Source organism: Caulobacter sp. SRI_008 (genome assembly GCF_057586355.1).
The window spans coordinates 1-55,984 of sequence record NZ_JBYCZS010000001.1; the positions used below are offsets into that span (position 1 = coordinate 1).

The 55,984-nt window shown below is 69.2% G+C and carries 54 protein-coding genes and 1 pseudogene (1 of these 55 cut by a window edge); 26 read left to right on the plus strand and 29 right to left on the minus strand.

What is annotated here, in order from left to right:
- Positions 1–49 precede the first annotated feature (49 nt).
- Entirely contained in the window at positions 50–1,027 is a 978-nt protein-coding gene (locus tag AC2YHT_RS00005) for a helix-turn-helix transcriptional regulator (RefSeq protein ID WP_487287582.1), read from the minus strand.
- A 75-nt stretch (positions 1,028–1,102) separates the two neighbouring features.
- Here AC2YHT_RS00005 and AC2YHT_RS00010 point away from each other — a divergent pair, with 75 nt between their 5' ends.
- The 3 genes from AC2YHT_RS00010 (at position 1,103) to AC2YHT_RS00020 (ending at position 3,354) form a co-directional block, all read left to right on the plus strand.
- A complete protein-coding gene (locus tag AC2YHT_RS00010; RefSeq protein ID WP_110118093.1) occupies positions 1,103–1,447 on the plus strand; it encodes a hypothetical protein in 345 nt (114 codons plus the stop codon).
- 318 nt (positions 1,448–1,765) lie between these two features.
- The gene (locus AC2YHT_RS00015; RefSeq protein ID WP_487287583.1) at positions 1,766–2,587 is read left to right on the plus strand and encodes a flagellin; all 822 of its coding nucleotides are present in this window, start codon (positions 1,766–1,768) and stop codon (positions 2,585–2,587) included.
- Between the two features lie 128 nt (positions 2,588–2,715).
- Positions 2,716–3,354, plus strand: a complete 639-nt coding sequence (locus tag AC2YHT_RS00020; RefSeq protein WP_487287584.1) for a hypothetical protein — start codon at positions 2,716–2,718, stop codon at positions 3,352–3,354.
- A 9-nt stretch (positions 3,355–3,363) separates the two neighbouring features.
- Here the strand turns inward: AC2YHT_RS00020 and AC2YHT_RS00025 are convergent, their stop codons facing one another.
- The 15 genes and pseudogenes from AC2YHT_RS00025 to AC2YHT_RS00095 form a co-directional block, all read right to left on the minus strand.
- Positions 3,364–3,930 (minus strand): GNAT family N-acetyltransferase, encoded by a 567-nt coding sequence (locus tag AC2YHT_RS00025; protein ID WP_487287585.1) that lies wholly within the window; start codon positions 3,928–3,930, stop codon positions 3,364–3,366.
- Between the two features lie 181 nt (positions 3,931–4,111).
- The gene (locus AC2YHT_RS00030; protein WP_487287586.1) at positions 4,112–5,101 is read right to left on the minus strand and encodes a hypothetical protein; all 990 of its coding nucleotides are present in this window, start codon (positions 5,099–5,101) and stop codon (positions 4,112–4,114) included.
- Between the two features lie 73 nt (positions 5,102–5,174).
- The gene (locus AC2YHT_RS00035) at positions 5,175–5,549 is read right to left on the minus strand and encodes a Rieske (2Fe-2S) protein (protein ID WP_487287587.1); all 375 of its coding nucleotides are present in this window, start codon (positions 5,547–5,549) and stop codon (positions 5,175–5,177) included.
- Positions 5,546–6,550 (minus strand): fumarylacetoacetate hydrolase family protein, encoded by a 1,005-nt coding sequence (locus AC2YHT_RS00040; protein WP_487287588.1) that lies wholly within the window; start codon positions 6,548–6,550, stop codon positions 5,546–5,548. Before AC2YHT_RS00040 ends, AC2YHT_RS00035 begins: the two co-directional genes overlap by 4 nt.
- Positions 6,551–6,575: 25 nt before the next feature.
- Positions 6,576–7,853 carry a homogentisate 1,2-dioxygenase gene (gene hmgA / locus AC2YHT_RS00045; protein ID WP_487287589.1) on the minus strand — a complete coding sequence of 426 codons (1,278 nt, stop codon included), beginning with the start codon at positions 7,851–7,853 and terminating at the stop codon, positions 6,576–6,578.
- A gap of 60 nt (positions 7,854–7,913) precedes the next feature.
- A pseudogene (locus AC2YHT_RS00050) lies at positions 7,914–7,980 on the minus strand (hypothetical protein); the annotation flags it as partial.
- A gap of 13 nt (positions 7,981–7,993) precedes the next feature.
- Entirely contained in the window at positions 7,994–9,055 is a 1,062-nt protein-coding gene (gene hppD, locus AC2YHT_RS00055) for a 4-hydroxyphenylpyruvate dioxygenase (protein ID WP_487287590.1), read from the minus strand.
- Positions 9,056–9,084: 29 nt separating this feature from the next.
- Positions 9,085–10,200, minus strand: coding sequence for a histidinol-phosphate transaminase (hisC, locus tag AC2YHT_RS00060; protein ID WP_487287591.1), 1,116 nt, complete (start codon positions 10,198–10,200; stop codon positions 9,085–9,087).
- A gap of 292 nt (positions 10,201–10,492) precedes the next feature.
- Positions 10,493–10,963 (minus strand): Lrp/AsnC family transcriptional regulator, encoded by a 471-nt coding sequence (locus AC2YHT_RS00065; RefSeq protein ID WP_487287592.1) that lies wholly within the window; start codon positions 10,961–10,963, stop codon positions 10,493–10,495.
- Positions 10,964–11,264: 301 nt separating this feature from the next.
- Positions 11,265–12,809 carry a cell division protein FtsZ gene (ftsZ, locus tag AC2YHT_RS00070; RefSeq protein WP_487287593.1) on the minus strand — a complete coding sequence of 515 codons (1,545 nt, stop codon included), beginning with the start codon at positions 12,807–12,809 and terminating at the stop codon, positions 11,265–11,267.
- Between the two features lie 431 nt (positions 12,810–13,240).
- The gene (gene ftsA, locus AC2YHT_RS00075) at positions 13,241–14,566 is read right to left on the minus strand and encodes a cell division protein FtsA (protein WP_487287594.1); all 1,326 of its coding nucleotides are present in this window, start codon (positions 14,564–14,566) and stop codon (positions 13,241–13,243) included.
- A 33-nt stretch (positions 14,567–14,599) separates the two neighbouring features.
- Entirely contained in the window at positions 14,600–15,508 is a 909-nt protein-coding gene (gene ftsQ, locus AC2YHT_RS00080) for a cell division protein FtsQ (RefSeq protein ID WP_487287595.1), read from the minus strand.
- A gap of 421 nt (positions 15,509–15,929) precedes the next feature.
- Positions 15,930–16,580, minus strand: coding sequence for a suppressor of fused domain protein (locus AC2YHT_RS00085; RefSeq protein ID WP_487287596.1), 651 nt, complete (start codon positions 16,578–16,580; stop codon positions 15,930–15,932).
- A 5-nt stretch (positions 16,581–16,585) separates the two neighbouring features.
- Positions 16,586–17,995, minus strand: coding sequence for a M20/M25/M40 family metallo-hydrolase (locus tag AC2YHT_RS00090; RefSeq protein ID WP_487287927.1), 1,410 nt, complete (start codon positions 17,993–17,995; stop codon positions 16,586–16,588).
- A gap of 119 nt (positions 17,996–18,114) precedes the next feature.
- Positions 18,115–19,197 carry a serine hydrolase domain-containing protein gene (locus tag AC2YHT_RS00095; RefSeq protein ID WP_487287597.1) on the minus strand — a complete coding sequence of 361 codons (1,083 nt, stop codon included), beginning with the start codon at positions 19,195–19,197 and terminating at the stop codon, positions 18,115–18,117.
- A 148-nt stretch (positions 19,198–19,345) separates the two neighbouring features.
- Between AC2YHT_RS00095 and AC2YHT_RS00100 the strand changes: the two genes are divergently transcribed.
- The 11 genes from AC2YHT_RS00100 to spt all read left to right on the plus strand — a co-directional run bounded on the left by AC2YHT_RS00100 (position 19,346) and on the right by spt (position 30,371).
- Positions 19,346–20,011 (plus strand): TetR/AcrR family transcriptional regulator, encoded by a 666-nt coding sequence (locus AC2YHT_RS00100; RefSeq protein WP_487287598.1) that lies wholly within the window; start codon positions 19,346–19,348, stop codon positions 20,009–20,011.
- A 189-nt stretch (positions 20,012–20,200) separates the two neighbouring features.
- Positions 20,201–21,475: a D-arabinono-1,4-lactone oxidase gene (locus AC2YHT_RS00105; protein WP_487287599.1), complete on the plus strand. Its 1,275-nt coding sequence runs from the start codon at positions 20,201–20,203 to the stop codon at positions 21,473–21,475.
- Between the two features lie 10 nt (positions 21,476–21,485).
- On the plus strand, positions 21,486–22,637 hold the full coding sequence (locus AC2YHT_RS00110) for a DSD1 family PLP-dependent enzyme (protein WP_487287600.1): 1,152 nt from the start codon (positions 21,486–21,488) through the stop codon (positions 22,635–22,637).
- Positions 22,638–22,681: 44 nt separating this feature from the next.
- Positions 22,682–22,876 carry a hypothetical protein gene (locus tag AC2YHT_RS00115; protein ID WP_487287601.1) on the plus strand — a complete coding sequence of 65 codons (195 nt, stop codon included), beginning with the start codon at positions 22,682–22,684 and terminating at the stop codon, positions 22,874–22,876.
- A 96-nt stretch (positions 22,877–22,972) separates the two neighbouring features.
- Positions 22,973–23,581, plus strand: coding sequence for an LPS export ABC transporter periplasmic protein LptC (lptC, locus tag AC2YHT_RS00120; protein WP_487287602.1), 609 nt, complete (start codon positions 22,973–22,975; stop codon positions 23,579–23,581).
- Positions 23,582–23,593: 12 nt separating this feature from the next.
- On the plus strand, positions 23,594–24,748 hold the full coding sequence (locus tag AC2YHT_RS00125; RefSeq protein WP_487287603.1) for a glycerophosphotransferase: 1,155 nt from the start codon (positions 23,594–23,596) through the stop codon (positions 24,746–24,748).
- Positions 24,745–26,142, plus strand: a complete 1,398-nt coding sequence (locus AC2YHT_RS00130; protein ID WP_487287604.1) for a lipopolysaccharide biosynthesis protein — start codon at positions 24,745–24,747, stop codon at positions 26,140–26,142. The genes AC2YHT_RS00125 and AC2YHT_RS00130 overlap by 4 nt, the downstream gene beginning before the upstream one ends.
- Positions 26,139–27,863: a fatty acyl-AMP ligase gene (locus AC2YHT_RS00135; protein ID WP_487287605.1), complete on the plus strand. Its 1,725-nt coding sequence runs from the start codon at positions 26,139–26,141 to the stop codon at positions 27,861–27,863. The genes AC2YHT_RS00130 and AC2YHT_RS00135 overlap by 4 nt, the downstream gene beginning before the upstream one ends.
- Before the next feature lies 1 nt (position 27,864).
- Positions 27,865–28,821: an NAD-dependent epimerase/dehydratase family protein gene (locus AC2YHT_RS00140; protein ID WP_487287606.1), complete on the plus strand. Its 957-nt coding sequence runs from the start codon at positions 27,865–27,867 to the stop codon at positions 28,819–28,821.
- A gap of 80 nt (positions 28,822–28,901) precedes the next feature.
- The gene (locus AC2YHT_RS00145; RefSeq protein WP_198575767.1) at positions 28,902–29,153 is read left to right on the plus strand and encodes an acyl carrier protein; all 252 of its coding nucleotides are present in this window, start codon (positions 28,902–28,904) and stop codon (positions 29,151–29,153) included.
- Between the two features lie 3 nt (positions 29,154–29,156).
- The gene (spt, locus tag AC2YHT_RS00150) at positions 29,157–30,371 is read left to right on the plus strand and encodes a serine palmitoyltransferase (RefSeq protein ID WP_110118121.1); all 1,215 of its coding nucleotides are present in this window, start codon (positions 29,157–29,159) and stop codon (positions 30,369–30,371) included.
- A 187-nt stretch (positions 30,372–30,558) separates the two neighbouring features.
- Here the strand turns inward: spt and AC2YHT_RS00155 are convergent, their stop codons facing one another.
- From AC2YHT_RS00155 to AC2YHT_RS00175, 5 genes are all read right to left on the minus strand, one after another.
- Positions 30,559–31,773 carry an MFS transporter gene (locus AC2YHT_RS00155; RefSeq protein ID WP_487287607.1) on the minus strand — a complete coding sequence of 405 codons (1,215 nt, stop codon included), beginning with the start codon at positions 31,771–31,773 and terminating at the stop codon, positions 30,559–30,561.
- Between the two features lie 619 nt (positions 31,774–32,392).
- Complete coding sequence (locus AC2YHT_RS00160) at positions 32,393–32,938, minus strand: helix-turn-helix domain-containing protein (RefSeq protein ID WP_487287608.1); 546 nt, start codon at positions 32,936–32,938, stop codon at positions 32,393–32,395.
- 32 nt (positions 32,939–32,970) lie between these two features.
- The gene (locus AC2YHT_RS00165) at positions 32,971–33,897 is read right to left on the minus strand and encodes a hypothetical protein (RefSeq protein ID WP_487287609.1); all 927 of its coding nucleotides are present in this window, start codon (positions 33,895–33,897) and stop codon (positions 32,971–32,973) included.
- A complete protein-coding gene (locus tag AC2YHT_RS00170; protein ID WP_487287610.1) occupies positions 33,894–34,805 on the minus strand; it encodes a diacylglycerol/lipid kinase family protein in 912 nt (303 codons plus the stop codon). The genes AC2YHT_RS00165 and AC2YHT_RS00170 overlap by 4 nt, the downstream gene beginning before the upstream one ends.
- Entirely contained in the window at positions 34,805–35,854 is a 1,050-nt protein-coding gene (locus AC2YHT_RS00175) for a CDP-alcohol phosphatidyltransferase family protein (protein ID WP_487287928.1), read from the minus strand. Before AC2YHT_RS00175 ends, AC2YHT_RS00170 begins: the two co-directional genes overlap by 1 nt.
- Positions 35,855–36,004: 150 nt before the next feature.
- On the opposite strand from AC2YHT_RS00175, the gene AC2YHT_RS00180 reads away from it, so the two are divergent.
- The gene (locus AC2YHT_RS00180; RefSeq protein ID WP_487287611.1) at positions 36,005–36,892 is read left to right on the plus strand and encodes a metallophosphoesterase family protein; all 888 of its coding nucleotides are present in this window, start codon (positions 36,005–36,007) and stop codon (positions 36,890–36,892) included.
- Between the two features lie 212 nt (positions 36,893–37,104).
- Here AC2YHT_RS00180 and AC2YHT_RS00185 read toward each other — a convergent pair whose 3' ends face one another.
- The gene (locus AC2YHT_RS00185; RefSeq protein WP_487287612.1) at positions 37,105–37,590 is read right to left on the minus strand and encodes a DUF2141 domain-containing protein; all 486 of its coding nucleotides are present in this window, start codon (positions 37,588–37,590) and stop codon (positions 37,105–37,107) included.
- A 72-nt stretch (positions 37,591–37,662) separates the two neighbouring features.
- Between AC2YHT_RS00185 and AC2YHT_RS00190 the strand changes: the two genes are divergently transcribed.
- The 6 genes from AC2YHT_RS00190 to AC2YHT_RS00215 all read left to right on the plus strand — a co-directional run bounded on the left by AC2YHT_RS00190 (position 37,663) and on the right by AC2YHT_RS00215 (position 43,584).
- A complete protein-coding gene (locus tag AC2YHT_RS00190) occupies positions 37,663–38,100 on the plus strand; it encodes an HIT family protein (protein WP_487287613.1) in 438 nt (145 codons plus the stop codon).
- 32 nt (positions 38,101–38,132) lie between these two features.
- On the plus strand, positions 38,133–39,326 hold the full coding sequence (locus AC2YHT_RS00195; protein ID WP_487287929.1) for an LptF/LptG family permease: 1,194 nt from the start codon (positions 38,133–38,135) through the stop codon (positions 39,324–39,326).
- The gene (locus tag AC2YHT_RS00200) at positions 39,323–40,384 is read left to right on the plus strand and encodes an LptF/LptG family permease (protein WP_487287614.1); all 1,062 of its coding nucleotides are present in this window, start codon (positions 39,323–39,325) and stop codon (positions 40,382–40,384) included. The genes AC2YHT_RS00195 and AC2YHT_RS00200 overlap by 4 nt, the downstream gene beginning before the upstream one ends.
- Positions 40,384–41,538 carry a ceramide synthase gene (gene bcerS / locus AC2YHT_RS00205; RefSeq protein WP_487287615.1) on the plus strand — a complete coding sequence of 385 codons (1,155 nt, stop codon included), beginning with the start codon at positions 40,384–40,386 and terminating at the stop codon, positions 41,536–41,538. The genes AC2YHT_RS00200 and bcerS overlap by 1 nt, the downstream gene beginning before the upstream one ends.
- Entirely contained in the window at positions 41,535–42,296 is a 762-nt protein-coding gene (locus tag AC2YHT_RS00210; protein ID WP_487287616.1) for an NTP transferase domain-containing protein, read from the plus strand. Before bcerS ends, AC2YHT_RS00210 begins: the two co-directional genes overlap by 4 nt.
- A gap of 367 nt (positions 42,297–42,663) precedes the next feature.
- On the plus strand, positions 42,664–43,584 hold the full coding sequence (locus tag AC2YHT_RS00215; protein ID WP_487287617.1) for a phosphodiester glycosidase family protein: 921 nt from the start codon (positions 42,664–42,666) through the stop codon (positions 43,582–43,584).
- A gap of 11 nt (positions 43,585–43,595) precedes the next feature.
- Here the strand turns inward: AC2YHT_RS00215 and AC2YHT_RS00220 are convergent, their stop codons facing one another.
- The 7 genes from AC2YHT_RS00220 to AC2YHT_RS00250 form a co-directional block, all read right to left on the minus strand.
- The gene (locus tag AC2YHT_RS00220) at positions 43,596–44,039 is read right to left on the minus strand and encodes a hypothetical protein (RefSeq protein WP_487287618.1); all 444 of its coding nucleotides are present in this window, start codon (positions 44,037–44,039) and stop codon (positions 43,596–43,598) included.
- Positions 44,040–44,186: 147 nt separating this feature from the next.
- Positions 44,187–44,948, minus strand: a complete 762-nt coding sequence (locus AC2YHT_RS00225) for a phosphocholine cytidylyltransferase family protein (RefSeq protein WP_487287619.1) — start codon at positions 44,946–44,948, stop codon at positions 44,187–44,189.
- A gap of 349 nt (positions 44,949–45,297) precedes the next feature.
- Complete coding sequence (locus tag AC2YHT_RS00230) at positions 45,298–46,116, minus strand: DJ-1/PfpI family protein (protein WP_487287620.1); 819 nt, start codon at positions 46,114–46,116, stop codon at positions 45,298–45,300.
- A complete protein-coding gene (locus tag AC2YHT_RS00235; protein ID WP_487287621.1) occupies positions 46,113–46,526 on the minus strand; it encodes a hypothetical protein in 414 nt (137 codons plus the stop codon). Before AC2YHT_RS00235 ends, AC2YHT_RS00230 begins: the two co-directional genes overlap by 4 nt.
- Before the next feature lie 43 nt (positions 46,527–46,569).
- Complete coding sequence (locus AC2YHT_RS00240; RefSeq protein ID WP_487287622.1) at positions 46,570–48,288, minus strand: tyrosinase family protein; 1,719 nt, start codon at positions 48,286–48,288, stop codon at positions 46,570–46,572.
- 77 nt (positions 48,289–48,365) lie between these two features.
- Complete coding sequence (locus AC2YHT_RS00245; RefSeq protein ID WP_487287623.1) at positions 48,366–50,402, minus strand: multicopper oxidase family protein; 2,037 nt, start codon at positions 50,400–50,402, stop codon at positions 48,366–48,368.
- A 174-nt stretch (positions 50,403–50,576) separates the two neighbouring features.
- Entirely contained in the window at positions 50,577–51,197 is a 621-nt protein-coding gene (locus AC2YHT_RS00250; protein ID WP_487287624.1) for a TIGR02466 family protein, read from the minus strand.
- Between the two features lie 62 nt (positions 51,198–51,259).
- On the opposite strand from AC2YHT_RS00250, the gene AC2YHT_RS00255 reads away from it, so the two are divergent.
- From AC2YHT_RS00255 to AC2YHT_RS00275, 5 genes are all read left to right on the plus strand, one after another.
- Positions 51,260–51,511 (plus strand): hypothetical protein, encoded by a 252-nt coding sequence (locus AC2YHT_RS00255; RefSeq protein WP_487287625.1) that lies wholly within the window; start codon positions 51,260–51,262, stop codon positions 51,509–51,511.
- Positions 51,463–51,789 (plus strand): type II toxin-antitoxin system RelE/ParE family toxin, encoded by a 327-nt coding sequence (locus AC2YHT_RS00260; protein WP_487287626.1) that lies wholly within the window; start codon positions 51,463–51,465, stop codon positions 51,787–51,789. The genes AC2YHT_RS00255 and AC2YHT_RS00260 overlap by 49 nt, the downstream gene beginning before the upstream one ends.
- Positions 51,790–51,806: 17 nt before the next feature.
- Positions 51,807–53,735 (plus strand): excinuclease ABC subunit UvrC, encoded by a 1,929-nt coding sequence (gene uvrC / locus AC2YHT_RS00265; protein ID WP_487287930.1) that lies wholly within the window; start codon positions 51,807–51,809, stop codon positions 53,733–53,735.
- A 158-nt stretch (positions 53,736–53,893) separates the two neighbouring features.
- Complete coding sequence (locus tag AC2YHT_RS00270) at positions 53,894–55,246, plus strand: lipocalin-like domain-containing protein (protein WP_487287627.1); 1,353 nt, start codon at positions 53,894–53,896, stop codon at positions 55,244–55,246.
- Between the two features lie 49 nt (positions 55,247–55,295).
- On the plus strand, positions 55,296–55,984 hold the 5' portion of the coding sequence (locus AC2YHT_RS00275) for a hypothetical protein (protein WP_487287628.1). It continues 427 nt past the right edge of the window; 689 of the gene's 1,116 nt are visible here — the first part of the coding sequence; its start codon is at positions 55,296–55,298; its stop codon lies beyond the right edge, outside the window.

Genomic DNA, 55,984 nt, shown 5'->3' on the forward strand with positions numbered 1-55,984 from the left:
GACCTCGCTCCGCGAGGCCACCCTCTCCCGCAAGGGGAGAGGGATCAAACTACCGATGCGCCGCCAGCGCCTTCTCCAGCTCCCTGACCATGATCGTCTTCAGGTCCTCGGGCGAGACGATCTCGACCGCGTCGCCCCAGGTGAAGAGGTGCCAGGCCAGTTCCAGCATGCCGCTGGCCCGGAAGCTGACGGTCACCACGCCGTCCGCCCCTTGCTCCACCACCTGGTTGGAGTGGAAGCGCCAGCGCAGGGCGTCTTCCGCCCGTTCGGGCTTGATGCGCAGGACCACGTCCTCGATGTCGCCGTGATAGATGCCGAAGCTCTCGTCGGCGAAGGCCTGCAGCGAGAAGTCGGCCGGCGGCGAGGCCGGCTTGTCCAGCGCCTGGACGTCGCTCATCCGGTCGAGGCGGAAGGTGCGCGGCCGGGGGCTGCTTCCCTCCAGCGAGACCAGGTAGTTGCTGCGGCCGAACAGGATGCCCAGCGGCGTCACCGTGCGGGTGCGCCCCGGCTGGCTGCCGCCGTCATAGCGGAACGACAGGGCCGTCAGTCCCTTCACCGCCGAGCGGATCTGCGCCAGTACGTTCTGGTCCTCGTGCGGACGCGGGCCGGCGTGGACCGCAATGGTCTCGGCCTGGACCAGGGCCTCGACGTCGGGCGCCACGCGCCGGCGGGCCGAGCCCTTCAGCGCCGACAGCAGCTTGCCCTCCAGGGCGTACAGCGCCGCCGCCCGGCCGTGGGCGCCGGCCGTCTGGTTGGAGTCCGCGGCCGTGCGCAGGGCCGCCAGTTCCTCGGCGGTCGGGGTCTGGAACAGGCTGTCCAGGCCCGAGGGGATGCGGAAGCGGCGGGTCGGCGGGTCCTCGATCGACTCCATCTGCGGGAAGGCCGCCCAGACCGCGTCGCGCATGCGCTCGGCCGTGCGCCGGCCCACCTCCATGGCCTGGGCCATCTCGTCGAGCGTCAACCCTTCGGAGGAACTGGCCAGCCGGCGGGCCAGGTCGAGCAGCTTCGTCGCCTTCTCATGTCTCATCCCGGTTCATTACGACCGTTTTTGACGCAACGCACGTGGAAAAGGAGTCATCGCAATTCGTTCGGAGAAACCGACATGAGCCGCCTCGCCTGCCAGCCCTGGCACGTTCGCCCGGTCAGCGCCGCGATGATCTCGGCCGTGCTGGCCTTCGCCGACATCCACCGCGACATGGGCGCGGGCCGCACCCTGATGCGGCTGAGCCCCGAGCGCGCGGCCAAGGCCGACGTCATCCTGCTGCTGGGCGCCGACGCCGAGCGGGCCACGGACCTGGGCCTGGTGTGGAACGACCGCGAGGACCAGCTGATGCGGGTGGTCGACGACGCGGCCCTGCGCGAGACGAGGCTGGCGGCCTGGGAAGAGGCCTTCGACCTGTTCGAGACCGAAGAGCCGGCGCTGGAACCGGCCCGTCTCTGCGCGTGACTCTAGCGCCCGCCGCGAGCGCCAAGAGAGCTTGAATCTTCGCGCGCGCGAGCCCGGCCCGACACTTGGGCTTCGCGCCCTTCGCCAAGTTTCCAGAGTCTAGTCGCGGGTCGCCAAGAGTCTCCAGGACTCAGGCTTCAAGGCCTGGCGATTCAGTCGCGCGGCTGCGTCAATCTAAGTTAACAGAAGCTTACAATGAACGCGCCGGTAACCGCGACATTTTCACTCAATGATAACGAGATTACGAAATATTGCAGGAGGGCAAAACGCCCTCCGGGGTCAAAATGACGCCGGACACCTCAAGAAGGAGTCTTCGTTATGGCGCTGAACAGCGTGAACACGAACTCGGGCGCGATGATCGCCCTGCAAAATCTGAACTCGACCAACAGCGACCTTCAGATCACTCAACAGCGCATCAACACCGGCAAGAAGATCGGTAGCGCCAAGGACAACGGCGCCATCTGGGCGACCGCCAAGAACCAGTCGGCCACCGCCTCGTCGATCAACGCCGTGAAGGACTCGCTGCAACGCGGCCAGTCCACCATCGACGTCGCCCTGGCCGCCGGCGACACCGTCACCGACCTCCTGGGCAAGATGAAGGAAAAGGCCCTGGCCGCTTCCGACACCTCGCTGAACACCGCTTCGTTCAACGCCCTGAAGTCGGACTTCAACTCGCTGCGCGACCAGATCACCAAGGCCGTCAGCAACGCCAAGTTCAACGGCGCCAGCATCATCGACGGCAAGACCGCCAAGCTGACCTACCTGGCCAACTCGGACGGTTCGGGCATCACGGTGAACTCCAAGACCCTGTCGCTGGCCGGCATCGGCCTCAGCGCCGGTACGTCGTTCACCGACGCGGCCGCGGCCAAGACGATGATCTCGACCATCGACACCGCCCTGCAGACGGCCACCAACAAGCTGGCCTCGCTGGGCACCAGCTCGACGGGCCTCGACACCCACCTGACCTTCGTCGGCAAGCTGCAAGACAGCCTCGACGCCGGTGTGGGCAACCTGGTCGACGCCGACCTGGCCAAGGAAAGCGCCAAGCTCCAAGCTCTGCAGACCAAGCAGCAGCTGGGCATCCAGGCGCTCTCTATCGCCAACCAGTCGTCGAGCTCGATCCTGAGCCTGTTCCGCTAAGCGGAACCGACGACCGCGACTACGAGGGGCGGGCCGAAAGGCCCGCCCCTTTTTCGTGGGCGTCGCCGCCTCTGGCGCTCTCCACGATCTCGCCTAAGCTGCGCAGGTCAGGGGGAAGCATGGACAGGTTGATCGGTCTGACGCGACGCGCGTGCTGCGGGCTCTTCATCGCCTTCGGCGCCCTCATGGTCAGCCGCTTCGTCGACAAGGCTCCCTATGTCGGTTCGCCCCAGATCGACTACGGCAACTTCAATCCGGACTGGCCGTTCTGGCCGCAGTTCGCGCTTGTTGCGCTCTATCTCGTTGTCGGCGGCGCGCTGCTGGCCGCGCTCGCTCTCCACGCCTGGAACGATGCCCCCGAACGCCGCCCCCTAGCGCGCAGGACCCTGGCCGTCGGCCTCGGCTCCGCCCTTGTGATCGCCGCTCTTTCCTTTGCGCTGTTCGCCACCCTGGGCACGATGGGTCCCCTCGGCGTCGCCCAGCCCATCCTGCGCTTCGCCCTGACCAACGGCGCGATCTCGGGCCTGATCATCGCCCTCGCCTACGGTTTCGTTGGAAAGACGCCCCGGGGATCGCGCCGGATCGTCGCCTTCGCCGCCTGGGGCCTGGGATCGGCGGCATGCCTGATCACCTCGAACCTCGCGATCGCGCTCGCGGGAGGCCTGCCGGTCGCCCAGGCACAGGCCTTCGGCGCCTTGACGACGGCGTTCATCGCCGTGCTCGTCGGGCTCAGCGCCGCCCTCAGGAAGCCGGCCGCGACCGCCTGACGCCAGCCCCTAGCCGCGCGCCGGCGCGGGCTCCAGCGCCTTGCCCATACGCGCCAGCGGCACGTCGTAGCCCTTGGAGGTCGGGGCCGTGAAGGGCTCGATCAGCGTGTAGCCGCAGGCCTCGTAGAGCGGCACGCCGCCCATGGTCGCGGCCATCTCGGCGCGGGAGAAGCCCTCGCCCGCCGCCGCCTGCTCGCAGGCCGCCAGGATCATCCGGCCGACGCCCTTCCGGGTGTGGTCGGGATGGGTGTACATCGCCCGCACCCGCGCCGCGTCGCGCGCCGGGTCCAGCATGGCCGCGTCGCGCCCGGCCGAGTGGTCGCCGCCGAACAGGGTGGCCCGCCGGCTCCAGCCGCCGCAGCCGGCGATCGCCTCCCCGTCCTGAACCACGAAATAGGTGCCGTCGGCGATCAGCTGGCTGTCCAGGCCCATCACCTCGAAAGACGCCGCCACGCCCTCTGGCGGCAGGAACGGCGTCAGCAGCTCGGCGATCGCCGCGTTCATCAGCACGGTCAGGGCGGGGATGTCCTCGGGCGTGGCGAGGCGAAGCGTCAGGCTGGTCATGTCGTCCGACATAGACGCCCCTCCCCCGCGGCGCGACGGCCGACCCGAAAACATTTTTCCGAAAAAGTTCATGACAACGTTGTCACGACGTCAGGAAACGGCTATAGAGGTCTCAGCCCTTCTGGGCGTTTCCTCCCAATGACTTGGCCGCCTTCTTCTCCTGGAGGGCGGCTTTTCTTTTGGGCGAAGGCCCTCAGGGCACGCCGAGCAGCGGCTTCAGCGCGGCCACGGCGATCGGCACGGCCACCTTCTCGGCCACGCTCAAGGCCCACTTCCCCGCGCCCTTCAAAGCTTTCAGCGCGCCCTTCTCGTCGCCCTGCTGGGCCGCGGCCTGGGCGGTCGCCACCGCGCCGATCGCCACGTCCTCCTCCGCCGTCCCGGCCGCCTGGGCCTTCATTTCCGCGCGCAGTTTATTGAGATCCTGCGCCAGGGCCGCCAGGTCGAGACCCGCGCCTTGCTGGATATGGATGTCGCCGGTGCTCGCCCCCGCCCCCACCAGGACCGAGTTGTCGCCCGTCGAATAGGTATGCTGCTGTCTCTGATCGACCATGACCGAAATCTCCCTGACCACCATCGACTGCGGCCGCCCGTCCCTCAGCATCTCGACCAGTCCCGCCCGGCCGCTGAGGCCCAGGATGCGGTTGGTGAAGGTGGTGAGGTCGGACAGGTCGCGCTTGATCTGCCGGGCCGCCTCGCCGGCGATCTCGCGCAGCGCCTCCAGGTCGGCCGGACCCTTCACCGTGTCCAGGGTCTGCGACAGTCGCCAGAGCTCGTCGCGGATCATCATGACGATCCGGCTTTCACGGTCGTTGATCAGGTTGAACAGGCCGGCCCACTGGCCGCTGTCTCCCGGGCCGACCATGGCCTGCAATTCGTTTTCGTAGACGTCCTTGAGCGTCCGCAGGCGGCTGCAGATCTCCTCGGCGTCGCGATAGTGGCTGATTTCCAGGATCTGTTCGGCCCGGCGCTGGAAGTCGCGGATCTCGCCGGCCGACAGCGCGTCGTCGCCGACGTATTTCACGTCGATCAGCAGGGCCAGGACGTCGCGATAGGCCTGGTCGACGACATGGGCGACCTTGGTCAGGAAGGCCAGGATTCGGGCCGAGACCACGGGCGGCTGGTTCTGCACCGCCTCGAGCGCCACGCCTTCGAGATCATCGACAATCCCCGAAAGTCCGCCCATGCTCGTCTCCCGATCGCGGGCCAAGAAACCACCCGCGACTGGGCAAATCAATCCAGACTTGTCTTTCTGGAATTTACGCGGTCAGCAGGCGCCCGCCGTCCACCCGCACCGGCCAGGGCGTCAGGCGGGCGCCGGCGCAGGGGCCGCCGAGGCAGGCGCCGTCCTCGATCGAAAATACCGCCCCGTGCCAGGAGCAGGCGATCATGCCCCCGTCGGGGGTCAGGTACTGGTCCAGCGTCTGGGCCAGCGGCAGGCCGGCGTGCGGGCAGCGGTCGACATAGCCGAACGCCGCCTCGCCCCGCCGCACCACGAAGCCGTGGAAGCGGTTGGCTCCGATCTGCAGGACGTAGTTGCGGGCCGCCCCGTCGGCGATCAGGTCGAGCGGGCCGAGATTTACCCCGGCCGGCGTCGACCAGACCCTTCCGACGGTTGCGACCTCTTCTGTCAAACCCGCTCGACCTGCTGCTCGATGGCGCCGAAGATCGTGTGGCCCTTGGCGTCCTTCATCTCGATGCGCACGGTGTCGTCGCCCAGCAGGAACGGCGTCTTGGCCGCGCCATGCAGGATGGTCTCGACGGTGCGCAGCTCGGCCAGGCAGGAGTAGCCGAGACCGCCCTCGGCGATCGGCTTGCCCGGACCGCCGTCGGCGTCGCGGTTGGAAACCGTGCCCGAGCCGACGATCGTGCCGGCGCTCAGGGCGCGGGTCTTGGCCGCGTGGGCCACCAGGGTTCCGAAGTCGAAGGTCATGTCGACGCCGGCGTCGGCCGTGCCGAAATCCTTGCCGTTCAGCTCGATCAGCAGCGCGCCCGACAGCTTGCCGTCGCTCCAGCCCGGCAGGGCGTCGGGGCTCACCGCCACCGGCGAGAAGGCGCTGGCCGGCTTGGACTGCACGAAGCCGAAGCCCTTGCCGAGCTCGGCCGGGATCAGGTTGCGCAAGCTGACGTCGTTGCACAGCATCACCAGGCGGATGGCCGCCAGGGCCTCCTCGCGGCTGGCGCCCAGCGGCACGTCGCCGACGATCACGGCGATCTCGCCCTCCAGGTCGCAGCCCCAGGCCGCGTCGGCCAGCGGGATGGTGTCGCGGGGGGCCAGGAAGCCGTCCGACGCGCCCTGGTACATCAGGGGATCGCTCCAGAAGCTGTCGGGCATCTCGGCCCCACGGGCCTGGCGCACCAGCTGCACGTGATTGACGTAGGCGCTGCCGTCCAGCCACTGGAAGGCGCGCGGCAGGGGGCTCAGCGCGTCGTGTTCGTGGAAGCGGTCCTTGGGCACGCCGCCGTGCTCCAGGCTCTCGGCCAGCCCGCGCAACAGCGGCTCGCAGCGTTCCCAGTCGTCGAGCGCGGCCTGCAGCGTCGGCGCGATCGTCCCGGCGTCGGTGCACCAGGCGACGTCGTTCGACACCACGACCAGCCGGCCGTCGCGGCCGCCCTTCAGAGACGCGAGCTTCATTCGGCGCTTCCTCTCATTGTTCTGGTTACGGCAGGCGGGCCTTGGGGAACCCATCCCAGCACGCGTCATAGTCGGCCTGAAGCGCGTGATGCTCCAGCGCGAACTTCGTCGGCGCGATCACCCAGCGGCTCTCGAACATGAAGGCCAGGGTGTTGTCGATCTTGTGAGGCCCCAGTTCGGCGTCGGTGGCCTTGCGATGGCTGGCCACGTCGGGGCCGTGATCGCTCATGCAATTGTGCAAGCTCGCCCCGCCGGGAGCGAAACCGCCCTCCTTGGCGTCGTAGGCGCCGTGCACCAGCCCCATGAACTCGCTCATCACGTTGCGGTGGAACCAGGGCGGGCGGAAGGTGTGCTCGGCCACCATCCAGCGCGGCGGGAAGATCACGAAGTCGACATTGGCCGTCCCCGGCGTGTCGCTGGGCGAGGTCAGCACCGTGAAGATCGACGGGTCGGGGTGGTCGTAGCTGACCGTGTTGATGGTGTTGAACCGCGCCAGGTCATAGCGATAGGGCGCGAGGTTGCCGTGCCAGGCCACCACGTCCAACGGGCTGTGGTCCCAGTCGGCGGCCCACAGCGACCCCTGGAACTTCTGGATCACCTGGGTGGGCGCATCGACGTCCTCGAAGGCGGCCACCGGGGTCTCGAAGTCGCGCGGATTGGCCAGGCCGTTGGAGCCGATCGGCCCCAGCTCCGGCAGGCGCAGGGCCGCGCCGTAGTTCTCGCAGACATAGCCGCGCGAGGGTCCGGAAAGCTCGACCCGGAAGCGCACGCCGCGCGGGATCACCGCGATCTGGCCGGGGCCGACCTTCAGCACGCCCATCTCGGTGACCAGCCTCAGCACGCCCTGCTGCGGCACGATCAGCAGCTCGCCGTCGGCGTCGTAGAACACCCGGTCCTTCATCGAGACGTTGGCCAGATAGAGGTGAACGCCCATGCCGGCCTGGGCGGCGACATCGCCGTTGCCGGCCAGGGTGACCAGGCCGTCGACGAAGTCGGTGGACTCGACGGGGATCTCGATCGGGTCCCAGCGCAGGCGGTTGGGCGTGACGGGGCCGTCGAAGGCGCTGGTCAGGCGCGGCTGGGCGTAGGGCTTGTAAGGTCCGTGCCCGGCGCTGGGCCGCAGGCGGTAGAGCCAGCTCCTGCGGTTCTCGTGCCGGGGCGCGGTGAAGGCCGTGCCGGAGAGCTGCTCGGCATAGAGGCCGAACGGAACATGCTGCGGCGAGTTCTGCCCCACTGGCAGGGCGCCGACCACGGCCTCGGTGGCGAAGTGAGCGCCGAAGCCGGTCTGGTAGCGGAGGTCCATGCGTTTTCCCGTGCCTTTGCCAGCACTTTTCCCGTCATCCCGGAAAGCCCGCAGGGCTTATCCGGGACCCAGGGGCGGTGCGCGCCGCTCCTGGGTCCCGGCTCTACGCTACGCTTCGGCCGGGATGACGAAAGATATTTTTACGCGTCGACCGTGATCACGCCCCGGCGGATCTGGTCGAGCTCGATGCTCTCGAACAGGGCCTGGAAGTTGCCATTGCCGAAGCCCTCGTTGCCCTTGCGCTGGATGATCTCGAAGAAGATCGGGCCGAACAGGTTCTCGGTGAAGATCTGCAGCAGCAGGCCCTCGTCGCCGACGGCGCCGTCGATCAGGATGCGGTTCTTGCGCAGGCGCTCCAGGTCCTCGCCGTGGCCGGGCACGCGCTTGTCGACCAGCTCGTAATAGGTCTCGATGGTGTCCTGCAGCTTCACGCCCCGGGCGCGCAGCTTCTCGACCGTGCCGTAGATGTCCGCCGTGGTCAGGGCCAGGTGCTGGATGCCCTCGCCGTTGTACTGGCGGATGAACTCCTCGATCTGGCTCTTGTCGTCCTGGCTTTCGTTCAGCGGGATGCGGATGGCCTTGTCGGGCGCGATCATCGCCTGGCTGAACAGGCCCGTGGCCTGACCCTTGATGTCGAAGTACTTCTGCTCCTCGAAGCCGAAGACCTGGTTGTAGAAGGTCGACCAGGTGCGCATCTGGCCGCGCTTGACGTTGTGGGTCAGGTGGTCGAGCAGGTCGAGACCCACCGAATTGGCCGCTTCGGCCTCGGCCGCGCCGGGAACGGGCGTCCAGGCGTCATAGATCGAGCCCTCGCCTTCGACCAGATAGAGCAAGCTGCCGCCGATGCCCTCCAGCACCTTGGCGCCGTCGCCCAGCACCGAGCGGCCGGCGTCGGCGGCCTTGGCGCCGCGCTTCAGGGCGTCGGCGAAGGCCTGCTCTGCGTCGTCGACGCGGAAGGCCATGCCGTTGGCCGACGGGCCGTGGGCTTCACGGAAGTCGGCGACCTGGCCGGCGGCCTCCTCGTTGACCAGAAGGTTGATGCGGCCCTGCTTGTAGCGGGTCACGGCCTTGGTCGGATGGGTGGCGGCGGGCACGAAGCCCAGTTGCTCGATGATCGCCTTCATCGCCGCCGGATCGGGGCTGGTGAATTCGACGAACTCGAAGCCGTTGAGGCCGAGGGGATTTTCGGACGTGACGGGCATGCGGGCCTCCCTAAGGCTCGTGATGTTTCTTACGGGACCAGCGCGGCCGGCAGGCCGGCGATCAGGCGGTCGTTGTCGGCCGGCCGGCCGATGGTGATGCGCACCCAGCCGCCCTTGACGGGCGTCGGGCGGACGATGAGCCCTTCGTGCAACAAACGCATGGCGGTGGCTTCGGGGCCTGCCGGCGTGCGCAGGAAGACGAAATTGGCCTCCGAGCGGGTGTATTCGACGCCCATCTCGTCCAGCGCCGCCTCGACGCGGGCGCGCTCGGACAGGGTCAGGGCGACGGTCGAAGCCAGGTGCTCGCGGTCGTCCCAGGCGGCCAGGGCGGCGGCCTGGCTGACGGCGGTGACGTTGAACGGCGGGCGCAGGCGGTCGAGATAGGCGATCAGCTCTTCGCTCGAAGCGATCCCATAGCCCACCCGCATGCCGGCTAGGCCATAGGCCTTGGAGAAGGTGCGCGCGGCGATCCACGGACCGCCCCAGGCCTCGAGCACGGCCAGCATGTCGTAGGCCTCGAAATACTCGCGATAGGCCTCGTCGACGAACACCAGGGTGGTCTTCGGCGTGGCGGCCAGCACCGTCTCGACGGCTTCCTTGGAGAGGGCGTTGCCGGTCGGGTTGTTGGGCGTGCAGAGGATCAGGAGCTTGGGCCCCTTGGCGGCCGCGGCGGCGACCGCCGGGACGTCGAGGTCGAAATTGGCCAGGCGGGGCACGTCGACGATCTTGGCCTCGGCGCAGCGGGCGAAGATGTCGTAGGCCGGGAAGGTCGGCGAGGAGAGCAGGATCTCGTCGCCCGGCGCCAGCACGGCGCGGAACACGTAGTCGATCAGGGCCTCGGAGCCCGGCGAAACGAGGATCCGGTTCGACGAGACGGAGAGGCGCTGGCCGATGGCCGCGCGCAGGGTCTCGCAATAGGGGTCCGGATAGATCTGCGGCTCGGCCACGGCGGCCATCACCGCGTCGGCGACCCTGGGGCTGGCGCCCAGCAGGTTCTCGTTGCTGGCCAGCTTGGCGAAGTCCGACAGGCCCGTGCGCCGCCCGGCCTCGGCTAGGGTCATGCCGGCCTTGTAGGCCACGACGCCGTCGAGGGCGGCGCGCATCGGCGTCTGGGGCGCTTGAGGCTTGCGATCGAGAACCAGCATGACGGCCGCTCCGGGAGTCGGGGATACGGACGTCAGGATAGGTCAGGCGCAGAGACGCGTTGTGGCGATTATGACCGGCATGAAGTGCATATGGGTCACTTTATGACCTGAAAGTCTCACTGATCCCTCTCCCCTTGCGGGAGAGGGTGGCCCGCGAAGCGGGTCGGGTGAGGGGTCTCTCAAACCTCAAAGCTGCGTATGGCGGTCAGGCCGGGCTGAGCGTCTCATGTTTGAGAGACCCCTCATCCGTCGGCCTTCGGCCGCCACCTTCTCCCGCAAGGGGAGAAGGATTTCAGTCCAGATAATCCAACGGCAAGGCCGTGGAGTCCTTGATCGTCTCCAGGACGAAGCTCGACTGGATGTCCTTGACCGCCGGCATCTTCAGCAGGCGCTTCATGGTGAACTCGGCATAGGCGTCGAGATTAGGGGCCACCACCCGCAGCAGGTAGTCGTAGCTGCCGGTCATGGCGTGGCAGCCGACCACCAGCGGCTCGCGCAGGATGGCCTCCTTGAAGGCCTCGGCGGCGGTCTCGTTGTGGCGGTCGACGGCGACCTCGACATAGGCCAGCAGGTCCAGCCTGGCCTTGCGACGATCCAGCACCGCCACATAGCCGCTGATCAGGCCGGCGGCCTCCAGCTGCTTGACCCGCCGCAGGCACGGGCTGGGCGACAGGCCGACGCGCTCGGCCAGCTCCACGTTCGTGACCCCGCTGTCGCGCTGCAGGACGTCGAGGATCTTCTTGTCGGTGCGGGTAAGCTTCATCGTGACCTGAAACGGCATATCATTGGCACGATAGGTCTAGCGCCAAAGATCCTCCCCCTGAAGGGGGAGGTGGCCCTACTCCTCCCCCGAGAAACGGGGGAGGTGGCGCGCTGCGGATACGCAGCGTGACGGAGGGGGCGACCACCGCTGCCCCGCCCAGTCTCGCCCCCTCCACCGCTTCGCGGTCCCCCTCCCCCGCAAGCGGGGGAGGATAAAAAGCAAAACGCCCGGGCCAGAGGACCCGGGCGCTTCGACTTACGCGGTACGCTTACTGTTACGCTTACTGGTACTAACTCGGTGTTCAGTTGGCCAGGCGACGCAGGAACGACGGGATCTCCAGATCCTCGCCGTCGTCGGCCTGGGGCTCGATCGGCTGCAGTTGCGGACGCACCGAGCTGGTCTGGCGCGCCTGGGGCTGCGGGGCCGGCTCGTAGCGTTGCTGGCGACCGCCGCCGAACAGGCTCATCCAGCCGCCGCTCTTCTGCTGACGGCGATCCTCGTAGTGATCGCTGTACAGCGGCTCGTCATCGGCTTCAGCGACCATCGGGTCGACGATGCGGGTGACGCGCGGCGCGGGGGCCGGCTCATAGACCGGTTCCGGCTCGTAGGCGGCTTCCGGCTGGGCGTAGAGGTCGGCCTGGGCCTGGACCGGCTGCGGGGCCGGCTCATAGGCGGGCTCCGGATAGGCCGAGGTCGGGCGCTCGATCGGACGGGCTTCGTAGCGCGAACCCGGGCGGATTTCCGGCTGGGCCGGAGCCTGGGCGACCGGCTGCGGGATCGGGGCGGGAGCCGGCTGCGGCGCGGGACGCGAGGTCTCGGCGAGCAGCGGCGGAGCCTGGACGTTGCGGGCGACGGGCTTGGGCTCGATCTGCTGGATCGAGGCGCCGTCCATGCCGGTGGCGACCACCGACACGCGGATCACGCCGTCCAGCGACGGGTCGAAGGCCGCGCCGAAGATGATGTTGGCTTCCGCGTCGACCTGGTCGGAGATCGCGTTGGCGGCCTCGTCCACTTCGAGCAGGGTCATGTCCATGCCGCCGGTCACGTTGACCAGCACGGCCTTGGCGCCCTTCAGCGAGACTTCGTCGAGCAGCGGGTTGGCGATGGCGTTCTGAGCAGCCATCAGGGCGCGGTCTTCGCCGGTGCCCTCGCCGGTGCCCATCATCGCCTTGCCCATCTCGGTCATGACCGTACGGACGTCGGCGAAGTCGAGGTTGATCAGGCCCGGCAGGACCATCAGGTCGGTGATCGAACGGACGCCCGAGTGCAGCACCTGGTCGGCCATGCCGAAGGCTTCGGCGAAGGTCGTGCGTTCGTTGGCGACGCGGAACAGGTTCTGGTTCGGAATGACGATCAGGGTGTCGACGTAGCGTTGCAGCTCCTGGATGCCAGCGTCGGCCAGGCGCATCCGGTGGCGGCCTTCGAAGTGGAAGGGCTTGGTCACCACGCCGACGGTCAGGATGCCGCGTTCGCGGGCGCACTTGGCGATGATCGGGGCAGCGCCGGTGCCGGTGCCGCCGCCCATGCCGGCGGTGATGAACACCATGTGAGCGCCTTCCAGGTGCTCGCCGATCTCGGGGAAGCTTTCCTCGGCGGCGCTCATGCCCACTTCGGGGTGAGCGCCGGCGCCCAGGCCCTGCGTGACCTGCACGCCGAGCTGGATGCGACGGTCGGTCTTGGCGAACTGGAGCTGCTGAGCGTCCGTGTTGGCGACGACGAACTCAACACCCTCGAGGCCCGCCTCGATCATGTTGTTTACGGCGTTGCCGCCCGCGCCGCCGACGCCGAAGACCACGATGCGCGGCTTCAGCTCAGTGGTGCGCGGCGCCGAAAGTGAAATAGCCATGGGGACCCTCGCGTCCTTACGCCGAATTCGTCAAATGAACCGACCGCAAGTCGGTAACGCCTCGACGATCGGGTTAACAGAACAACCACCATCGTTAACTGGCGGTTAAAGCCATAATCTGAGTCGGCTGCAGGTCGATCCCGCTTACAGGGAAAAAAGCGAGTTATCCAAAGGAATTGCTTGGAACTCCTTGGTTTCCAAGCTGGGCCGAAACCCCTGTGCGACGGAACGCCGCGAGCCGTTTTTTCCGGCCAAACCCGTTGGATTCGGGGGGGCGAAACTACACTGTTCGGCCTTTCAGGCACTTAGAAAGTTAAGCGACAGGGTTAATTCACCTGTCGGGTGATTTGTTCGCGCGAGCCGATAGCACGCGCGAAAACGCCCCGCCCTTTCGGGCGAGGCGCTTCGAAATCCCGGATCGGGAAAAAAGCCTAGAGGTTGTCGCGCAGCCAGGCGGCGGCCTTGGCCACCGGCGAGGCGTTGGGATCCATCGGGCGCTTGCGCACCTGGCCGCCGGTCAGGGCCTTGGGCGAGACCACCTCGCGCGGACCGAAGGCGGCGCGGTGCAGCACGCCGGCGGCGGCGCAGAAGGCCGGACCCGAAGCGGCGTCGGCCAGGTGCGGCACCCGGCGCGGACGGCCCAGGCGGACCGGACGGTCGAACACCCGCACGGCGACTTCGCGCACGCCGGCCAGCTGGCTGGCGCCGCCGGTCAGGACGATGCCCGCCCCCGGCTCCACCGGCGCGCCCGAGGCCTTCAGGCGCTCGCGCAGCAGTTCCAGCGTCTCTTCGACGCGCGGCTGGATGATGCCCTTCAGCAGGCTCCGAGGGGCGATGACGGGGCCAGCGCCCGGATCGTCGCCGCGCGGCGGGGCCTCGATCATTTCGCGGTCCTCGTTGGCCGAGGCGATGGCGCTGCCGTGCAGGGTCTTGATGCGCTCGGCGCCGGCGACCGAGGTCTGCAGGCCGCGGGCGATGTCCTGCGTCACATGCCCGCCGCCGACGGCCAAGCTGTCGACGTGGCACAGGGCGCCATTGTTGAACACCGCCACCGAGGTCGAGCCGCCGCCCATGTCGATGCAGACGGCGCCCAGGTCCATCTCGTCCTCTTCCAGAGCCGCCAGGGCCGAGGCGAAGGGCGCGGCGACCACGCCCTCGAACGACAGGTGGGCCCGTTCGACGCAGTGGGCCAGGGTGTGGAAGATGTTCTCGTTGACCGAGACGACCAGCAGTTCGAGACCCAGGGCGCGGCCGAACATGGCGCGGGGATCCCGGATGCCCTTCTGGCCATCCACCGACCAGGCGATCGGCAGCAGGTGGATGGGCTTGCGGCCCGGCAGGCGAACCTGGGCCAGGGCCGACGAGATGGCGCGAGACAGATCACCGTCGGCGATCGGACGGGCGCCCAGCGAAACCTGGGTGTGGACGCGGTGGCTGGCCAGCTGGCCGCCGGCGGTGCAGACGCTGACGCCCTGGACGTTGACGCCGGCCACGGTCTCGGCGCGCTCCACGGCTTGCGCGATGGCCTGGGCGGCCTCGTCCAGATTGACGATCGCCCCGCCGCGCACGCCGCGCGACTGCACATAGCCGACCCCGGCGGTCGTCAGGGTGCGGTTGTCGCGATGAATGCCGTCGCCCTTCATGATGAAGCACGTGACCTTCGACGCGCCCAGGTCCACGGCCGCGACCGCGGGCTGACGCACGAGCGTCGCCTTCAGGCCGTCACGGGCCTGTCTCCGGTCCTCAAGTCGCGACATGGTCAGGGTCACCTCAGTCCATCACTTTTGTTCTTAAGCCCCGTTGGCCACCGGCTGCCCGGGCAGCACGGAGTCACGGGGCCGGATCGCCACCATCTCGGGATCGCGCAGGTCGATGCGCGCGAAGCCGAGATCGAGGATGCGTTGCCGCTGGTCCAGTTGATCCAATTGAATCAACGCGGATTCTTCGTCAATGGCCGGCAGCTGGATCAGGGATCCATCTTTCAGCCGCAGGTCCCAGCGGCGGTCGTCGACGCGCACCAGCGCTTCGAGACGATCGCGCAGGCGCGGCCGGGCGTTGACCGCCGGCAAAATGTTTCCCGCGGCCTGGTCGGCGCCCTGCCCCACCACCAGCGGCAGGTGCGGGAAGCGCGCGGCGTCGGCCTCGCGGATGATGCGGCCCTCGGCGTCGATCACCTTCAGGCGGCCAGAGTGCTGCCACACGGCCAGGGCCGGGCGCTCCTCGACGGCGATCATCACGGTGTCGGGCAGCAGGCGGACCACCTTGGCCGACTTCACCCAGCCCACGGCCTCGACACGGGCCTTGAGGTCGACGAGGTCCATGCCCAGCGTCGGCTGGTCCTGGTAGAGGCCGGTGGCCTTGAGAATGTCGGCCTGGGCGGTGGCCGAGGCGCCGGTGACGTGGACGGTCTTCAGCTTGAAGCCGAGGTTGGCGAACTCGCTATCGACGCCGCCCACCATCGCCTCGCCCAGGCGCTGGGCGCGGTGGCCGGTGGCCAGGGTGACGACCAGGGCGAGCGCAAGCGCGCCGCCGGCGACGCTCAGGGCCAGGCTCGGCGAGACGCCCACCCCGCCGCGCGCGGCGTGCAGCTTCCCCGCCGGCTGCTGTTGCTGAGCCGGGCGAGCCTTGTTCGGACTTGCGGGCGCTTCGGCCCGGGGGCGCGCTGGCTTGCGCGGTCCCCCCCGCACTGCCGCGGGCATAAGCGTCCTCCACCATCAGACACTAGAGAAAAAGGAACCCTTCGGCGCCGCGCCGGACCCGACCGTCGTTCGACGACGGGGGCAGGTTCGGACGAAACGCCTATGGAGGCGTAGAAAGGCCCGAAGGTCGTTAATGTCGTCATAACGAAGGGGCCGCCGTATTACGGTCCGGCAACCAAGACGTGCGCCATTTCGGCACGGTCGTTAACCCTGCCGCGCCCTTGCGGCGCCAGGGTTTGCGGCGGTTTTTCCTTGCTCGGGCAAGGCCTGGCGCAAGCTATGCCGCGGCGCCGCAAATCTGTGGATGAGCACATAAAGTATGAACGGCCGCGCGCTTCGCGACCTTTTGACTCACCCGTCGGTCGCGGCGACGCGCCGCACGCGCGGGGAGTGTCTTAATCTCGATGTCAGGTGCTGGATGTCAGGCGACGGGCGCCCGCGCGGGATCGGTCAGCTCGCCGACGCCGGCCTCCACGAGCCGACGGTGCAGGTCGGCCGAGCTGTTGGCGCGGGCGAAATCCAGCTCGCCGTTCGTGACTCCGACGCAAGACAAGAGGGCGACCTTCCCTGTCTCGACCCGGAAGCCACCCACGAACCGTTCGCCCTGAGCCGCCAGCATGCCCGCTACGCCGCCGCGCTCGCCGAAATCGAAGGGCGCGTTGATCCGGCTGCCCGGCTCCAGGATCCTGGGCTCGCCGAACCGGCCGTGGGCGATCAGCAGGTCGTAGGCCGCCAAGCCGTGCAGCAACCGGATCGCCGCGTCGTCCCGCCAGGGCGTCTCCACGACCAGTTCGTGACCCAGGCCGGGGAAACCCTCGTCTTCCCAATCGTTGGACAGGCCCGAGCTGACATGCAGCCAGCTGGACCGCTCGGCCGTGGGCGCGAAGCGGAAGACGCCGATGCTCAGCCAGCGCGGATCCGGCGTTCCGGCCTCGCCGAACGGCGCGAAGGCTTCGGGACCGAGCGGAAAGACCCCCTCGCCGCCCGGCCCGAACAGGGCCGGGTAGCGCTTTTCTTCCCGCTCTTCCCAGGCGCGCTCCAGGCGCGACTTGCGACGCCAGAAGCCCGCCAAGGGGATCAGTGCCCCGCCGGAGCCGCCGGCGCCGCCGCGCTGAGCGCGCGGAAGTCGATGTCGCTGTCGGCCACCAGGTAGACGAAGCTCGTCCAGGCGGCGACGTTCTGGGCCAGCTGGATCGGGTCCACCTTGTCCAGGGTGTCGTCGGCGGTGTGGTGGTAGTCGAAGTAGCGGCTGGCGTCCTGGTTCAGGGCGACCACGGGCACGCCCGCGACCTCGACGCCAGTGATGTCGGCCCCGCCATGGGCGGCCGGGGCCTTGTCGAAATAGACCTTCAGCGGGCTCAGCACCTGGAAGGCCGCCTTCATGGCCGGATGGCCCTCGGCGCCCTTGGGCAGTTGCAGGCTGTAGATGCGGTCGGCGCCGGTGTCGCTTTCGCCGGCCAGGACCAGCTTCTCAAGATTGGCCTTGTTGGCCGCCAGGAAGGCCTCCGACGAGCCGCCGCTCTCCTCCGAGCCCCACATCACCACGCGGATGGTGCGCTTGGGATGCTTGGGCAGATCGCCGATCAGCTTGGCGGCGGCCGTGGTGATGGCGATGCCCGCCGCGTCGTCGAAGGCGCCGGTGCCGACGTCCCAGCTGTCCAGGTGGCCGCCGATGACGATCACCTCGTCGGGCCTTTCCGAGCCCTTGATGTCGGCCGAGATGTTCCAGGCCACGTCGCCGGCGTCGAGGCTGGAGGCCAGCTTCAGCTTGATGCGCAGCGGGCCCTTCTTGGCCAGGCGTTCCAGTTGCTCGGCCTCGGGCACGCCCAGGGCGGCGGCCGGGATGGTGATCACGTCGGGGCCGTTGGTGGTGACGCCGGTATGCGGCACGGTCGAGCTGGAGGTCGAGATCGAGCGGATCAGCAGGGCCACAGCCCCGCGCTTGGCGGCCTCGACCGGGCCCGAGCGACGCGAGATTCCGGCGATCCCGTAGCCGGCGCCGTCCTGGGCGCGGACCATCGGCTGGGTGATGACGACGATCTTGCCCTTGATGGCGCTTTCCGGCGCGGCGATCATCTCGGCGTAGGTGGAAAACAGCGCCACCTGCGCCTCGATCCCCTCGGCGGGCGTCGGGATGGTGCGGCCCAGGCCCACGATCGACAGCTTCAGCGGATAGGGCGCGACCAGCTCGGCGCTCTCCTCCCCGCGAGTCCAGGACGGCTTGGCGAAGGTGTCGACCTTGATGTTGGTGAAGCCTAGGGCCTTGAACTTGGCGACGCTCCAGTCCTTGGCGCGCTCCATGCCCGGCGAGCCGACGAGGCGCGGGCCGATGGTGGTGGTCAGGTCCTCGGTGATGTCCCAGGCCAGCCGGTCGGTCAGGGCCTTGTCGCGCAGCGCCTCGGCGGTCTTGACGTCTTGAGCGTGAGCGGCGCCCGCCAGCAGGGCGGAAGCGGCGACGGCGGTCAGCAGGCTGCGGAACATGAGCAGGATTCTCCCCTAAGGCGGGCTTTTCATAGCACTGCTCTTCGACCCGAGAACCCCGCCCCGCGCCCACTTTTGTCAGCAGCGTGCAGGAGGCGCGAAAATCGCCCTACCCTGGCCCCAAGTCAGATTCTGGGCGCCGCCCCGAACAGCTTGTCGGCGAAGAGGTCCAGCGCCTTCTGCGACAGGTCGGTGTTGTTGAGGATCACCACCGTGTCGCCGGTGTCGAGCCGGTGGCCCAGCACCGAACGGAAGCCGGCCGTGCGTCCGGTCTCCCAGGCCGCCAGCTTCACCTGGCCGTCGATGGTCAGGGTCCGGGTCCGGCCGCCCAGGGTGTAGTCCTGCTCGGGCACGCGGATCGTGGTCAGGGCCTTGCGCGAGGCCTCGCTGAGAAATGGCGTGTCGAAGACCACGTGGGCCGCGACCAGCAGATCGTCGACCGTGCTGAAATAGCCGCCGCTGGCCGCCGTCACCGACAGCCGCGGATTGGTCCGGGGCGCCAGAGGCGGACCGGCGTAGTAGGACCGCGCCACGCCGGGATCGGCGTCGATCATCCCGGCCTGGGTGTGGCGCATCTTCAGCGGGTCGGTCGTCAGCTCCCGCACCACCGCCTGGAACGGCTTGCCGGTCGCCGCCTCGACGATGGCCGAGACGATGAACCAGTTGACCGGGTGGTAGTCGAACTTGGTCCCCGGCGGGAACAGCGGGTCGCCCTGGCCGAACAGCTTCACGGCCTCGGCGGCGGTCACCTCGCGCTTGAGGATCTCGGGATCGGCCTTCAGCATGGTCATGAAGGCGTTGGGAATGCCGCTGGTGTTGGACAGCAGGTGGGCCAGGGTCACGGTCTTGCCGGTGTCGGGCCGCTGGTCGGGCAGCCAGGTCGCGATCGGAGCGTCGAGCGACAGCTTGCCCTGCTCGACCAGCCGCAGCACGGCGATGGTGGTCAGCCACTTCGAGATCGAGGCGACGCAATAGATGGTGTCGCGCGTCGCCGGCTTGTTCGCCTCGATGTCGGCCGAGCCGAAGGCGCGGACGTAGGACGGCTTGCCCCGCCGCCCGATCATCACCACGCCCTGGAACTTCTGCTCGGCGACGAAGGCGTCGACGATCGGGTTGGCCGGTCCGAGCTGAGCCGGCGAGGCGAAGGAAAGCCCGGGCGCGGCGCACAGCGCCCCGGCGGCGGCGAACAGACCGCGACGATCGATCATGCAACTAACCCCACGAAATCGCCGCCCCCAGCGATGGCGCGACCCTGGCGCAGGCCGCGAACGAAGTCCCGTTAAGCTTTGGCAATGAGCGAACATTGGCATTCGACGAGAAGCGCTCTAGGTCTGGTCGGGACTTCAGGAGACCTCGATGCCCAAGCCGACGGCCGAGACGGCCGCCGCCGACATCCCCCTCGACGCCAAGCTGCGGCCGACCCAGGCCCGCGCGCAGGACACCTACGAGGTGGTCCTGGCCACGGCCGGCGAACTGCTGGTCGAGTCCGGCTTCGAGCAGCTGACCACCAACGCCATCTGCAAGCGCGCGGGCCTGACCCCGCCTGCCCTCTATCGCTACTTCCCCAACAAGTACGCGATCCTGAAAGAACTCGGCGACCGGCTGATGCGCCTGCAGGACGAGGCCGTGTTCGAGTGGATGGCGGCCGGCGGCCTGGAGGGCGACACTCCGGCTGAGCGCGTGGGGAAAGTGGCCGACCTGCTGACTGGTGTCATCAACATGACCCGCGCCTTCCCCGGCGGAGCGGCCATCGGCCGGGCCCTGCGCGCGGTGCCGATGCTGCAGCAACTCCGTTTCGCCTCGCGCGACATGGTCGCCGGCCAGTTCGCCGAGGTCCTGGCCGCCCGCTTCCCCACCGTGCCGGCCGCCCGCATCGGGGTCGCCACCCGGATGATGGTCGAACTGACCTACGCCGCCACCGAAATGGCCGTCGAGGAGCCACAGCAGGACGCCGGCGCGCTGTCGCAGGAGATCGGCCGGCTGTTCGACCGGTATTTCGAGACGTTCGATTTGGCGCTTTAGCGCCTGCGGCGCTCCCCCTCAGTCGCTCCGCGACAGCTCCCCCAGAGGGGGAGTATCTACGGCGATAGATCCTCCCCCTCTGGGGGAGGTGGCCCGGAGGGCCGGAGGGGGTCTTCCACGGCGCATAACACCGGCTTGCAATAACGATAGTTTTTACTATCGTCAGTCCATCGCAGCGGGGGAGCGCCGATGGAGGGCTGGAAGAACTGGTCGGGCAGCGTCACGGCGACGCCCAGCAGGATCGCCCGACCGAGGACGATCGAGGAGCTTTCCACACTGGTGATCCAGGCCGGCAAGGTCCGCGTCACCGGGGCCGGCCACTCGTTCATGCCGCTGTGCCAGACCGACGACCTGCTGCTGAACCTGTCCGAGCTGGAAGGCGCGGTCGAGATCGCGCCCGATCGCAAGACCGTCTGGGCCCCGGCCGGCTGGAGCCTCAAGCGCCTGACCGCCGCTCTGTGGGCCGAAGGCCTGTCACTGATCAATCAGGGCGACATCAATCCGCAGTCCCTGGCCGGCGCCGTCTCGACCGGCACCCACGGCACGGGCGCGGAACTGGGCAGCCTGGCGACCCAGGCCTGCGGCTTTCGCCTGCTGACCGCCGACGGGCGTCTCGTGGAATGCGGCCCCGACCTCGAGCCCGATCTCTACCAGGCCCAGCGCCTGTCTCTGGGCCTGCTGGGCGTCGCCGTCGCCATCCGCATCAACGTCGTCCCGGCCTACCATCTGGAAGAGCGGATCAGCCGCCTGCCCCTGGCCGAAGTGATCGAGCGCTTCGACGAGCTGGCGGCCGCCACCCGGCATATGGAGTTCTGGGTCTTTCCCTACAGCGACCAGGTGATCTTCAAGACCCTGCACCCGGTCCCGGCCGAGGCCGCCGACGAGAAGCCCGGCAAGGGCGGCGAAGGCGACGAGGCGATCTTCAAGGCCGTCTGCGACCTCTGCGCAGCCGCCCCTGCCCTGACCGGACCGATGCAGCGCCTGCTGATGAAGCTGGCCGGCGCGCCCAGCCGCCGCGCGGCCCCGGCCTTTGAGATCTTCCCCTCCGAGCGGAACGTCCGCTTCGAGGAGATGGAATACGAGATGCCGCGCGAGACCGGCCTGCCGACCCTGAAGGCGGCGATCGCCCATATCCGCAAGCGCCGCCTGCCGATCACCTTCCCGTTCGAGTTCCGCCTCGTGGCCGGCGACGACATCTGGCTGAGCCCCTTCAACATCGGCCCCGGCGCCTCGATCTCGTTCCACCAGTACGCCAAGATGGACTGGAAGCCGGCCTTCGCCGAGGTCGAGCCGGTGCTGGCCAGCGGCGGCGGCCGGCCGCACTGGGCCAAGCGCCACAGCTTGACCCCCGCCGACGTCCACCGGCTCTATCCCCGCGCGGCCGACTTCCTGCGCGTGCGCCAGGCCTGGGACCCGGCCGCCAAGTTCGCCAACGCCCACATGACCCAGCTGTTCGGTATTTAAGGGACCATCGATGACGGATATCGCCCTGCACGCCGATCTGGTCGGCCAACAAGGCTCGCGCGAGCAGCTGAACACGCCTGTCCTGGTGCTCGACCGCGCCGCGCTCACGGCCAACATTGCGACCATGGCCGCCTTCGCCGCGAGCAAGGGCCTGAAGCTTCGCCCCCACGCCAAGACCCACAAGAGCGCCGACATCGCCCGGCTGCAGATCGCGGCCGGGGCCGTGGGCCTATGCTGCGCCAAGATCGGCGAGGCCGAGGCCCTGGCTGCCCAGGGCGTGACCGAAGGCCTGCTGATTACCTCGCCCGTCGTCTCGGCCCCGGCCATCGCCCGCCTGGCGGCGCTGAACCTTTCGACCACCGGCCTCAAGGTCGTCGCCGACCATCCCGACAACGTCGCCGCCCTGGGCGCGGCGGCCGCCGAGGCCGGCAAGCCGCTGGAGGTGGTCATCGACCTCGACCCCGGCATCCACCGCACGGGCGTCGCCTCCCCCGAAGCCGCCGTCGCCCTGTTCGAGGCCATCCAGGCGCACCCCGCCCTCATCTATGCCGGGCTGCAATGCTATTGCGGCGTCCAGCAGCACATCGAGGCCTTCGACCTGCGCAAGGCAGCCCTGGAGGACCGCGGGGCCTATATCCGCGAGGTCATCGCCGCCCTGACCGCCGCCGGCGGCGCGCCGCCGATCGTCAGCGGCTCGGGCACCGGCTCGCACCGCATCGACGCCGAACTTTCGATCTTCACCGAGCTGCAGGTCGGCTCCTACGTCTTCATGGACGACCAGTACCTGGCCTGCGACCTGGCGGGCGAAGGCGCGGAAGCTAGCCCCTACCAGCGCTCGCTGGTCATCGACGCCCGCGTGGTCAGCGCCAACAGCCCCGGCATGGTCACGGTCGATGCAGGCTTCAAGTCGATGTCCACCGACGCCGATCCGCCCCAGGTGGTGGTGGCCGGCGCGCCGGAAGGTTCGCGCTATTTCTTCATGGGCGACGAGCACGGGGCGCTGGTCCCCGCCTCCGGCTCGCCCCCGCCGCTGGGCGCCCGGGTCACCCTGGCCGTGCCGCACTGCGACCCGACCGTGAACCTCTACGACGCCTATCACGTGGTCGAGGGCGGGACGCTGGTGGCGATCTGGCCGGTGACGGCGCGCGGCCGCTCGCGCTGACCCGCGAGCGAGGCTAAGCTCCCGCGACGCCGGAGGTTGAGCCCATGTACGACGCCCCGATCCTCGATCGCCAGGAGCAGACCGCCGTCGCCGAGTTCGAGGCCGGCCCGCTGCGCTACCGGGCCGAGGTGCGCGTCACGCCGGCGGGCATTCTGGCCGTCGGGGCGCTGCTGACCGGCATGCTGCTGTCGTCGGCGGCGATCGTCTGGGCGGCCAAGCATCACCTCTCCCGGCGCTAGCCCGCCCGGGCCGCTCAATTCGCCACGGAGAAAAACCCCTTTGGCCTGCGGCGCGTTGAAGACTATCCATGGCGTCCGTTCTGGATCGTCCGCCGCATGACCACCGCCGCCCTCTCGACCGCCGCCAAGAAGCCCCGCCGCAACCGGCGTCGGCCTTCCGCGCGCTGGACGCGGGCGGGCCTGCTGGTATTCGCCGTCGGGGTCAGCGTCGCCGTGGTCGGCCAGACGGCGTATCGGATGATCGACGCCCGCAACGCCACCAAGGCGGCCACCGCCGCGCCGCTGGCCATGGACAATCCGCGCTTCACCGGCGCCATGCGCGACGGCCGCGCCTTCCTGATCACCGCCCGCCGCGCCGAGCGCGACGCGGTCGATCCCAACAAGGTCAAGCTGGTCGACCCGACCCTGGTGCGCGGCTACGGCCAGCCCGACGCCACCCGGGTGACCTCGAAGGACGGCGTCTACCAGGAAGCCCAGAACCTGCTGGTGCTGACCAAGGACGTGAAGATCGACAACGGCCAGGGCTACCAGTTCGCCTCGCAGGAGGCCCGGATCGACACCAAGACCGGCGAGGCCGTGGGCGGCGCGCCGATCGCCGGGGCCGGGCCGCAGGGCAATGTCCGCGCCGACAGCTACAGCGTCAGCGACAAGGGCGACCGCGTGGTCTTCAAGGGCCGCGTCCGCACCCGCGTCCAGACCCAGTAGGCCGAACGCGACATGACCGGCCTCGGACTCCTGGACCGCGCCCGCGCGACCCGCATCTGCTTCCTCTACATCGCCCAGCCGCATCAGGTCTGGCACAGCCTGTCGACGGCGGTGGCCCTGGCGCGCGGCTGGCCGCAGATCCAGGTCGAGATCGCCGCCACCTCGGCCGGCCACCTCGACTACATCCAGGGCATGCTCGACGGCCTGGGCGGCGCGCCGGTCACCCTGCGCCTGCTGCCGCCGGCCTGGCTGCGGAAGCTGTCGAAGAACGCGCCGCCGCCCAAGGCTTTGATGCTGGCCCTGAACGCCGCGCGGCTGTCCGCCTACGACGCCGTGGTCACGCCCGAGCGCACCACCGCCCTCCTGCGCAAGCTGGGCGTGCGCCGCACGGCGCTGGTCTACACCCAGCACGGCGCCGGCGATCGTGGCGGGCCGTTCGAGCCGCGCCTGCGGGCCTTCGACCTGGTCATGGCCGCCGGCCCCAAGCAGCGCGACCGGATGGTCGACGAGGGCTGGGTGAAGCCAGAAGCCTGCGCCATGGTCGGCTATCCGAAGTTCGATCTGGTGGACGCCCTGCCGCCCAGCGCCGTCCCGGCTTTCGAAAAGCCGCTGCCGACCGTCGTCTACAATCCGCACTTCCATGAGACCCTGGGCTCGTGGCCGGCCTTCGGCCTGTCGATCCTGGAGCAGTTCGCCGCCGACGAGCGGTTCAACCTGGTCTTCGCCCCGCATGTGCGCCTGTTCGAGACCGCCTCGGAGGCCGACCACCGCGCCGTCGCGCGCTTTGCGGGCCATCCGCGCATCCATATCGACCTGGGCGGCCCGGCCGCCTTCGACATGACCTATACGCGCTCGGCCGATCTCTATCTCGGCGACGCCTCCAGCCAGGTCTACGAGTTCCTGCGCACGCCCAAGCCGTGCCTGTTCCTCAACCCCGCCCACGCCGACTGGAAGGGCGACGAGAGCTTCCACCACTGGCGCTACGGCCCCGTTCTTGAGACCGCCGACGGCGTCTGCGACGCGACCGCCGCCGCCTTCGCCGGCCATAGCGACTATCTGGACGCCCAGACGACCGGCGTCGCCGAAACCTTCGACCTGACCGACGAGGCCTCGTCGCTGCGCGCCGCCCGCGCCATCGTCGACCGCCTGGCCGCTCTCGACCGATGAGCCCGCAAAAGGCCAATCCCCTGGCCCGCGTGCTGGCCAACGCCGGCGCCCTGCTCGGCGGCCGGGGGGTCAACGCCGTGGTCGGCCTGGCCTACATGGCCCTGGCCGGACGGAGCCTGGGCCTGGCCCTGTTCGGCGCCCTGACCCTGATCAACGCCTTCGCCCAGACCCTGGGCGACATGGCCAAGTTCCAGTCCTGGCAGACCGTCGTGCAGTATGGCGCGAAACCCCTGCTCGACGGCGACAAGACCACCTTCCAGCAGGTGCTGCGGTTCGCCCTGGTGCTCGACCTCGTCGGCGCGCTCGTCGGCGTGACCCTGGGAGTCGGCGGCGCCCTGCTGTTCAGCCGCTGGCTGGGCTGGTCGGAGAGCCTGGCCCCCGCCGCCGCCCTCTACTGCCTGTCGATCGCCGCCATGACCTCGGCGACAGCGGTGGGCCTGCTGCGCCTGTTCGACCGCTTCAAGGTGCTGGCCGGCGAGCAGGCGATCTCCTCGACCGTGCGCCTGATCGGCTGCGCGATCGCCGCCGCCCTGCATGCGCCCGTCGAGGGGTTCCTGCTGGCCTGGGCGGCGGGCACGGTCGCCTCCTTCACCTACGTCGCCGCCGTCGCGGTGTGGAGCCTGCACGGGCGCGGCCTGTTGCAGGGCTTCTCGCTCCGGGGACCGCTGGGCCAGGGTCTGCCGGGCGTCTGGCGCTTCGCCTGGGCGACCAATTTCAGCAGCACCATCGACGTCGGCTTCACCCACGTCCTGACCCTGGCCGTCGGCGCCCTGGTCGGTCCCGGTCCGGCGGCGCTGTGGCGCGTGGGCCGGCAAGTGGCCGACGGCATGGCCAAGCCGGCCCGCCTGATGCTGCCGGCCCTGCATCCCGAGTTCGCCAAGCTGCGCGCGCAAAAGAACGACGCCGCGATGCTGCGCCTCGCCCGCCAGATCGGCCTGATCGGCGGCGGGGTCGCGGGGCTGCTGCTGCTGGTCTGCCTGGTCGCCGGCCAATGGCTGCTGACCATCGTCATGGGCGCCGAGTTCGCCCCCGCCGCCGGCATCATGACCTGGCAGGTGGCCGCCGCCGCCATCGGCGTCATGGCCCTGCCGATCGAACCCATGTTGGTGTCGATGCGCGCGGCCGGCGCGGCCCTGCGCGTGCGCATCGTCGTCAGCGTCGCCTACCTCCTGGCGCTCGCCCCGCTGCTGAAGACCTTCGGCCTGACGGGGGCCGGCACGGCCCTGGTCCTGGCTATGGCCGGCATGGCGCTGGGCATGTTCATCACCCTCAGATCGAAGCTCCGACAGGAAGCCGCCGCCGAGCGCGAGGCCGAAATCCTCGCCGCGAGCGCCCCCGCGCGCGAACAGGCTTGCGTGGAACCCCGGAACGAGCGCAAAGGCGATCCGCAATGACTACGCCCACCGCTTCCGGCCGGACCGTTCGGTTCGCCGACTTTCCGACCCTGACCGCCGCCCTGGATTTCGCCGCGACCGGCGAGACCGGGATCAACCTGCATTCGCTGCGTGGCGAACTGGTCGAGGCCCTGTCCTACGCCCGCCTGCGCGAGGAATCCCTCGTGCTCGCCCGCCGCCTGCTGGCGCTTGGAGCAGAGGGCGGGGCCAAGGTCGGCGACAGCGTGGCCCTGATCGCCGAGACCGACGGCGACTTCGTGCGCGCCTTCTTCGCCTGCCAGTACGCCGGCCTCGTGCCCGCGCCCCTGCCCCTGCCCGCGCCGCTGGGCGGCCGCGAGGCCTATATCGAGCAGATCGCCCGCATGTGCGCCTCGGCTCACGCGAAGATCCTGATCGGTCCGGCCGGCATGGCCGAGTGGCTGAAGGACATCGGCGCGGCCGGCGATCTGGCCTTTTCCGGTTCGCTGGCGCAGTTGCCGGAAGACGCCGGCGCGGCACTGCCCGACATCACGCCCGAGCACCCCTGCTACCTGCAATTCTCGTCGGGCAGCACCCGCTTCCCGACCGGCGTGCTGGTGACCCACAAGGCCCTGATGGCCAACGCCGTGGCCATCACCCGCGACGGCCTGCAGGTGAAGCCGGAAGACCGCGCCGTCTCGTGGCTGCCGCTCTATCACGACATGGGCCTGATCGGCTTCCTGCTCAGCCCGCTGACCAGCCAGATGAGCGTCGACCTCTTGCCCACCGGCGCCTTCGTGCGCCGGCCGCTGCTGTGGCTCGACCTGATCAGCCGCAACGGCGGCACCATCGCCTACAGCCCGACCTTCGGCTACGAGCTCTGCGCCCGCCGCGCCGAGGCCGCCTCGATCGAGCACCTGGACCTGTCGCGCTGGCGCAGCGCCGGCCTCGGCGGCGACATGATCCGCACCGCCCCGGTCGAGGCCTTCGCCGAGCGCTTCGCGTCCGTCGGCTTCTCCGAGAAAGCCTATGTCGCCAGCTACGGCATGGCCGAGGCGACCCTGGCGCTTTCCATGGCTCCGCTGGGCCAGGGCCTGAAGCTCGAGATCCTCGACATCGAACGCCTGGAGCGCGACGACCTGGCCGTGACGGTCGGAAGCGACGCCCCGCGCGCCCGCGCCTTCGCCCGCTGCGGTCCCGCCCTGCCCCACCACGAGCTGGAAGTGCGCGACGCCGACGGCGCGGTGCTGGCCGAGCGCCAGGTGGGCCGCATCTTCGCGCGCGGCCCCAGCCTGATGGGCGGTTATTTCGAGCAGCCGGAAGAGACCGCCCGCGTGCTGGCGCCCGACGGCTGGCTCGACACCGGCGACATCGGCTTCCTGGTCGAGGGCGAGATCGTCATCACCGGCCGCGCCAAGGACCTGATCATCCTCAACGGCCGCAACATCTGGCCGCAGGACCTGGAGTGGACCGCCGAGCGCGAGATCCCCGGCCTGCGCAGCGGCGACGTGGCCGCCTTCTCCGTCCCCGGCGACGCCGAGGAGGAAGAGATCGTCACCATCCTGGTCCAGGCCCGCGGCGGCGACGCCGAGACCCGCGCGGCCCTGGTCGAGAACGTGGCCGGGGTGCTGCGCGCCCGCCACGGCGTCGAGACCCAGGTCAAGCTGGTCGGCGCCCACGCCCTGCCCCAGACCTCGTCGGGCAAGCTCAGCCGCTCCAAGGCCAAGGCCGCCTACCTGGCCGGCGCCTACGAGCGCGCCTGAGGTGGCCAAGGCCGGAAATCGCGTCGTCGCCGTCACCGGCGCGACCGGCTTTCTCGGCCAGCACCTGATCCGGGCCTTGGCCGAGCGGGGCTATCTCCCGCGCATCCTGTCGCGCCGCGATCCGGTCTCGCCGTTCTGGCGCGGGATCGAGCCTCAGGTGGTGCTGGGCGACCTCGGCAACGCCGAAGCCCTGAAGCGCCTCTGCGACGGCGCCGGCGCGGTGATCCACGCCGCCGGCCTGATCAAGGCCGCCTCCCGCGCGGGCTTCGACAAGGTCAATGTGGCCGGCGCGGTCGCGGTGGCCGAGGCGGCCCGTGACCCCGGCGCCCGGCTGGTGCTGATCTCCAGCCTCGCCGCCCGCGAGCCGCAACTCTCCGACTACGCCGCCAGCAAGCGGGCCGGCGAAGAGGCGGTGCTGGCCGCCCTGCCTTCGGCCCTGATCATTCGCCCGCCGGCCATCTACGGCCCCGGCGACCGCGAGACCCTGGGCCTGTTCGCCGCCGCGGGGAAAAGCCGCCTGCTGCCGGTGCTGTCGCCCGCCTCGCGCGTGGCCATGATCCACGTGCACGACGCCGCCGCCCAGATCCTCGACCTGCTGGAAGGCGATCGCACGGGCCTGGCCTCGATCTGCGACGACCGTCCCGACGGCTATGGCTGGAGCGAGATCATGGCCGCCGCCGCGACCGCCGTCGGCGCGCCGTCGCCGCATCTGTTCCGCATCCCCGACGCGGTCATTCACGCCGCCGGAGCGGTCGCTGATGTGGCGAGCCAGCTCTCAAAGCAACCCACGGTGTTTGGTTCTGGCAAGGCGCGCGAACTGTCGCACCTCGATTGGGCCTTTTTGACCGATCCGTCCCTTGCGCCCTCGTCGAGTCGACACGATGTTGCCGCCGGCTTCGGCGATACGGTGACTTGGTATCGCCTTCACGGCTGGTTGCCGAAAAAATACAGCGACTAGTTCAATTGTGGCAGATATCTGACATGGACGCTGTTACGGTACGGTGACAGTGCTTGTGTCGGGGGCGACTGGCGTTTGGCATGGATACAGTGACGGATCTTAGTTTGCGTGAGATCGGCCTGGCCGCGAGCAAGGTGCTCGGCCGGACCGTCGAGGTGACCCACGACACCCATATCGGCCGCGACCTCGCCGTGGATTCGCTGGCCCTGATGAATATCGTGATGGAGCTAGAAGACACCTTCGACATCTCCATCCCCCTCGATCGCCTCGCCTCGGTGGAGACCACCGGCGACCTCTCCAAACTGATCAACGATCTCCGAACCAAGGCTTGACCGATGGGTCTGTTCGACAAGCATCTGGCCTATCGCGACGCGTACAAGGCCATCCAGCAGGCGGGCGCCGACCCGTTCACCGTCCGCTTCGACGCCGTGGTCTCGCCCACTGAAGGCGTGGTCGACGGTCGTCCCACGATCCTGCTGGGCACCAACAACTATCTGGGCCTGACCTTCGACGAGAAGGCGATCGCCGCCTCGGTCAAAGCTGTGCAGGAACGCGGCACCGGCACCACCGGTTCCCGCATCGCCAACGGCAGCTTCGAGGCCCACGTGGCCCTGGAGACAGCGCTGGCCAAGTTCTACGGCCGCAAGCACGCCATGGTGTTCACCACCGGCTACCAGGCCAACCTCGGCGTGCTGTCCACGCTCGTGGGCCGCGGCGACCACCTGATCCTCGACGCCGACAGCCACGCCTCGATCTATGACGGCTCGCGCCTGGGCCACGCCGAGGTCATCCGCTTCCGCCACAACGATCCGGAAGACCTGGCCAAGCGCCTGCGTCGCCTCAAGGACGTCCCGGGCGAGCGCCTGATCGTCGTCGAAGGCATCTATTCGATGATCGGCGACACCGCGCCGCTCAAGGAAATCGCCGCGATCAAGCGCGAGATGGGCGGCTACCTGCTGGTCGACGAAGCCCACTCGATGGGCGTGCTCGGCGCCACCGGCCGGGGTCTGGCCGAGGCCGCGGGCGTGGAAGACGACGTCGACTTCATCGTCGGCACCTTCTCCAAGAGCCTGGGCGCCATCGGCGGCTTCTGCGTCTCCAGCCTCGACGACTTCGAGGTCATGCGGGTGATCTGCCGCCCGTACATGTTCACCGCCTCCCTGCCCCCGGCCGTGGTCGCCTCGACCCTGGTGGCCCTGGAGCAGATGATCGCCAAGCCGCAGCTGCGCGAACAGCTCAACAGCAACGCCTGCCGCCTCTATGACGGCCTCAACGCCCTGGGCTTCGTCACCGGCCCGGCCGCCAGCCCGATCGTCGCGGCCACCATGCCCGACGTCGAGCGCGCCATCGCCATGTGGAACGGCCTGCTGCAGTCGGGCGTCTACCTGAACCTCGCCCTGCCGCCGGCCACGCCCGACAGCCGCCCGCTGCTGCGCGCCAGCATCAGCGCCGCCCACACCCACGAGCAGATCGATCAGGTCCTCAAGGTGTTCGCCGAAGTCGGCGCGGCGCTGGGCGTCATCGACGGCCAGAAGCGCGCCACGGCTTAAGGCGTGGCAAACCGCTGAAAAGACGAAAGCCCCGGTCGCAAGGCCGGGGCTTTTTCTTTGCTCAGATGCTCCCCCTCTGGGGAAGCTGTCGCGGAGCGACTGAGGGGGTCTTCGCCGCCGGCGCCGCCCCCTCCGGCCCTCTGGGCCACCTCCCCCAGAGGGGGAGGATCTGAACCCGCAACCCGCGTCAGGTCCGCTGGGGCGCCAAGTCCCCTTCGGCCTCGGCGCCGACACGCCCCATCCGCTCGGCCGCCAGCAGCGCCGCCAGCATGGCCACGGCCAGCACGGCGACGCAGACGCCCAGGCCCTGCCAGCCCCAGCGACCGACGACCAGGCCGCCCAGCGGCGGGCCGATCAGGGCGCCGCCAGCTCCGAACTGGGTCAGCAGGCCGTTGCCCGCGGCGATCCTCGGATCATCCGGAGCGCTGGCGCCGGCCAGGCTCGGCAGGCGGGCGAACACCATCGGCGAGGCCACCCCGCCGAGCAGCAAGGCGAGGCCCGCGACGACCGACACGGCGACCGCCCCGCGACCGACCACCGCCGGATGGAAGACGAACACCGCCACGGCCGCCGCCGCCAGCAGCGCCGGAATCACGGTGGCCACCACCGCCCGGCGCGGATCCATGCCCGCCCCATGCAGGATGCGCATGGCGATGGCCGAGGCCGGCAGGGCGGTCAGCGAGACCAGAGCCGTGGCCAGGCTGGCGCCCGACAGGCTCGCGCCGACCCGCTCGGTCAGGAAGCTCGGCAGCAGCATGGTCAGGGCGCAGACGAAGACGGTGAAGAGGCCAAAGCCGAAGGTCAGCATCACGGCGGCCGGGGCCGGCCAGGTCATGCGGGCCTCGCTGCGCCCGCCCCGCGCCTGGCGAGCGGCGGCCAGGAGGCCCAGACCGCACAGCACGGCCCACAGCAGCAGCGCGCCCTTCGGACTGGTCGCGGCGACAGCCAGGCCCGTGACGCCGCTGCCGGCGGCGACGCCGACCGGCACGAAGGTGCTCCACAGCACCAGCGCCGGGCCGCGAATGCGCTCGGGCGCGATGGCGACGATCATGGTCGGGGCGGCGATCACCACCAGCACGTAGCCGACGCCCTCGACCGCCCGGGCCGTAAACAGCACGCCGGCGTTCGGCGCGAAAGCCTCGACGATGCTGCAGACCAGCAGGATGGCGAGCCCCGAGACCAGGAACCGCCGCCCGCCGAACCGGCCCAGCGCCAGTCCGGCCGCGACGCCGAACACCGCCCCGCCGATCTCCAGCAGCGACACCAAGAGGCCCGCCTGCGCCAGCGACAGGTGGAAGGTTTCGCGCAGCACCGGCGCCAGCACGGCGATCTTGGGCAGTTGCGCGGCGGCCAGCACCCCGATGAGCCAGAGCGCGATGATGTTCAGCCATGTACGGATCATGCGGGCGGTCTAGGGCGCCCCGTCGCGCGAGGACACGTAAAACTTATACGCGGGACGGATGGCCGCGGCCGTCTGAGAATGCATTACTCATCGACAACAGGACAATCGCAACCACTAAGTCACTACGCCTAGATAAAATCGTAGGTCACAAGACAGGTTGCCGCCGTGATCACCGGATCGTTGGGTGGTCCGGAAAGTTTATTGAACCCACCGGCAGGAACGACACAGTTATTCACACACGCTTGTGGAGAAAAAGTATTTCCAATCATACTACTAATGTTGAATTGATAACTGCGTATTATTATTGGCCTGGAGAATGGATTACCAACGATACAATTCAGAAAGGGTCCAAATTCCACCACAGCGGAAACACGAGGTTGAGCCACAGCTGGCTGCCCTGCGCTGGAAACAGCAGCGAGGCCTAGCCCCGCCGCCGCGACGAATGCGATCACCCTGGATTTCATGTCACCACCACTCGCGTAAGAGGTGAGCTGAAGCTAGACCTTTAAGGCTCCAAATTCCAGTAACATTGTTATGCGGCGATGGCATTCAGGATCACATGGACATCGCCCGCCAGAGCGAAGCCCAATTCTGGCGTCCTTCATAGGAGTTGCCCAAGCTACCCGACCGTCGTCGCCAGCCGGCCCGTGCGGCCGTCCGACAGCGGCACGGTCTCCCATTGCAGCAGGCCCGGCCGGATCGGGATGTCATCGCAGCCGTTCGCCCCCGTCTCGAACCGCAGCTGCTGGTAGGGCCGCTCGAACCAGCCGCCGTCGGCCAGGCCGCCCTGGGCCGCCACAACGCCGGGACTGGCGAAGCGCCACAGCGAGGTTCCCAGCATCTCGGACGCATCCACCGCCCAGGTCGCCGCCCGGGGCCGCGAAACGGCCAGCAGCTGGTGGGTGGCGTCGCAGACCAGGTGCACCGGCAGGGTCGAGGTCTCGACCAGGCGCTTCAGGGCCGCGTCGCCGCGATGGTCGGCCTGGGCGGCGATCAGGGCGACGATGCGCTCGCGATGGGCCTCGTCCGGCTCCTGCGCCCCGCTCTCCCAGCGCGACACGGTCGCCTGAGACACCGCCAGCAGCTCGGCCAGATGGCCCTGCTTGACGGCGTTGAGGCGCCGGAACCTGCGCAAGGCCCGGCCGACGGGAAGGTCGTGCAGCATGGCGCAAGGGTAACGCCCCGCCCGCGCGGAGGCTAGCCGCCCCGCGCCCGCCGCCACTTCCACAGGCTCAGCAGGACGCCCGGCGCGGCCAGCACCGGATGACGCTCGCGCCAGGGGGTCAGCTCGACCTTGAAACCGGTGTGGCGCTCGATCTTCCAGGCGGCGTAGCGGGCCGCGCCCTGGAAGGTGAAGGCCGCCTTGACCAGGCGGGCGACGTTCAGCGGCTTGCCGAGGCCCCGCCGCAGCCGCCAGGCGCTCTTCAGCCGCTTGCGCTCGATGGCCGACATCTCCGGGACCGGCCGCCCCTCGCCGTCCAGCCGGCCGTCGTCGGCCCAGCAGGCCGGCAGCAGGCGCTGGTAGTGGCCGGGGTCGAAGGCCAGGATCGAGGCCTCGCGGCCGGACTTCTCGACCCGGAACTCGGCGGCGTAGGTCTCCTGGAACAGCGCCGTCCAATAGATCTCCGGCGCGCCCTCCTCCGGCCCCAGGGCCGTGGCGAAGCGGGCGGCGGTGCGGGCGGCGCGGCGCACGGCCTCGATCACGGTCTCGCGCGCGGCGGCGTCCACCGCCCAGACCAGGCCCGAGGGCTGCACGAAGCGGGTCCACAGGGTGGTGTCGATCCCCCGCCCCTTCACGGCCTGGGCGAACCGCGACAGGGTCATGGAGGCGACCTTGGCCCGCAGGGTGACGCCCCCATGGCCTAGATCGTGCTCGAGCTCGTGATAGCTGACGTCGGGCCACAGGATGCGGGTGGCGAGGCCTCGCAGGCCGCGCGGCGGCCGCTGCGTCAGGACATAGAAGTCCAGCACGCCCGACAGGTCGCCGGTGCGCAGGATCGAGCCGTAGAACAGCACCGCCTGGGCGCTCGGGAACACCGTCGTCAGATGCTCGGCGAAGGCGCGGATCGGCGCGGGGATCGGCTGGTCCAGCTCGGCCTCGACCAGCGGCCGGACGGCGCTCATCCGACCACGAACCGCAGCGGCGCGCCCAGGGCCACGGCGATCTTGCCGCCCTCGAACACCTCGCCGTCGAGAACAAAGTCGAACTGTCCCGAGGCGTAGAGCGCCGCCGGGTCGCGGCGGCGATAACCGCGCGCCTCGAGGGTGGGCTTGGCCTTGCCCGACAGCACGGTCGGCAGCATGCGCAGCAGACGCCGGGGCGGCGCATCCACGTCCAGCACCTTCAGCCCCTCGCGCGGCGGGCCGAAGGGCTTGAGGCCGAACGGCAGGCGCTTGAGCGCCGTGGCCAGCAGTACGAAGCGCTCTCCGGCCGGCTGGGCTTCGCCGTCGATGGCCACCTTGACCGCCACGCCCTGACGCCACTGGTCCCGCGCCCCGCCGAACAGGGCGCCGATCGCGGCCCCGGCCAGGGTCACCGCCACCGAAAGGCTCTGGAACACGCCCATGCGGTTTACGCGCTTGGACAGGGCCGTGGCCCGCACCAGGGCGCCTAGGCCGAAGAAGAAGCCCCGCAGCGGCGGGCGGCCGTCGGCGAAGCGCACCTCCAGCGGGGCGCGGATCTTGACCCGCGGTTCGGGCTGGGCGGCGGCCGCCAGGGCCTCTTCCAGCCGCCAGTCGCGCGGCGCGCCCAGGTCGATGGCCAGCACGTTGGTCTTGCCCGAGGGCACCACCGCCAGCATCGGCATGTCGTCGCCGAAGGTCGCCGGGGTCAGGCCCAGCACGTCGCGCACGGTGCCGTCGCCGCCGTCGATAACCAGCAGGTCGATCTTCTCGTCGGCGAAGCGGGCAAGCTCCTCGGACAGCGCCTCGCGCGTCGCCGGCTCGACCACGCGCACGCCCTCGGGCGTCGGCGCATGCACCCGCCCCTGGTTGGCGTGGCTGCGCGGGTTGCGGACGACGCCGACGCGCATCACCGCGACAGCCAGCTCTGGATCGAGCCCTTCGGAGCGGCGAAGCCCTGCAGGATCTGGACGGCGTGGACGACGAAGCAGATCGCCGTCCAGGCGGCCACCAGCACGAAACCGATGTCCGGGCGGCCGACCAGGGCGGTGGCGGTCAGCAGGATGAGGTTGGGGTTGCGACGGGCGGTGATCAGCCGGAAGAAGCTGTCGAACGGCCGCCAGGCGTGCATCTCCAGCTTGAAGAGCGACAGGAAGATCCCCTCCTCCACCCGCTGGGCCACGTAGCCGCCGACGACGATCGCCAGCAGCCACGGCGCCCAAGGCATCGACAGACCGACGGCGAACACGCCGACATACCAGGCCCACCACCAGAACGGCGGGTGCACCAGGTCGATGCCATGGTCGAAGACGTTGCCCCATTTGGACGAGGTCAGGGTCACCCGGGCCAGCTTGCCGTCGACCGTGTCGAGGAAGGTCATGATCCAGGCGCAGACCAGGCCCCAGCCGAACTGGCCGCGCCAGAACAGCACGAAGGCGGCGATGGTCAGCAGGAAGCCGATGAAGGTCACCTGGTTGGGCGTCATCTTGGCCAGGGCGCACCAGCGGGTGACGATCCGCGCCGGGGTCGGCCAGACGTACTTGGTGACCAGATCGGTGACGCCCTTGTACGAGCCCTGGAACAGGCGCTTCTCGACCGCGCGGACGGTGTCCTTGTCCAGGCGCTCCAGCACCGGCGGCTCGCGCTTGCGCAGGGCGCTGTTGTAGGCCGAGCCCACTTCCAGCGCGGTCAGGCGGATGAAGCGCGGATCGACGCTCGCGGGATCGCCGCCAGCCGCCAGGGCCGCGACGGCGGCTTGCGCCACCTCGGCCGGGGCGTTGACCGCCACAGCCGCGCCTGTGTCGTCGACCAGCACCGCCCAGGACCGTCCGGCCAGGGCCTTGATCAGCGACTCGTCGAACACCCAGCCGGCGTGGACGGCGACCGTGTCACCTTCTCCAGCGCCCTCGGAAAGGCCGATCCGTCGATAGATGCGCGACAGCCGCTCGCCCGAGGTCATGCCCCAGATGCGTCCCTGGCTCTCGCCCACCGTCACGGCGCACGAACCTGCCGGATTGATTTCACCCGTCACCGGAACTTAAACCCCTTGAAAGCCGAGGCGATTGATAAGCAGCTTCGTCGCAATCCGCCACAATCGCACCGGCCGCTCTTGTCGATATTCCGCCTCGCCCATCTTTCCGACCCTCACCTGCCGCCGCCGCCGGGCGCCTTTCGGCTGCGCGACCTCGCCTCCAAGCGCCTGCTGAGCCGGATCGCCTGGCGCCGCAAGCGCAAGGTCCACCGGCCCGAGGTGCTGGCCGCACTCGTCGCCGACCTGCAGGCCCACGCCCCCGACCATGTGGCGATCACCGGCGATTTGACCAACTTCGCCTCGCAGGCCGAGGTCGAAGCCGCGACGCGCTGGCTGCGAACCCTGGGTCCGGCCGAGACCGTCACCGTCAGCCCCGGCAACCACGACGCCCTGGTCGGCGAGAGCGCGCAAGGCCGCTTCGCCCCCTGGACCGCTTGGCTGGGCGACGACGAGGAGGCGGCCTTCCCGCAGGTGCGGCTGCGCGGACCGGTGGCCCTGTTCAACCTGTGCTCGGCAGTGCCGACCGCCCCGCACCTGGCCACCGGCCGCCTCGGCTCGGACCAGCTCGAAAAGCTCGACGCCCTGCTGGCCGATCCGGCCTATGGCGACCGCTTCAAGGTGGTGCTGCTGCACCATCCACCCAACGCCGGAGCCGTGTCGTCGCGCAAGGCGCTGGAGGATCAGGCCGACCTGCGCGCCGTCCTCGCCCGCCGTGGCGCCGACCTCGTCCTGCACGGCCACGCCCACGAATCGCTGACGGCGACCGTGCCCGGTCCGGACGGCAAGGCGATCCCGGTGCTGGGCGTACCCTCCGCCTCGGCCTGGAGCGGCGGCCACTCGCCGGCCCGCTGGCACGCGCTGGAGATCGAGGAGCGCGACGGCGGTTTCTCGCTGCGGGTCGTGGCGCGCGGGCTGGACCCGGAGACCGGCGGGATTCGGGAGCTGGGGCGGTATTCGCTGGCTTGAGCGAGGGTGTGGGGAGAACGCGCTCCCGATTCCTTTCAGCCCAAAAAACTCGCCTCCCTAGGCCTTGTGCCTAGGGCCCATTGTTCCGCTTGCGGGGCGTTGGTCGCCTCGCGTCCACCGGCGACGCATCGCCGGCGGACACATGGATCCTGGGCACAAGGCCCAGGAAGGCGAAAAAGAAGAAGTCTGAGAAAAACGGCCGCCGAAGGCCCCTACTTCCCGTACCGCATCCGCACCCGGATCGTATTCTCCCCCGACTTCACGTTGATCCGCGCCGAATCGAACGACGGCACGCCGAAGCGCGACGGGGCGTCGTTGGAGAAGCCGTAGCCTTCGGTCGGCACGCCCACGGCGTTGCGGTCGAAGTCCTTGTTGCCGTTGCTGTCGTGATAGACGGCCACCGCATAGATGTCGGCCTTGGGCAGGTTGAAACAGGCCTCGGTGGTCGGGGCGCTGGCCGGCACCCGCAGGCGCAACAGCTTGCCGCGCGGGGCCAGGAATCGGCTGGGATCGGACGGATAGATCGTCACCGTCACCAGGCCCGAGTCGGACTTCAGCTTTCCGACCTCGACCGTCAGCCGAACGCCGGTGTCGCGTCCGACGCAGTCCTGCTTCGCCGCCGCCGGCGCCGCCATCCCCAGCACGCCCAGCAGCGTCCCTAGCGCCGCCAAGCCTGGAAGAACGGTTCGTGCTTCCATGTAAAACGTCGTGTCCCTATTGTCGCCGCGTCGCGATCCGCGTCCGGACTCGCCCGCAGTATCGGTTGCCGTATGCCCAATCCCACAGCCCTCGCGTTCGGCTATCCCCGCTCGAAAGTCGCGGAGACCGATCGCTGGCTGGTCTTGGTCCGTCCCAAGCAGCCGACTTTCGGGTCTCTCGTCCTCGTATGCAAGGAACCCGCTCACGCCTTTTCGGAGTTGAGCCCCGAAGCCTTCGCCGACATGCAGACGGCGATCGCCGGGATCGAACGCGTTTTGAAGACCAAGGTTGCGTACGAGAAGATCAACTACCTGATGCTGATGATGGTCGACCGCGACGTCCATTTCCACGTTCTGCCCCGCTATGAGGGCGCGCGGGAGCACGAGGGAGCGAGCTTCCCCGACGCCGGCTGGCCGGCCGCGCCGGCCCTGGGAACGGCCGTCGCGCTGGACGACGACGCCGTCGCCCGCCTGGCCCAGGACTTCGCCGAGGCGTGGGTCGCCGCGTGAGCCGCAAGAGGAAGAAACCCGATCCGCGGCGGTTGACGGCCCTTGGCCTGATCGACCGCTATCTGCTGCGCCTGCTGTTCTGGCCGCTGGTCGGGTGTTTGGGCCTGACTGTCGTCGCCCTGCTGCTGGAGCGCGTGCTGCGCCTGCTCGACCTCTTGTCGCAGAGCAGCGCCCGCTTCGACTACGTCACCCAGTTGGCCCTCAACCTGGTGCCGCACTATCTGGGCCTGGCCCTACCGGTGGCCTTCTTCGTGGCGCTGTTCATCGTCATCAGCAAGCTGTCGGACGGCTCGGAGATCGACGCCCTGCTGGCCGGCGGACAATCCCTCGAACGGGTCGCCGCGCCCTTCGTCTGCATCGGCCTGGCGCTCAGCGTCTTCAGCATCGCCGTGTTCGGCTACGTCCAGCCCTACAGCCGCTACGCCTATCGCGCCGTCATGCACGCGGCCGTCAACGCCGGCTGGAACGGCCGCCTCTCGGGCGGGGCCTTCATCGACGACGACGGCTCGCTGATGACGGCCGACAGCGCCGACCTGGCCGGCCAGACCCTGACCCGCGTCTTCATCCGACGTCCCGACGCGGCCGGCCACGAAGAGCTGATCACCGCCGCCAGCGCCACCCTGCAGGTCGCCGCCGACGGCAAGACCGTGACCATGCGCCTGAGGTCGGGCCGCCGCATCGGCAGCGACGCGCGCGGCAACTACCGCAGCCTGGCCTTCGACGACCTGACCACCCAGGCCCCGCTGAAGGCCGCCGCCGGGCTCCTTCGCGCCAGAGGCGGCGACGAGCGCGAGCTGACCCTGGTCGAACTGACCCGCCAGGCCAATTCGCCCAACCCGGTCGTGCCCAAGGCCACCCTGTGGGCCGAGTTCTACGGCCGCCTGGCCCGCGCCGCCTTCCTGCCGTTCCTGCCGCTGCTGGCCTTCCCGCTGGGCCTGGCCGCCAAGCGCGGCAACCGCGCGCCAGGCCTGCTGCTGGCCGGAGTGCTGCTGCTGGCCTTCCAGCACAGCCTGCTGCTGGGCCAGAGCCTGGCCGAGTCCGGTCGCCTGGCGCCCATCCCCGCCGTCGGCGCGCCCTTCCTGGTGTTCACGGGCCTGGCCGTCTGGCTGTTCGTCGGCAGCCGCACGCGGCCTGGCGACACGCCGATCTCGCGTCTGGTCCTGGCCATGAGCGCCTGGTTCCGCCGCGTGCTGAGAGCCTTCCAGCGCAAGGAGCGCGCCGCATGAAGCTGCCGCTCTATGTCCTGCGCACCGTGGCCACCCGGGTGCTCGGCGCCATCCTCATCCTGATGGCCATCCTGCAGATCCTCGACCTGCTGGAAGTCACCACCGACATCCTCGACCGCGGCCTGGGCGTCGCCGGGGTGTTCTATTACGCCGCCCTGCGCGCCCCGCGCCTGTTCGAGCAGGTCGCGCCGCTGGGCGTGCTGGCCGGCGGCCTGTTCGCCTTCTCGCAGCTGGCCCGCGAGAACGCCGTCGTCGCCATGCGCGCCAGCGGGATCTCGGGCTATCGCATCGTGCTGATGGCCGTGCCGGTGGCGATCGCCGTGCTGTCGCTCGACGCCCTGTGCGCCCAGGTGATCTCGCCGCGCACCGACCCGACGCTCAGCGCCTGGTGGGCCGCCACCACCCCAGTCGCCGAGCGCAAGCCCCCGACCGCCCGCACCTTCCGCGCCGGGGAGGACCTGGTCACCGCCAAGGAAGCCCTGGCCGACGGCGCCGAACTGCGCGACCTGACCATCTATCGCCGTGACAAGTCCGGCGCCCTGACCGAGCGGGTCGTCGCCCCCGTCGCCAGTTTCCAGAAGGGCGCCTGGCGGCTGGAAAAGCCCGTCACCACCCGCTTCATCGGCGACCGGGTCGAACCCATGGTCGCCGCCTCGGCCACCTGGCCCACGGCCCTGCGTCCCGCCGACGTGCAGGCCCTGTTCGCCGACGCCCCCGCCCCTTCGGCCGCCTCGGCCCGCCGGGCGCTGGAGAACGGCGGCTCGGACCGGCCGCAGAGCTTCTACGCCACCCGCCTGCAGACGGCCTTCTCCGGACCGCTGGCGGCCCTGGTCATGCTGCTGCTCAGCGCCCCTGTCGCCTGGGCCAATTTCCGCAGCGGCCAGGGCGCGATCCTGCTGACCTCGGGACTGGCCGCCGGCCTCGTCTACCTGGTCGCCGACGGCTTGCTGTCGGCGCTGGGCGAGTCCGGCTCGCTGTCGCCGATCCTGGCCGCCTGGGCCGCCCCCGCCGTCTTCGCCGCCCTCGCGGTGCGCGCCTTCGTATCCCTGGAGGGATGATGCCTTTCGATTCCGCGGCCGAGGCGATCTCGGTCCTGCCCGTGCGCACGCCCGAGGAGCTGAAGCGCTTCATCGCCCTGCCCGCGCGCCTCAACGCAAAAGATCGAAGCTGGATCACGCCGCTGTTCCTGGAGCGGACCGAAGCCCTGTCGCCCAAGACCAACCCGTTCTTCGCCCACGCCCAGGTGCAGCTGTTCCTGGCCGTGCGCGGCGGCCGCGACGTCGGCCGGATCAGCGCCCAGATCGACGAGCTGACGCCGCAGAAGACCCCCGGCCGCCTGGACGGCCACTTCGGCCTGATCGCCGCCGAGGACGACGCCGACGTCTTCGCCGCCCTGTTCGCGGCCGCCGAGTCCTGGCTGCGCGAGCGCGGCCGCACCCACGTGCTGGGTCCGTTCAACCTGTCGATCAACGAGGAGGTCGGCCTGCTGGTCGATGGCTTCGACACCCCGCCGATGGTGATGATGGGCCATGACCCGGCCTATGCCGGCCGCCGCGTCGAGCAGCAGGGCTACGCCAAGGCCAAGGACGTCTACGCCTACTACGCCCCGATGCACGTCGACCTGCCGCCGGCCGTGCGCCGCCGCGCCGAGCGCCCGCCGGCCGACGGCGTCGTGCTGCGCCAGCTGGACATGAGCCGCTACGACGAGGAGGTCGCCACCCTGACCGACATCCTCAACGACGCCTGGAAGGACAACTGGGGCTTCACCCCCACCACCGAGGCCGAGACCGCCCAGTTGGCCAAAGCCCTCAAGGCCGTGATCGACAAGCGCCTGACCTGGTTCGCCGAGATCGACGGCGAGGCCGCAGGCTTCCTGGTGTTCCTGCCCAACGTCAACGAGGCCATCCGCGATCTCGGCGGCAAGCTGCTGCCGTTCGGCTGGGCCAAGCTGCTGTGGCGGCTGAAGGTCAAGCGCGTGAAGTCGGCCCGCATTCCGCTGATGGGCGTGAAGCGCAAGTTCGCCGAGGGCATCCGCGGCCGCATGCTGCCGTTCCAGATGATGCACGCCGGCCGCACCTCGGCGCTGGCGCTGGGCTACGAGCGCTTCGAGATCTCGTGGGTGCTGGAAGAGAACATGCCCATGCGCCGCATCGCCGAGGCCATCGGCTCGGAGATCTACAAGACCTATCGCGTCTACGAGAAGGCGCTGTGATCCAGGGATTCAAGGCCCTCGTCCTGGCCGGCTCGCGGCCGGGCGAGATCGACAGCGCCGCCGCCTATGCCGGCGTCTCGCACAAGGGGCTGATCACGCTGGAGGGACGCACCCTGCTGGACCGCGTGCTCGGCGCGGTGCAGGCGGCGGGCGCGCAGGCGGTCGGCGTCTCGACCTCAGACTCGGCCATCGTCTCGGCCCTGCCGGCCGGCGTAACCGCCATCGCCGCCTCGACCGAGGGCCCCAGCCAGAGCGTTCGCGAGGGCGCGGAGAGCCTGGGCTTCCCGCTGCTGATCACCACGGTCGACCACGCGCTGCTGAAGCCCGAGTGGATCACCCAGTTCCTGGCCGACGCCCCGGAAGGCGCCGACGTCGCCCTGATGCTGGCCCCGGAAGAGCGCGTCCGCGCCGCCGCGCCGGACACCCAGCGCACCTATCTGAAGTTCCGCGACGGCCGCTTCTCGGGCTGCAACCTCTTCCTGTTCCGTAGCGAGGCCGGCCTGCCCGCCATCGCCCTGTGGCGCCGCGTCGAGCAGAATCGCAAGCAGCCCTGGAAGATCGCCGCCATGCTCGGCCCGGGCCTTCTGGTCCGCTACCTGCTGGGCCTGCTGACCCTCGACGAAGCCATCGCCCGCCTCGGCGCTTTGGCAGGCGTCAAGGCGGCGGCGGTGCGCGCCCAGGACGGCCTGGCGGCGGTCGACGTCGACAAGCCGGCGGATCTGGATCTGGTGCGCAGGATCGTCGGCGAGACGGCCTAGGTCGGATCGACATTCAGCTATTTGCGACCTTCAAATCCGCGCATCCCCGCGAAGGCGGGGACCCAAGCTGGATTTCAGGATGAGGCGCGACCGTGGATCGACCGCAACCTCAGCTTGGATCCCCGCCTTCGCGGGGAGGCTCGGTGAAAAATGAGCTCAGGCCGGTGAATGTCGATCCGGCCTAGCCCTGCTCGAGGAGCGAGGCTTTCGCACCCGTAAACCAACGTCTGTGGCTTGGACGTCACCTCTCGGAGAAACGCGGCCGACGGCCTTTGCAAGCCACCGCCACGCCCCCTATCTGCCGGTCGAACGCCGCCGTCGCCTACCCGACGGCGGCGGCCTGTTTTCCGATTTCAAAGTCCTGCCCGTGTTCCGATCCGCTCTCCGCGCCGCCGCCATCGGCGGTCTTCTGCTGCTGTCCGCCTGCGCCAGCGTCCATATCCCCGCCACCCCGCAGACGGCCTTCGGCCGCAGCGAGACCAGCACCCTCTCCGAAGGCGTCACCTACTGGAGCGAGACGCGCGAAAACCCGCTGCGGCAGGTGTTCCACGTCGTGCGGCTGGACCTGGCCAATCCGAAGGTGCAGCTGTTCGTCTCGCCGCCCAATGACGGGGCCGGCCAGTACCACGCCCGCACCACGTCGGACTTCGTGACCGCCTCGGGCGCCCTGCTGGCCGTCAACGCCAGCTATTTCACGCCCTTCAAGCCCGGGGCGCGTGGCGGCGACGACTTCGTGCCCCACGCCGGCCAGCACGTCGATCCGGTCGGCAAGGTGATCGTCGCCGGCGCCGTCGTCGCCCCGCCGGAGGTTCCGGAGCTCGACCCGCGCGTCAACGCCATCCTCTGCATCCATCCGTCGTTCGTCGAGATCCGCTCGGGCCACACCTGCCGCTGGGACGTGATCGACGCGGTCGCCGCCGGGCCGGTGCTGCTGGTCGACGGGGCCGAGCAGTCGTTCAAGCACGCCGGGCCGAAATACGCCGCCGACCGCCATCCGCGCACCGCCCTAGGCGTCTCGGCCGACGGCCGCACCGGCTGGCTGGTGGTGGTAGATGGCCGCCAGACCGTGATCAGCGAGGGCGCGACCCTGGCCGAACTGACCGCCTTCTTCCGCGACCTGGGCGCGGCTGACGCCATCAACCTCGACGGCGGCGGCTCGACCACCCTGGCCGTGGACGACGGCTTTGGCCGTCCGCGCGTGCTGAACTCGCCGATCCACACCGGCGTGCCCGGGCGCGAGCGGCCGGTGGCCAACCAGCTGGGCGTGCGGGTGCTGGACGCCCGCTAGGGCCTAGCGCCCTAGGCCCGCGGCGACAGGAAGCTGGCCGCCACGTTGCTGAGCGGCCCCGGCCAGTCGCCGAACACGATCGAGCCCGAGAGCGGGTCGGTCGACACCGACGGGAAGCACAGATTCAGCCTGAACTGCAGCAGCTCGTCGCTGGTGCTGCTGGCCATGATCGACAGCGGAAAGCCGATGGCCGGGGCGTTGTCGTAGATGAACAGCAGCCCGGTGAACGGCGAGATCACCGGCGCGGCCGGATTGGGGAACGACAGCGTCCCCGTCACCGGAAGCACCTCGCACCGCGCGGTTGATGCGGCCTCGGGCGCGGCGCAGGCGGCCGTCAGCAGGTCGGCCTTCTCCTCGGCAACGACCAGGGCCAGTTCGTAGTCGAAGCCCACCTGGCCGTCGGCCAGGATGTCGGGCTTGTAGACCGTCAGCTTGAGGGTGGTGGCGTCGGGCATGGCGCTTCCTCGATCCATGGTCGCGCGACGATTTCGCGCAACCTATGATCGCATTGGCGCATGACACATTCTTTGGAGGAACGACTAACGTCGCCCCATCGGAGGAGATCGCGCGCCTGCCGAAAGAGCAGGCGCCGCCTCGTCGTTTCAGGCTGGGGTCGCCTCGGCGGCCGCCCAGGCTTCCGCCAGTTCGCGGTTCTTGGGCAGGTCCTCGGGGAAGTCCATCTCGGCCCAGTCCAGGCCCTCGATCGAGCGCACGGCCACGGCGTCGTGGGCGCGGGCGATCTGGTCGATGGCCGACAGGTACCAGCGGCGCAGGCCCTCGGGCGTGCGCAGGGCGCGCTCGACGATGTCGGTGAACAACGCCGCGCCCTCGGGCTCGAAGCGCAGGAAGCCGATCGACTCCGCGTCGTACTCGGTGATGGTCTTGCCGATCTCGCGCAGGGCGTCGCCCTCGGTGCGCACCTTCATGTCGTCGGCGTCGTAGCCGCCGGCCTTGCGGTCGATGGTGACGGTGATCGGGGCCGGCGGGGCCGACAGCAGGCGCTCGGCGATGGCCGGCTCGAACAGGGTGTCGCCGTTCAGCAGCAGGAACGAGCCCTGCATCTCGGCGCGCGCCATCCACACCGAGGCCAGGTTGTCACTGACGCTGTAGAACGGGTTGAACAGGGTGCGCACGGTCAGGCCCGGCAGGCGCAGCTTGGCGAGCTCGGCCTCGACCAGGTCGGCGGCGAAGCCGGTGACCACCACCACCTCGGCGACGCCAGCGCGGTGCAGGTGGCGGATCTGCCATTCCAGGACCGAGCGGCCCGACAGCTCGACCAGGCACTTGGGCCGGGTGTCGGTCAGCGGCGACAGGCGCTTGCCCTGCCCGGCGCTGAGGATGATGGCTTTGACCGGCGACTGCATGCGGGAAACTCGAACGCGCCGCGCGAAGCGGCGAAGGCGGAACGAAAAGGGCGAGGAAGCGACTCGAAGCGAGCCTTACCAGCGCAAATTGGGCGCGACCATAGCCGCGGCAAGGCCCGACGTCCCGCAAAAGGCCGATTTGCGACAATGTGCGCCTGGGGGCGCGGCGCAGGTTCGGTGACTGAAGACCGAGCGGACAGTTTAAAATCCGCCCATCCCCGCGCAGGCGGGGACCCAAGCTGACGTTCAGGATGAGGCGTGGCCGTGGTCTCCCCGCCACCTCGGCTTGGATCCCCGCCTGCGCGGGGATGCTCGGAGGAGGTTGAGCCTCAGGCGACCTCAGGCTCCGTTACGCCTCGACCGTCGCCCCGACCTTCGCCGCCGCCGTCGGATGCAGCCGCTTTTCGATGGCCGCGTCGATGCTGGCGCGGAAATCCGTCATGCCGGCGTTGACCGGCTCGTAGACGGCGTAGTCGACCGAGCACGGATCGCCCCCCGGGAACGGCGGGTCGGGATGGTACTGGATCGACAGCTGCACCTTCTGGGTGGCCAGGGCGGCCTTGTCGGCCGCGTCCGGCCCGCCGGCCAGGTCGGTCACGATCGTCTGGACCATGAACAGCGACTCGTCGACCGTCGACGAGATGCCGCCGCCGGTGACGCGGTTGCGATCCTTCACCCAGCGCGGGCAGCCGTTGACCACCGTCACGTCGGGGAACAGCTTCAGGCAGTCGATGAAGGCCCAGTGGGTGGTCGCCCGATAGCCGTCCAGCAGGCCGGCCGAGGCCAGGATCAGCCCGCCGGTGCAGACCGAAACGACATAGGTCGCCGTCTTGGCCCGCTCGACGAGGAAAGCCAGCAGGTCCTTGTCGCCGATCGTCTCCTGCAGGCCGTTTCCGCCGCCCGGCACGAACAGCATGTCCAGATGCGGGCACGAGCAGAAGTCGTACTCGGCCACCACCTTCAGCGGGCCGGAGGTCTGGATCGGCTGGGTGGTGGCGGCCACCACCGCCACCTGGCTTGTCCGGCCGATCACCGAGGCGTCGAAGAAGGCGAACACCTCGTGCGGCCCCGAGACGTCGAGGATGTCGACGCCCGGATAGAGCACGATGCCCACCGTGAACGGCGGCAGGTCGGGCTGCGGCGGGGCCGCCAGGCGCGCATCGCTCACTGGAACACCGCGATGAACGAGGCCACCACCCCAGCCGGCTCGCCGTTGTGCGGCTTGGCGCGCACCACCGTGCCCACCAGCGACGGAACCTGATCCACGCCGTCGGGCCAAGTGTAGCCCGGCCAGCAGTGATAGTCGTACTCCCAGCCGGCGGTCGGCGTGCCGTCGCGGCCGTAGCCGTTGATCACCAGGGCCTCGGGACCGGTCCCCTCGCGCAGGATGTGGCCCTTAAGGTCCAGCACGTAGCCCCCGCCCATGTCGAGCGTGCCAATGAGCGAGCACCATTCCGGGCTCTCGAACGTGAACACGCCCTCGCCCCAGATCAGGCTGAGCGCGGTCTGGGCGTTGCCGTCCACCAGCTCGGGATTGTTCAGGTAGCTGCGATAGGTCCACTTGCCGTCGAACGTCATCGGGATCCTCCCTTGCTGAAGCGCTGCGTCACTGGGCGTGCGCTCACTGTGCGTGGACCACGATGTCCAGCACCTGCGGCGTGGCCGTGGTCGCGCCGCCGTCGGCGTGATGGGCGTGCGGCCCGGCGGCCGACAGCATCGGCTTACCGGCCAGACGCACCAGGCGAATGCTCAGCCCCGTCGGCGCGGCGGCGGCCACGCCCGGTCCCTTGGCCTTGGCCAGGTTGGCCAGCGGCTGCGACAGCGGCACCGTGAAGCTGACCGGCCGCGTCACCAGGTGACGGCCGAACATCGACAGGGTGGTGACGAAGCCCGGCGAGTCGACGCCCACCGCCTGGCCCTCGGGGGTGTTGATCACCACCGCCAGGTCGTTGGCGTGCTCGAACGGCGGCAGGTCCACGGTGATCGTGGCCAGCAGGTGCGTCCCGCCCGGCTTGGCCGCGTCGGCAAGCACCGCGGCCGGCAGGGTCACGTCGCCCGCCGCCAGACTGCTCGGACCGGGCGCCTTCAGCTTGGCGGCGTACTTGGTCGCCGGCGCCGGCTTGCCGGCCTTCAGTTTGGTGGTTCCCGCCGGCGGCACGACGTTCTCGCCCGAGCCGGGCTGGTAGTCGTAGTCGAAGGAACCGATCGTCTCGTAGGCGGCGGCCGTGGCCTTGGCCCCGGTCACCGGCTTGCCGTCGGCGTCGTGGAAGAACAGGAAGGGCTCGGCCCGCCACTTGGCCAGGTCGCCCTTGCCGTTGATGTAGCTGGGATTGTCGTCCGGCAGGGTCGGATAGCCGTAGCCCTGCTGCTTGCGCGACCAGACGTCCCAGATGCGGTCGATATTGGCGTGGTGCAGGAAGAACAGCGGGTCCACCGGCGACAGGTTCGACTGCATGAAGCCGTCGCCATAGGTCGTGTTGCCGTCCTTGTCGGTCCAGATGCCGCCGACGCAGTTGTGCACCTTGTTGTGCGGCTGGCCCTCCATCACCCCGAAGCCGGTGATGCTGCTGTGGAACTGCGACTTGGGGCTGGCGAAGCCGATGAAGTCGCGCGGTGACAGGGCGTTGTCGAGCATCCAGGACGAGACGGCCCGGTTGGTGACGCCGTCGAAGCCCGGGTTCTGCGGCGTCGAGCCGCGGGCGTTGGGCCGCGCGAAGAACATCGGCCCGCCCTTGGGCCCGATGTCGAACAGCAGGTCGGCCGGGAAGCGCAGGCCGCGGATCAGCAGCTGCCCGTTCTGCGCCGGGGTCAGGTTGTTCCAGAACGTCTCCAGCACCGGCCCATAGGCCTTGTTGAAGGCGTCCAGGCTCTGGATGTAGGCGGCGTCGTTGGGATTGAGCACGCCCTCGAACATCTGCGCCGGCACCTTGGGATCGGCGGTCCAGTCCCAGTAGGGGAAGGCGAAGTCGGGATCGCCGCTGATCTTGCGCACGGCCTGCTCGAACAGGCCGACATAGCCGCGGTGCCAGACCACGAACCACCAGTTGCCGTGCGGGCAGTCGACCGTGTGGGTCAGGGCGTGGTTGTACCAGTTGTTGGGATCATCGGGCGGCAAGGCCAGCATGATCTTGATGGCCTTGGCGTAGCTGGCCAGGGCCTTCTGGCCCTGCGGGCTGCTGACGTTCCAGCGCCGCCAGCGGGCCTTGGTCGGGGCGGCCGGCTGGGCCTGGCCCTGCCCGGCCACGAGCATGCCGAGCGCCGCCGCGGCTCCGCTCGCCATCAGGGCGCGGCGCGAGGGCAGCAGGGACGAATACGGACCGGCCGCGGGATCGTGGGTCATGGAAGGGCTCTCGGATTTTGATGACGAACGACGGCCTCCGGCGCGCTCATCGCGCCGGAGGCCGGAAGGCTCGAAACTCAGTGGTGGCCGTGCGAGACGCCGCCGGCGCCGTCGGGCAGCACGATCTGGACGTTCTGCATCATGCCCTGGTCCTCGTGGTCGAGGATGTGACAGTGCAGGACGTACTCGCCGATGTAGCGCTGGTAGCGAGTGCGCACGATCAGGGTGTAGGGCAGATAGGGTCCGTTCTCGACCTTCTGGGCGCTCTTGACCCACAGGGTGTCCTTCCAGACGCCCTTCAGCCCGGGGTACTGCGGATCCACGCCGTCGAGGCCGAAGTCGTCGACCGCCCCGGGCTCGCTGACGTCCTTGCCGGTCGGATCCAGGATCTTGACGATCTGGAACGGGTTCACGTGGATGTGGAACGGGTGGCTGACGAATTCCGAGCGCAGCTCCCACTCCTGGGCCGTGCCCAGCACCAGGGTGCGGTCGATGCGGTCGGGCGCGTAGGGCCGCGGCGCATAGTCCTGAGAGCCGACCTCGAATTGCACCGGCATGTTGGTGTTCTGGCCGGGAATGGCGATGTTGAAGAGCACCTTCTCGGTCTTGGAGCCCTTGATCTCGGCGTCGGTGATCGTCGGGTGCGGCACGAAGCGGGTCAGCTTCAGCCCGTCCTTGAGGTCGGCCACGACGCTGGCGCGCACGTCAGTCGGCATCTGGACGCTGGCCGCCGCGACCAGCTCGGCGGTGACGAAGGCCGGGATGTCCTTGACCTCCTTGCCCGGCGCGACGGCGACCTTGCCCAACAGGCGGGTGCCGACAGCCTCGCCATTGACCGTGCCCGCGGTCGAGGTCTGCGCGTCGAGCATGCAGTAGTTCCCCGCCTTGGGGAAAACCACCAGCAGGTCGTTGCGGTAGCCTGGCTGCAGGGTGACGACCGTGGTCTTGCGGGCCTGGGCGTCGGTCAGGCCGTCGTCGGCGACGATGTAGACCGGAACCGGCTCGCCGATGCAGTAGGTCTTCTGGAACTTGGGACCGTCGGCGGCGGCCAGGCGGTCCAGGGCCGCGGCCCCGCCGTCGGCCATCTTCACGAACTGCAGCGAGATGGTGTCGCGCACCCCGGCGTGGATCATCCGCCAGCGGGCCAGCTCGCCCTGCTTGGCCGGCAGGGTGGCGAGAACCTGGCCGTTAATGCTGGTATAGCGGCCCGACTGCCCCCAGCTGCCCGGCCCGAAGCCGTTGCCGTTGGCGTCGCTGTAGAACTCGATGACGCCGGTGTCGCCCGGGTCGCAGACCCACTCGATCACATTACCCTGGGCGTCGGTCTTGACCTTGATGTTGCCGCTGGCGTCGAGGCAGGCGTACTGGATCTGCTGGAACACCAGCAGCTTCTCGGGGATCGGCGCCGAGCCCTTGTAGAGCAGGGTGTCGAGGTCGCCGTTGGTCTTTGGGGTCGGCTTGCGGTCGCCCTTGATGACCAGGGCCCCGGCCATGCCGCTGGAGACCTGCAGCGCCGTCGAGCCGTGGCGGTGGGTATGGTACCAGAAGGTGCCGGCCGGGTGGTCGCGCGGAATGTTGTATTCGTACTCGAACTGCACCCCGGGATTGATCGACAGCAGCACGTTGTCGCTGTTGCCGGTCGGGCTGACCCACAGGCCGTGGCTGTGCAGGTTGGTGCCGTTGTAGCAGTGCGGCACGTTGATCAGCCAGTTGGGATCGGTGCAGCTGGGATCGGCCGGCAGCTTGTTGTCCAGCGCCACCCGCACCGTGTCGCCGGGCCGCACCTGGATGGTCGGCGCCACATAGGGCGTGGTCGCCGAGACGTCGGTGCCGTTGTAGCTGCGCAGGTGGACCTTGTCGTTGCGCCCGTTGGCCGGGTTGTAGAGCTGGCCGTCGGTGTAGACGACGTTGAGGTTCAGCCGCCGGTCGCCGGTTTCGGCCGTGCTGGCCGGGGCGATGATGTAGCTCTTGTCCTTCGAGGCGGTGCCGGTCAGGGCCAGCGGCTCGGGCGGCTTGGCCGCGCCCAGTTCCTTCGGGGGAAGCGGCGCGCCCAGCACCCGCGGATCATCGACGACCCGGTCCTGCGCCGCCGCGCTCGCGGCCTGCAACGCCATGACGGCTAACGCCGCCCCCGTCGCCAGCGCCAGACGCCGTCCACGTACAGTCCATCGCCCGTGAGCATAGCCCATCGCAGCCTCCCCGATCCTTCAACCCCTGGGAGAACTGTACTCTTGCGCCGATAAACTTGAAGTCACAATTTTTGTGCGCTTTCGCACAGGTTTAGAAGCCTAGCGCCAGGCGTAGTTGAAGCTGATGCTGATCCTCTGTTCCTCGGCCTGGTTGGGCGTCACCTCGTGCCGCAGCCAGCTTTCCCACATCAGGATCGTGCCAGGCTCTGGCTGCACATAGACGAAGGGCTGCAAGGTCTCGGGCGCGTCGTCCTGGCGGGTCGGCGCGGCCATCATCATCGGCAGTCGCGGATCCTCGAACTTCAGCGCCGAGGCGCCGGCCGGAACGGTCACGTAGACCGTGCCGGAGATCACGCTGTGGGGATGGATGTGGCCGGTGTGCTGGCCGCCCGGATCCAGGATGTTGATCCAGAAGCTGTCCATCACCAGCTTGCCGCCGGCCAGGTCGAAGCGCAGCTCCTTGGCGAAGGCGGCGGCGTGCTTGTCGAGCTTCTTCTTGAGGTCGGCGAACAGGCTGTCGCGCTGCGGCAGGTCGTCGAGCGAGGCGTAGGAGGTGTAGCCCAGATAGCCCTTGCGCTCGGCCCAGGCCTGGCCGGCCTCGTCGTCCTCGGCCACGGCGATGCAGGCGTCGTGCAGCTCGTCGATGAAGGTCTCGAAGTCCTTCTCGCCGGCGAGGCTGGCTTCATAGAGCGGGGTGACGAAGAGGGAGCGGGTGGTCATGGAGCGGGGTCATACAGGCGGCCGGCGTTGACGACAAACGGCTATTGGAACATCATAGGAACATGGCCGACGGCGAAATCATCCTGACAATCGACGGCGAACGTGCTGAACGCCTGAGAGCGCGCGCCGAGGCCGCCGGCCAGAGCGTCGAGGATTTCGCCCTGCGACTGCTTGAGGACGACGCCGCGATCTGGAACGAGGTCGATGCGATATGCGACGCGACCCTCGCGAATGATGACGGCATTCCCCTCGAAGATCTCGAGCCGTGGATGCGCGGCTGGGGCAAATCGAACGGCCCTTCGCCGCCGAGATGAAGCCTGTCATCGTCACGCCACGCGCCTATGAAGACATACGGCGACTAGAAGCTTGGCTGATCGACAAGGATATCGCCGCCGCCGAACGCGTAGGCCCGCTGCTCTTCAATGCAATGATGTCGCTGTCGGAATTTCCCGAACGCGGCGTCCAGGCATTGCGAAGCCGCGGCCGCGAACTCTTCGTTTCCTTCGGCGCTCACGGCTATGTCGTTCGCTATCGGGTCGAAGCAACCAGAGTGCTGATCGCGACCGTTCATCACAGCCTCGAACGTCGCTGAACCCGCCGGACTCGCCTATATCTCCCATCGTGACCGACACCACCACCGACACCGACGCCTCCCCTCGCCTCGCCGGCGCCGCCCTGATCAAGGACGAGGTGACGCGCCTGCCCGACGCGCCGGGCGTCTATCGCATGATCGGCGACGGCGGCGAGGTGCTGTACGTCGGCAAGGCCAAGAGCCTGAAGAAGCGCGTGGTGCAGTACGCCCAAGGCCGCTTCCACACCAACCGCATCGCCCACATGGTCGACGCCACGCGGGCCATGGAGTTCGTCACCACCCGCACCGAAGCCGACGCCCTGCTGCTCGAGATCAACCTGATCAAGCAGCTGAAGCCGCGCTTCAACGTGCTGCTGCGCGACGACAAGAGCTTTCCCGAGATTCTCATCCGCCGCGACCACGACGCCGCCCAGCTGCGGAAACATCGCGGCGCCCACACCATCAAGGGCGACTATTTCGGCCCCTTCGCCAGCGCCTGGGCGGTGAACCGCACGCTCAACACCCTGCAGAAGGCCTTTCTGCTGCGCTCGTGCAGCGACAGCGTCTACGAGACGCGCGACCGGCCCTGCATGCTGCACCAGATCAAGCGCTGCGCCGCCCCCTGCACGGGCCTGGTCAGCCTGGAGGACTACGGCGCCCTGGTCGACCAGGCCGAGGCTTTCCTGCGCGGCAAGTCCCGCGCGGTGATGGCGACCATGGCCAAGGAGATGGAGGCCGCCGCCGAGGACCTGGAGTTCGAGCGCGCCGCCCGCCTGCGCGACCGCATCCGCGCCCTGGCCGCCGTCGCCCAGGAAAGCCAGATCAATCCCGAGACCGTCGACGAGGCCGACGTCGTCGCCCTGCATGTCGAGGGCGGCCAGGCCTGCGTGCAGGTGTTCTTCTTCCGGGCCGGCCAGAACTGGGGCAACCACGCCTACTTCCCGCGGATCACCGGCGCGGCCACTCAGGAAGAAGGCGGAGACGAAGAGGAAGGCGCCACCGAGGAGCAGCGGATCATCACCGCGTTCCTTGGCCAATTCTACGACGACAAGCCGATCCCGCGCCTGATCCTGGCCAACGTCCAGCCGGCCGAGGTCGAACTGCTGAGCGAAGCCTTCGCCCTGAAGAGCGGTCGCAAGGTCGAGATCGCCGTGCCCAAGCGCGGCGAGAAGGCCGACCTGGTCGGCCACGCCCTGACCAACGCCAGGGAGGCCCTGGGCCGCCGGATGGCCGAGGGCAGCGCCCAGACCAAGTTGCTGGCCGGCGTCGCCGAGGCCTTCAAGCTGGACGCCCCGCCCGAGCGGATCGAGGTCTACGACAACAGCCACATCCAGGGCACCAACGCCGTGGGCGGCATGATCGTGGCCGGGCCGGAAGGCTTCATGAAGGGCCAGTACCGCAAGTTCAACATCAAGAGCACCGAGCTCACGCCCGGCGACGACTACGGCATGATGAAGGAGGTGCTGAAGCGCCGCTTCGCCCGCCTGGTCAAGGAAGAGGAAGAAGGCGACGACGCCAACCGCCCCGACCTGGTGCTGGTCGACGGCGGCCAGGGCCAGCTCGACGCGGCGCTGGAGATCATGGCCGATCTGGGGGTCGACGACATCCCCGTGGTCGGCGTCGCCAAGGGACCGGACCGCGACGCGGGGCTGGAGCGCTTCTTCATCCCCGGCCAGACGCCGTTCATGCTCGAGCCCAAGTCGCCGGTTCTGTACTACCTACAGCGCCTGCGCGACGAGGCCCACCGCTTCGCCATCGGGGCCCACCGCACCCGCCGCAGCATGGACCTGAAGAAGAACCCGCTCGACGAGATCGAGGGGGTCGGTCCCGGCCGCAAGAAGGCCCTGCTGCACGCCTTCGGCTCGGCCAAGGGCGTCGGCCGGGCCAGCGTCGAAGACCTCGTGAAGGTCGACGGCGTCAGCCAGGCCCTGGCCGAGCGCATCCACGCCTTCTTCCGCAAGAGCTGACCACCTCTCCCCCAAAATCGGCGCCCAAAACGACCCGGGGCGGCGATTGACAACGCCGTTAGGTGAACGCAACCTCCGGCCGCTCTGGACATGTCTGCAACCTGACATGCGGCGTGCGCCGGGCGCGCCGCCCGGAGCCGCCTGGGGAAAACATCGCCATGACCATTCTGCCGTTCCTGCGGGGCCGAGGCCTCGCGCGCCCGCTCGCCGACGCCTGCGCCGACACCGCCGCGCCCGTGCCGGTCCCGCGCTCGAAGTCGGTGATCCACCTGCCCGCCGACCACTACCTGCACCGCGACGCGCCGACCGAGTGGTGGTGGCACATCGGTACGCTGAAGGCCGGCGACCGGGTGTTCGGCTTCGAGATCAACGCCGCGTCGTTCCCGGGCCGCGCGCCGGCCTTCGGCTTCTCGCAGATCATGCTGACCGACGTGCAGAACCAGAAGCACTACCAGGCCACCACGGTCTACAACACGCCCGCCGGCTACGATCCGGCGACCTGGGCCGAGCACGACGTCGCTCGCGACTGGCACGTGGGCCTGGGCAAGGCCGGCAGCCTGTTCACCGCCGTCAAGGTGACCAATCCCGGCTCGGGCTACGATCCGGCCCACACGGTGGTGACGGTGTCGGGCGGCGGCGGCTCGCAGGCCGTGGCCTATCCGGTGATCGTCGGCGGCATGATCGCCTCGATCCAGGTCGCCAACCTCGGCCGCGGCTACACCTCGCTTCCCGACATCACCATCAGCGATCCCAGCGGCGCCGGTTCGGGCGCCACGGCCAAGGCCGTGCACACCTTCATCACCATGGACGCGGCCTGGGGCGATCCGACCCAGAACATGGCCGTGGTCACCAAGCTGACCGACGACGCCACGGGCACTGAAGTGGTGTTCGACCTGACCATGTCGCAGAAAGGCGACCCCTTCCTGGTGTGGGGCACGGGCGTCAGCCAGGTCCTGCCGCCGGCCTGGGGCTCGCACCTGCAGACGGGCAACTACTACTACTCGCTGACCAACGTCGCCGCCGCCGGCACGATCACCATCGACGGCGAGGTCTTCGAGGTCACGGGCAAGACCTGGATGGACCACGAGTACGGCTTCTTCGGCTCGGCCGCCAATCCGGTGAAGTGGCTGCTGCAGAACGCCCAGCTCGACAACGGCTGGACCCTGTCGAATCACTACGTGCTGTACGGCCCCAACAAGAAGCCCAACCCGGGCGAGCCCGTGCCCTGCGAGGTCACCCTGCAGGACCCGGACGGCCAGATGTACCTGGTGTCGGGCGTCATGATCGCCGACCGCCCCTGGATCAGCCCGCACTCGAAGACCCAGTACTATCTCGACTACCAGCTCGACATCGCCGGCTTCGACGCGGTGCTCAACTTCAAGGCCCTGGTTCCCGACCAGGAGTTCCCGCTCCTGCCCACCGGCTCGATCTACGAAGGCATCGCCTCCGCCGAAGGGACCTTCCAGGGCAAGCCGACCTCCGGGACGGGCTGGATCGAACAGGCGCTCTAAACCTTCACCAGGGATGACGCACCCATGGCTGCAAGCTTAGCTTGCAGCCATGTCCCTGGCCGAATCCACCGCTTCCCCGCCGCATCGCTCCCGCTGGACGCACCAGAGCAATCACGACTGGACGGGCACGGGTCCGGGCGGCGAGACCCTGGGCTTTTGCGGCTCGCGTTCGGGCCTGTTCGATGGCCAGCGCAACAGCATGCGGCTCTCCAACACCCTGTCGGCCTATCGCCGGGGCCTGCGCCACAGCAGGCTGTTCGCCGAGACCGGTTACGACCGCCTGGCCAAGCGGATCGGCTACGCCGCCGAATACCAGACCGGCGATCCCGACTTCGACGCCCGCGTCTATCTGGGAACCGACGACCCGGGCCTGGCCGACATTCTCCGCGCCCAACCCGCCTTGCGCGCCGCCGTCATCGCCCTGCTCGACGCCGGGGCCAAGACCATCACCATCGACAAGACCGGCGTCCAGGCGACCATGACCGGCGGTCTGCGCCCGGACGACCCCGAGGGCGAGCACGACCTGGTCATCGCCGGCGACGCGATCAGCGCCGTCGCCTCGCTGTGGCCCGAACGTCCCGCCCCAAGACCGACCGCGGGTGCGGTCTTCCAGTCCATCGGCCTGGGCTGGGCCGCCCTGGTTCTGGCGGCCGTTCCGATCGCCGCCTGGAAGAGCGAGACCGTCGCCGCACGCCAGATCGAGACCTACGCCCAGATCGACTGGCTGGGCATTGGCGT

Excerpts from the sequence above, each read along its gene's own strand:
- AC2YHT_RS00130 (WP_487287604.1), top strand. The coding sequence starts at position 24,745 with ATGAGCCCGCAAAAGGCCAATCCCCTGGCCCGCGTGCTGGCCAACGCC.
- AC2YHT_RS00225 (WP_487287619.1), bottom strand. The coding sequence starts at position 44,948 with ATGCAGTCGCCGGTCAAAGCCATCATCCTCAGCGCCGGGCAGGGCAAG.
- AC2YHT_RS00165 (WP_487287609.1), bottom strand. The coding sequence starts at position 33,897 with ATGAGCGCCGTCCGGCCGCTGGTCGAGGCCGAGCTGGACCAGCCGATC.
- AC2YHT_RS00145 (WP_198575767.1), top strand. The coding sequence starts at position 28,902 with ATGGATACAGTGACGGATCTTAGTTTGCGTGAGATCGGCCTGGCCGCG.
- AC2YHT_RS00025 (WP_487287585.1), bottom strand. The coding sequence starts at position 3,930 with ATGTCGGACGACATGACCAGCCTGACGCTTCGCCTCGCCACGCCCGAG.
- ftsQ (WP_487287595.1), bottom strand. The coding sequence starts at position 15,508 with ATGCCCGCGGCAGTGCGGGGGGGACCGCGCAAGCCAGCGCGCCCCCGG.
- ftsA (WP_487287594.1), bottom strand. The coding sequence starts at position 14,566 with ATGTCGCGACTTGAGGACCGGAGACAGGCCCGTGACGGCCTGAAGGCG.
- AC2YHT_RS00095 (WP_487287597.1), bottom strand. The coding sequence starts at position 19,197 with ATGATCGATCGTCGCGGTCTGTTCGCCGCCGCCGGGGCGCTGTGCGCC.
- AC2YHT_RS00040 (WP_487287588.1), bottom strand. The coding sequence starts at position 6,550 with ATGAAGCTCGCGTCTCTGAAGGGCGGCCGCGACGGCCGGCTGGTCGTG.
- hisC (WP_487287591.1), bottom strand. The coding sequence starts at position 10,200 with ATGCTGGTTCTCGATCGCAAGCCTCAAGCGCCCCAGACGCCGATGCGC.
- AC2YHT_RS00270 (WP_487287627.1), top strand. The coding sequence starts at position 53,894 with ATGACCATTCTGCCGTTCCTGCGGGGCCGAGGCCTCGCGCGCCCGCTC.
- spt (WP_110118121.1), top strand. The coding sequence starts at position 29,157 with ATGGGTCTGTTCGACAAGCATCTGGCCTATCGCGACGCGTACAAGGCC.
- AC2YHT_RS00190 (WP_487287613.1), top strand. The coding sequence starts at position 37,663 with ATGCCCAATCCCACAGCCCTCGCGTTCGGCTATCCCCGCTCGAAAGTC.
- AC2YHT_RS00115 (WP_487287601.1), top strand. The coding sequence starts at position 22,682 with ATGTACGACGCCCCGATCCTCGATCGCCAGGAGCAGACCGCCGTCGCC.
- bcerS (WP_487287615.1), top strand. The coding sequence starts at position 40,384 with ATGCCTTTCGATTCCGCGGCCGAGGCGATCTCGGTCCTGCCCGTGCGC.
- AC2YHT_RS00005 (WP_487287582.1), bottom strand. The coding sequence starts at position 1,027 with ATGAGACATGAGAAGGCGACGAAGCTGCTCGACCTGGCCCGCCGGCTG.
- AC2YHT_RS00110 (WP_487287600.1), top strand. The coding sequence starts at position 21,486 with ATGACGGATATCGCCCTGCACGCCGATCTGGTCGGCCAACAAGGCTCG.
- lptC (WP_487287602.1), top strand. The coding sequence starts at position 22,973 with ATGACCACCGCCGCCCTCTCGACCGCCGCCAAGAAGCCCCGCCGCAAC.
- AC2YHT_RS00160 (WP_487287608.1), bottom strand. The coding sequence starts at position 32,938 with ATGCTGCACGACCTTCCCGTCGGCCGGGCCTTGCGCAGGTTCCGGCGC.
- AC2YHT_RS00030 (WP_487287586.1), bottom strand. The coding sequence starts at position 5,101 with ATGGGCGGACTTTCGGGGATTGTCGATGATCTCGAAGGCGTGGCGCTC.
- ftsZ (WP_487287593.1), bottom strand. The coding sequence starts at position 12,809 with ATGGCTATTTCACTTTCGGCGCCGCGCACCACTGAGCTGAAGCCGCGC.
- AC2YHT_RS00245 (WP_487287623.1), bottom strand. The coding sequence starts at position 50,402 with ATGGCGTTGCAGGCCGCGAGCGCGGCGGCGCAGGACCGGGTCGTCGAT.
- AC2YHT_RS00125 (WP_487287603.1), top strand. The coding sequence starts at position 23,594 with ATGACCGGCCTCGGACTCCTGGACCGCGCCCGCGCGACCCGCATCTGC.
- hmgA (WP_487287589.1), bottom strand. The coding sequence starts at position 7,853 with ATGGACCTCCGCTACCAGACCGGCTTCGGCGCTCACTTCGCCACCGAG.
- AC2YHT_RS00200 (WP_487287614.1), top strand. The coding sequence starts at position 39,323 with ATGAAGCTGCCGCTCTATGTCCTGCGCACCGTGGCCACCCGGGTGCTC.
- AC2YHT_RS00010 (WP_110118093.1), top strand. The coding sequence starts at position 1,103 with ATGAGCCGCCTCGCCTGCCAGCCCTGGCACGTTCGCCCGGTCAGCGCC.
- AC2YHT_RS00175 (WP_487287928.1), bottom strand. The coding sequence starts at position 35,854 with ATGACCTCGGGCGAGCGGCTGTCGCGCATCTATCGACGGATCGGCCTT.
- hppD (WP_487287590.1), bottom strand. The coding sequence starts at position 9,055 with ATGCCCGTCACGTCCGAAAATCCCCTCGGCCTCAACGGCTTCGAGTTC.
- AC2YHT_RS00135 (WP_487287605.1), top strand. The coding sequence starts at position 26,139 with ATGACTACGCCCACCGCTTCCGGCCGGACCGTTCGGTTCGCCGACTTT.
- AC2YHT_RS00155 (WP_487287607.1), bottom strand. The coding sequence starts at position 31,773 with ATGATCCGTACATGGCTGAACATCATCGCGCTCTGGCTCATCGGGGTG.
- AC2YHT_RS00015 (WP_487287583.1), top strand. The coding sequence starts at position 1,766 with ATGGCGCTGAACAGCGTGAACACGAACTCGGGCGCGATGATCGCCCTG.
- AC2YHT_RS00170 (WP_487287610.1), bottom strand. The coding sequence starts at position 34,805 with ATGCGCGTCGGCGTCGTCCGCAACCCGCGCAGCCACGCCAACCAGGGG.
- AC2YHT_RS00100 (WP_487287598.1), top strand. The coding sequence starts at position 19,346 with ATGCCCAAGCCGACGGCCGAGACGGCCGCCGCCGACATCCCCCTCGAC.
- AC2YHT_RS00240 (WP_487287622.1), bottom strand. The coding sequence starts at position 48,288 with ATGACCCACGATCCCGCGGCCGGTCCGTATTCGTCCCTGCTGCCCTCG.
- AC2YHT_RS00235 (WP_487287621.1), bottom strand. The coding sequence starts at position 46,526 with ATGACGTTCGACGGCAAGTGGACCTATCGCAGCTACCTGAACAATCCC.
- AC2YHT_RS00105 (WP_487287599.1), top strand. The coding sequence starts at position 20,201 with ATGGAGGGCTGGAAGAACTGGTCGGGCAGCGTCACGGCGACGCCCAGC.
- AC2YHT_RS00250 (WP_487287624.1), bottom strand. The coding sequence starts at position 51,197 with ATGACCACCCGCTCCCTCTTCGTCACCCCGCTCTATGAAGCCAGCCTC.
- AC2YHT_RS00065 (WP_487287592.1), bottom strand. The coding sequence starts at position 10,963 with ATGAAGCTTACCCGCACCGACAAGAAGATCCTCGACGTCCTGCAGCGC.
- AC2YHT_RS00185 (WP_487287612.1), bottom strand. The coding sequence starts at position 37,590 with ATGGAAGCACGAACCGTTCTTCCAGGCTTGGCGGCGCTAGGGACGCTG.
- AC2YHT_RS00220 (WP_487287618.1), bottom strand. The coding sequence starts at position 44,039 with ATGCCCGACGCCACCACCCTCAAGCTGACGGTCTACAAGCCCGACATC.
- AC2YHT_RS00255 (WP_487287625.1), top strand. The coding sequence starts at position 51,260 with ATGGCCGACGGCGAAATCATCCTGACAATCGACGGCGAACGTGCTGAA.